This window comes from Pseudomonas sp. URMO17WK12:I6 (assembly GCF_003253625.1).
Classification (GTDB): domain Bacteria; phylum Pseudomonadota; class Gammaproteobacteria; order Pseudomonadales; family Pseudomonadaceae; genus Aquipseudomonas.
Genome location: NZ_QKYZ01000002.1, coordinates 57,672 through 115,342, shown reverse-complemented (window position 1 = coordinate 115,342; position 57,671 = coordinate 57,672). Strand labels below are relative to the sequence as shown.

The window sequence follows — 57,671 nt, the reverse complement described above, 5'->3', positions numbered from 1 at the left end:
GTGTCCAACTACCTCGACACCCTCGCCAAACACTCGCTGATGCAACGTCAGCATCTGTTTTCACGCTTCCAGGGCGAGCAACTGGTGGATGCCCTCGCCGCCAGCATGACCTTCGACATTCGCGGCATCGATGCCTATGGCCTGTTCGATGACCAGCAGCGCTACCTCAGCGGCGCCTTGCGCCAGATCCCCGAAGAACTGCCGCTGGACGGCAAAATTCACATGCTCGGCGATTGCGCCGAATCCGACGACCCGACCCTGCCCGCCGACAGCTGCGACGCCGTCGCGACCCGAACCCTGGACGGCCGCTGGCTGGTGCTGGTGCGGGACAACGGTTCGTTGTTTGCCGTGACCCGGATCATCCTGCACGCGCTGTTGTGGGGCGTGTCGCTGACGATTTTGCCGGGCATCGCCGGCTGGCATTTATTGAGACGGCGCCCGCTGCGGCGGATCCGGGCGATCCAGGCCAGCGCCGAAGCCATCGTCGCCGGCGACCTGACCCGGCGCCTGCCGTTGTCCAATCGCCGTGACGAACTGGACATGCTCGCCGCCATCGTCAACGCCATGCTCGAACGCATCGAGCGCTTGATGCATGAGGTCAAGGGCGTGTGCGACAACATCGCCCATGACCTGCGCACGCCGCTCACTCGCCTGCGGGCGCAGCTGTACCGGATTCAGCAGCAGGCCGATGAAGGCTCGACGCTGGCCGTGCAACTGGATTCGGTGCTCGGCGAGGCGGACACCTTGATGGCGCGTTTCCGTGGCTTGTTGCGGATTTCCGAGCTGGAGGATCGTCAGCGCCGTTCGGGGTTCGTGCGACTGGACCCGGTGCCGTTGCTGCGGGAGTTGCATGACTTTTATCTGCCGCTGGCGGAAGAAGGCGAACTGACCTTTGAACTGCAAATGCCCGAATCCTTGCCCGGGCTCAACGGCGACCGCGCTCTGCTGTTTGAAGCCGTGGCGAATTTGCTGAGCAACTCGATCAAATTCACCCCGCCGGGTGGCCAGGTGATTTTGCGTGGGGTGAATGACGCGGGGCACACGCGCATTGAAGTGCTCGACTCCGGCCCCGGGATTGCGCCGGCCGAGCGCGAGGCGGTGTTTCAACGTTTCTATCGCGCCGAAGGCGGCAACCCGCAAAGCGGATTCGGCCTGGGCCTGTCGATCGTCGCCGCGATTGCCAGCCTGCATGGGTTTACGCTGGAGGTGGACAGCAGTGAGTTAGGGGGCGCGCGGTTGGTGCTCGATTGCCGGCAGAACCTGATTCCCCAGGCTTGATACTTGCCTGTGTTTAACAGTGAAACGGGGCTTGTTTAAGTGCCCTCAAGGATACTTCCTGAAAGCTACAAAACCTTGCGTCGTTGCCTACGGCTGCGCCAGAATCCGCCGGCTTGTGCGCCTTGGGGCCGCTCGGTAACTTGATCCCGTCACTGCCCATCAGTGATCGGGTTTAGTCGCCCGTGGTTGTTAGTAAGGTGCATAGCGCATCATTCAGTCAGGCATTTCAGTCCTGTGCTTAATGGTGGTTGTGCGCAGGGCGCCCTCGGGCGCGCCGGTTTTGCTAACTTCCCCGGTCGACTAACCTGCGCACAGCTGCCTCCATTCGTTTAGTCGCGAAGTGGCTGCGGCTCCATTTCAGGAGTTAGCAACTATGTTCAAAGTAACACCCAACCCACCGGACACCGATCCAACCTCCCCGTACGAACCCGATTCAAAGAAACTCAACGAGGCCGCCGAGCGGGCTCTCGACTTCCACTTCCCATCGAACGCCGACATCAAAGCCACCACGCGTAAACCCAGCAAACTGTTTGCCGTAGCCCCAGAGGCCACGGCCGAAACCCTGGCGGTGTTTCTGGTCGAGACCCTGGCCTCGGTCGATGTGATGGTCCACCAGTTGGTGGATCATCTGGAGGGTGAGTCGCGCTATGCCCTGCTGGGTATTTCCAACAGCATCATGGTGGCGGAGATCACCGCGAACCGGGTGCTGGATAAGATTGATCTGCCCAAGTAGAGGCAATCTTCTGCGGAGAGTGGGTAACTGAGGCTGGCTGTGCAGCGGTCCCTTGTTCGGGGGCGTTGCGCAGTCCAGCGGCAGCAAGCATCCACTAGAGACAGGATGGCTGAATGAATGCGTACCCTTTTTGTACTGAACTCTCAAAACCAAAAGATCGCATTGCCCGCCAACTGACGATAACTCTGGCGTGCAAAGCATTCAAAGTACTATCAACTGGCGATTAGCATCATTCTAAAAACATATAAAGACCTGTCAAATATGACAGTAGACCAAGACTAAAAAGCAGGCAACCATTCATGGCACACCCTGATATAAACGATAAGCAGGTATTGCTATGAATTCGACCAAAGTTACTGCAACCGGGTATCTAACCGGCGACTCCTCAAAGTACGGCCATTTCGAAGCGACTCAGAAAACCGTGCGCTACCCATCCTATCCGCCACCGCATTCAGAACTAAGAATTATTGGCATGGATCCTTTTAATGGTGGCAGCCACGGTGTAATTCTTGTGATAAAGCGTAGTGAAATAATCAAGGGCGAATACAACATAGCCGAAGACACAGATATTACTGCGATCTATAATGCTGGCGAGCCATCCTATTTCGACAACAACGGCACACTTAATATCGAAGAATTCAACTCAGAAAAACAACATATCAAAGGGCAATTTAATTTCAAATCCGGAAAAGCTGAAATAACTGTTTCTGGCGAATTCGAACTAACTGGATTTGACAGTACTGTTTAGTACAAATAGAAATACCCTGCTCCCTTCAAGCCCGCTCCCACAGGATTTGCTTGGGCCAGCAGGGTTCAATACCCCGGAACCTCGCGCAAAAACTCTGACAGGTCGGTGATCGGCGGTATGGCCGGAATGTCGAAGTACATCTGGATCACCCAGCCCCGGTGATAGCTGGCGTGGTTGACCACATGCAACAGCATGGCGCCGGCACTCATGACCCCGCTTTCCCCCGACATGGAGGTGAATTCGATGGGTTTATCCAGCGACTCCTCGGTCTGGGCCGAGCTCCAGCCACAGAACCATTGATCAATCTCCTGTTGCGCCATTCGCAACTCGGCGAGCTCGGTATGGAGCAGGCCATGGGAGGTCTTGAAGTCGTGCCCCCGGCCCTCCAGATGAGCTTGCCAGATGCAATCCACCACATAGGTGTGGTTCAAGGCGCCGATCATGTTATTGAACACCGACACCCGTTTGCGATTGAGTTCCTCAGGTGGCAGCGCCATGAGGCTGTCGAAGAGTCGCTGATCGGCCCAGCGCTTGTAATCGGCGAGCATGCGGGCAGTGCGTACGTTGATCATCAAAGATCTCCCATAGCGATGGGCGCATTGCCAAGAATAGTCCTCGCAGCTGGTTGCAGCCTAAACCCTGATCATCGGTTGCGCCGCACGACTTTGTAGCAGCTGCCGAAGGCTGCGTTCGGCTGCACAGCAGTCGCTAAACCATACGCTGCGGGTGGGTCAGATAAACCACGTGCGCAGGATTCACGACTGCTACGCAGCCGACGCAGCCGAACGCAGGTTTCGCCAGCTGCTACAGAGTTTCATTGCGAATTAAACGCTGCACCACCCGTTCGGCCAATGCCAGGCAACTGGTCAGCCCCGGTGACTCGATGCCGAACAGATTGACCAGGCCCGGTACGCCGTGGACGTCCGGGCCGCTGATGATGAAGTCGGCGGCCGGCTCGGTCGGCCCGCTGATTTTCGGGCGGATGCCGCTGTAGGCCGGTTGCAGACTGTCATCGGGCAACGCCGGCCAGTAGCGCCGGATCGCCTGATAGAAGCCGTCGCCACGATGGGGGTCAACGCGATAATCGATCTGCTCGACCCATTCGACATCCGGCCCGAAACGCGCCTGACCGCCCAGGTCCAAAGTCATGTGCACGCCCAGCCCGGCGCTTTCCGGTGCTGGATAAACCAGATGCCGGAACGGCGCCGGGCCACTGAAACTGAAGTAACTGCCCTTGCACAGCCAGGCCTTGGGCACGTGCCGCGCCGACAAGCCTTCGATCCGGCTCGCCACCTCAGGCGCGGACAGTCCGGCGCAGTTGATCAGTTCACGACAGCTCAAGGTCATCGGCTGGGCCCCACCCATGTGCAGCTCGAAACCCTGCTCGGTACAACGGGCCGATGCAAACGGCGTATGAAAGGCTATCGAGGTGCCCCAGGCTTCGGCATCGGCCTGAAGCGCCAGCATCAAGGCGTGGGAATCGACAATCCCGGTGGACGGTGACCAAAGCGCTGCAACACAAAACAACGCCGGCTCAAGCGCCCGTGCCTGACCGGCATCCAGTAATTGCAGGTCATCGACACCGTTGCGCCGGCCTTGCTCCAGCAACGCCTGCAAGGCATGGCGCTGACGGTCATCGGTGGCCACGATCAGCTTGCCGAGGCGCCGGTAATCGACACCGCGCTCATCGCAGAAGGTATACAGGCGTTGCTTGCCCTCCACGCACAATTGCGCCTTGAGACTGCCGCTCGGGTAATAGATCCCGGCGTGGATCACTTCCGAATTGCGCGAGCTGATGCCCACGCCAATCCCCTCGCCCGCCTCGACTAGGATCACTTCTCGTCCGGTCCGGGCCAAGGCTCTGGCCACCGCCAGGCCGACCACGCCAGCCCCGACTACCACGCATTCGATATCGACGCTCACCTGCCCTCCACTCATTCAAGCCAGCCCTGGATGCGATAATCGATCAGGCTGGAGGATATCGCCAGCATGAACTCATACGGTCTGCTACGTGGCGTTCACACTATATGTTTAATTTCCCATTTAACGATCATTCAAAATAACAATTAACTGTCATTGACCTGAACACTTTCCAACTTCCCCCCTTCAACACAACCTTAACCGGCTATCGGCGATTGACTTTGCCAACCTGCCTGAGTAAATTGCGCCGGCCGATAACAACGGCTTTTTTCAACTCACAAAAGAATTCAATGGACACAGTATCTAGTCGCTGTCGGATGACTGCTCACACGCAGGATCTGGCACATAACCCAGACAATGACGGGCCTCGACTTTTCGGTCGGGTGAGCTGCGCTAGAGCTTGAGGCTCCACCGTAACTTGCCTCACCGGAATCATTCCGGCCCAGAGGCATGTTATGAACTTCAAAACCACTGTACTGCCGGGCGTACGCGCCTTTGCATCGACCATGCGGGTCACGCCCTGCCGTGAGCGTCTGCCGACGACTCGGCTCTGCGCCCCGTTCTCCGCCCCTTCTACCCACGCCAAGGTGCGCCCTCGTGCCAACTGGCGTGTCTGCCCGACGACCGGCCGGCTTCAGCAACGCTGGAGCTTCGACGACAGTCAGGACCCACAAAGTCGGCGCATCGCGCGCCTCTTCCAGCAGGCGAGCCTGATGCTCGGCCTGTCTATCGGGGCATGCATTTTCAGTTGATCTGAAGGCACTTTAAAGTCCCTCCGGAACGGTTTCCTTAAACGGGAATCCGACAACTTCTTATTGCCCGTAAAAATCTGAATTATTGGAATTAGTTGCGGACCATCAAGTAACACCACAATCACGGGTGTTATTCAGATACCACGAGCCGGGTTCCGGGTCTTCAATAAATGCAATACGAAACAAGGGAGAGCCCTCATGTCGGGAACTACTCTACTGATCAACCTCGCCGGCTCCATTGCCCTGTTGCTATGGGGCACTCATATGATTTCTTCGGCGCTGTTGCGCGGCTTCGGCACGCCGCTGCGTCAGTGGCTGGGCCACAACCTGAACAACCGCTGGATGGCGTTGTTGTCGGGGATCGGTATCACCGGGGTCTTGCAAAGCAGCACCGCCGTGAGCCTGATGGCGACCTCGTTCACTGCCGCCGGGACGCTGGGACTGGCGCCGGCCCTGGCGGTGATGCTCGGCGCCAACATCGGCTCAACCCTGGTGGTGCAGTTGCTCAGCGTCGATGTGTCGATGCTCACGCCCAGCGTTTTGCTGGCGGGCCTGATCGTCTTTCGTCTGCGCGATGACTCGCGCTACGAAAGCGTCGGTTGTGCACTGATCGGCCTGGGGCTGATGCTCCTGGCCTTGCACATGCTCGGCTCCACATTGGCGGAAGTCGAAGGCACGCCGATCTTCCAGCTGATCATGCAGAGCCTCGAGGGCGATCTGGTCATTGCGCTGCTGGTGGCGCTGATCCTCACCTGGCTGTGCCACTCCAGCGTGGCCGTGGTGTTACTGATCGTCTCGCTGGCCGCCACTGGCATGCTCTCGGCCAGCACCATCGTCGCGCTGGTGCTGGGGGTGAACATTGGCGGTGCGCTGCCCTCGGTCATCAACGCCGGATCGAGCGTCGGCCGACGCCTGCCGCTGGGCAACCTGCTGGTGCGTGCGGTCGGTGCTCTGGCGGTCTTGCCGTTTGCCGGATTGCTCGCTCAGGCGCCGCTCGCGCCCTCGACCCTGGTGGTGTGCCTGCACACCGGTTTCAATCTACTGCTCGCGTTGGTGTTCATCGGTCTGACCGACGTACTCGCCAATGCCCTCACCCGACTGCTGCCGGCACCTGAGCGGGATGTCGATCCCGGCATGCCGTGCTATCTGGACGAGGCCGGCCTGGAAGTGGCCAACATCGGCCTGTCGAATGCCGCTCGCGAAGCGTTGCGCATGACCGACATGTTCTCGACCATGCTCGGCCGGATGCTGCAGCTGTTCCACACATCGCTACCGGCCTGCGCCGATGAAGTGCAGCGGATCGATCAATCCCTGGACCTGCTCAGCGCGGCGATTCGCGCTTATCTGGCCGACATCGGCAAGGAAGGCATCAGTGACAGCGATGCCGATCGTTCCCAGGAAATCCTCACGTTCGTGATCAACCTCGAACATGCCGCGGACATTCTTTCCAGCAGCCTCACGCAGTTGGCCATGCGCCGCTTGCGTCGGGGTGAACAGTTCTCGGCCTTCGAACTGGGCAACATCGCCCCGCTGCACGACGCCGTTCTGGAAAGCCTGAGCCTGGCGATCACCGTGTTCCTGCGCGAAGACATCGCCACCGCCCATCAACTGATCCAGCGCAAGGAGACCGTCAGAAGGCTCGAAGCCTGCGCCAGCCGCGAGCACTTTCGCCAGTTGCAGGAAGACAAAAGTACCTGGGCGCAATCCGGTGATATTTTCCAACGGGTACTGCGTGATTACCGGCGCATGCATCACCACATCGCCGCCCTGGCGTATCCGCTGCTCGAACGCGCCGGTGAGCGCTCGGTCGAGAGCATCGATGCTCCCGCTACGGGTCGCATGACGGTAGATCTGGCTGGAATTGAGTGAGGCATATGTAGATCGACAGGGAACTCCTGACCACCGCCGGGCATCCTAAATTATGTGTTACTTCTTTTACGCTTCACGCTTCGGAGGACGCCGTCATGCGCCGTCTGTTTTTAGTATCTTCACTCGTGCTTTGCTTGCCCTTTGGCTCAGCCATGGCCCGTGTGGATGCGGGCGATGTCGCCACCTCAGCCGGGGTATCCGCATCGCTGTACTCAACGTTCAAGGATCACAAAATGGTCATTCCCGCCCGGGATGACGCCTCCAGTTTTGTCGCCAGCGGCGGTACGATCCGTGGCGTTTACCTGGAGTCGGTATTGAAGGAAATTCGCCAGAATCATCCCGACCTGAAGGCCAGCGATGAAGACCTGGCCAGAGCGATCCTCGTTCAAGAAGGTGTTCCAGCCGGTCAATAAAGTCTGAAACGTAAGCGGTAGGGCTAGTGACAGCCCTACCTTGCTTCAACGCTGTGTTTTTCGACCCCGGCAGACAGGCGTGCCCAGCCGGCGACCAACTGCGCGCTGATGCTGACGCCGCCGCACACCACAATCACCACGTCATGGGCCTCGGCAATCGCCGGATGGTCGAGGTACGCCACCGCCAATGAAACGCCACACGCCGGTTCGACCAACTGGCGCAGGTCGTTGGCGTAACGAACCACGCCCATGATCGCCTCATCATCGCTGAGCACCACGCATTCATGCGGGAAATCAAGGATGTGCTGCACCGGCCAGGCGGCCACTTGCGCGGCGCCGAGTGACGTGGCAACGGTGTCGATGCGCGGCAGTCTGACCGGGTGCCCGGCAGCGATGGCGGCAGCGAACGACGCCGCCCCTTGGGTTTCGCACGCAACGATCCGACAATCCATGCGCTGATGACGGATCAGGCCGGTGAGCAGGCCCGCCAGCAAACCGCCGCCCCCCACGGATGTCACCAACGCATCGACCTGAGGGCAGTCCTCGAGGATTTCATCGACCATGGTGCTGTGTCCTTCCCACAACACCGGGTGATCGAAAGCCGGCACGTATTCGGTGTCTGCGCCCTGCGCGAGTTCTTTCGCCCGTTGATTGGCCTCGTCCCAGACCTTGCCATGGACAATCACCTCGGCACCGGTTTTCCTGATCCTGGCGCGGGTGGTTTCCGGGGTCGTGTTCGGCACCACGATGCAGGCTTTCAGCCCAAGGTTGGCGGCGGCCACCGCCGTGGCCAAACCGGCATTGCCACCGGAAGGGCAGACGACTTTGCGCTTGCCCTCCTCCGCCGCCTGGCTGCACAACAGGCCCATGCCGCGCAGTTTGAACGAGCCGCTGGGTTGCAGGTTTTCCAGCTTGAGCCAGATTCGCCGGGTCGGAGTCGACAGACCCGGGTGCAGAATCAGGGGCGTTCTGATGTGAAGCATCGTGTGCTCCTTGTGACAGCACCGGCGCGTTGAGATCTTTCAACGGGCCGGAAGTGAACGGACAGGCTCATCCTTATCCAAGCTTAGTTCACCCTGCTCGACGACTACCGCTCTCATAACGGACTGCCCTCTACACTGGTGATATGCCCTTTTTGCGAGATCAGTTATGAAAATCTCAGCCAAACTCGCGTTTTTCGCCCTCGTCAGCACCCTTGCCTACCTCGCTCTCGCGGTGTTCGGGCTGGGCGGGTTGGCGGCGTTTTTCTCGCATCCACCGCTGGTGGTCATTGCGCTTGCGACCCTGGTGATGGCGATCGTGTCGTTGTTCAGTGAGGGCAATTTGAGCACTGGCGAACGTGAAGACCGGGCCAATCGCTGGGTGCTGCCGGTTTTCGGGGTGCTCGGGTTGTTGAGCGGGTATCTGCCGGCCTACACCGACCGGATCGACTTCTGGACCTTCGGTGGCGAGGGCGTGCGTTGGCTGGGTGCGCTGCTGTTCATTGGCGGCGGCGCGTTGCGGATGTGGCCGGTGTTTGTACTGGGCAAGCGCTTCAGCGGATTGGTGGCAATTCAACCTGGACACCGCCTGGTCACCGACGGAATTTATCGGAATGTGCGCAACCCCAGCTACCTGGGGCTGCTGATCAATGGCGTGGGCTGGGCGCTGGCCTTTCGTTCCGGTGTCGGGTTACTGCTGGTGGCGCTGATGTTGATACCGCTGATCGCCCGCATTCGCTCTGAAGAAGCGCTGTTACGCTCGCAGTTCGGCAACGAATACGAAGCTTATTGCGCCCGTAGCTGGCGATTGATTCCGGGGATCTACTGAACTGACCGCATCAGGGCCGTGTCGATTATAAAAAGTGTAAGCGGATCAGGTTATTGGCATCCACATGGCTCGTGACCGAGTCATAACTGGCCAGTGTGGCGTGCCGGGTCTGAAGGGGATGAACGTGGGTCGCGGTGATGACCATGATGTTGGCACCCGCCGCTTCGCCTGCGCGAATTCCGACGTCGGCGTCTTCGAAGATCAGGCACTCGGCTGGATCCACCTGCAGTCGACCAGCCGCCAGCCGATAGCCCGCAGGATCGGGCTTGCCGGCGCTGACATCTTCGGCGGTAACCATCACGCCAGGTTCGGGAATACCGGCCGCGGCCATTCGGCGCAACGCCAGGGCCCGCGGTGCAGAGGTGACGATGGCCCATTGGTGGGCGGGCAGCGACTTGAGGAAATTCGCCGCGCCGGACACCTCGACAATCCCCTCCACATCATCGATTTCCGCCTCGGTGATCCACGCCGCTTCAGCTTCGGCATCTACCCCTGGCAACGCCAGGCGATTGATGGTGTCGATGGCGCGAACGCCATGGATGGTCGGCAGGAAGGTTTCGACATCGACGCCGTGGCGCACGGCCCAGGTTGTCCAGATCCGCTCGGCGGCGGCGATGGAGTTGAGGACGGTTCCGTCCATATCAAACAGGAAGGCGCGGTATGAGCTGTTGAGCAGGGATGTTTGAACAGACAAAAGGGAGGTTTCCTTCGGTAAGAACCAGGCAGGTGTTGCCAGGCAATGTACACCACCCGCTACAGGGCTCGGCTCTACTCCAAGGCGTTTTTCACACAATCGAGCAACTGCCCCACCGCCCAGGGTTTCTTGATGAACGAAACCGGATGCTTGACTCCGGAGCTTTTCGGAGTTTCGAAGCCGGACATGATCATGATCGGTTTGTCTGGCCAACGGTCGCCAAACTGATTGGCCAGGTCCGCGCCATTGAGTTTGCCCGGCATGGTGATGTCCGTCAGCAATAACCTCACTTGCGGGGCGTGCTGTTCCAGAAACTGCGATGCGGCGTCCGCGCTGATCTGTGGTTCAACCGCAAAGCCTTCCTCCTGAAGAATTTCGCAAAGAAACTCCAGGATCAACGGGTCGTCCTCAACCACAAGAATCAATCCGCCAGACAAGCGCGCGCCCGCCGTTGATGCTGGACTCATGACTGTGCCACTCCCTGATTGCGCAAATAGTTTCGCAGGCTCAAATCCGCCACCTACAGGTATGAACAGCGGACCTCGCGAAAAATTCATTTTTGATACACCTATCCAGGGCATTCTCCGTTCCAGGCCGCTAAACATGACCGTTTGTCCGCGCATAATTGTGGTTAAAATGCCGCCCTTTCCACATGACCGACCCTGCCCGATGAATCCAGATGCCCTCTCCATCCTCCACGACCATTTGCTCACTGCGCTTGCGACAGCCCCCGCAGAAACCCGTCGGCTGTTCCACGGCCGTGGCCGCTGCTGGCCGGGGCTGGAGCAATTGACCGTCGACTGGCTCCAGGGCGTGATGCTGGTCTGTGTGTTCAAGGAGCCGCAAGCGTCGCAACTGGACGATTTGAAGCAGCGACTGATGGCGATAACACAGGCGCCTGCGTGGAAAACCTCCGGCGCACATACCTTGCTCCTGCAACATCGCTATCTGCAGGAGAGCACCACCGAATGGCTGCTCGGGGAGCCGATCGAGGAGATGACGATCACCGAGGGTGGCCTGCAGTATCGCGTGGATCTGGGCCGCAAACAGAACACCGGCCTGTTTCTCGACATGCGCTACGGCCGCGATTGGGTGCGGGCCAATGCTGACGGCAAGCGGGTGCTGAACCTGTTTGCCTATACCTGCGGATTTTCAGTGGCCGCCATCGCGGGAGGCGCTACGCATGTGGTCAACCTGGACATGTCCCGCGCGGCCCTGAGCCGTGGTCGCGACAATCACCGGCTCAACGGCCATGACTTGAGCAAGGTGAGCTTTCTCGGCCACGACCTGTTCAAGTCCTGGGGCAAAGTGATCAATAGCGGCCCTTATGATCTGGTGATCATCGACCCACCGTCCTTTCAGAAAGGCAGTTTTCTGCTGACCAAGGATTATCAGCGCGTGCTGCGCCGTCTCCCGGAACTGCTCAGCCCCCAGGGCACGGTTTTGGCCTGCATGAACGACCCGGCTTTTGGCGCGGACTTCCTCATCGACGGCGTCACTCGCGAAGCACCGAGCCTGCGGTTTGAGCAACGGCTGGAAAATCCACCGGAGTTTCCCGATGCCGATGTTGAGTGTGGGTTGAAGGCGTTGGTGTTCAGGCAGGGTTAGTTGAAAATCAAAAGGGTGATTCAACACCAGGCAGGCCAGCCAGACTCAGTAGACTAATGGTACTTGAGCCCGAACCCGCGGCTTCCTACGATGATGATACGCAGCGGTTGGAGGTTTAAGCCGTTGCGTAAGTGGTGGGTGAACTGAACCCCAATAAGCCCACCCCTTGTTTCATGCGCATCTTGAGCCTCTCGGCTCTACTTCCTCCCCATCAAAGAGCTTTGAGGCTCTTTTTTTGCCTGTCAAAAAGCCTCGGCGCTGACCGCTCGGCAACGCTGAACATCCTGCTCCGCGTCGCAGCGTCCGGAGGCAGCGAAAAGCTCACGACCGATCGCGCGCGCAGCCTGCAGATGAACCGTCGGTTCCTGGATTTCCGATTCGAGCAGCAACTCGGACGTCACCACGCAAGCACCGCAATAATCGAAGATCCCATGGTCGATCTGCGTCTTCATGGCGTCGGCATAACCGTGGCGCGCATAGGTTCCTGCGTCGGCACCGCCAACACCCACCAGATGAACCCGCAGATGGCGAAGCTTCTTCTCCAACCTGGCATCCGCCGCGAAATCGAACGCCCAGCCATTGGCGAACACACGGTCGATCCAGCCTTTGAGCAGCGCCGGCATCGACCACCAATAAACCGGATAAACCAGCACCAGTGCATCGGCGCGATCGATTCGCGCCTGCTCGGCGGCCACATCGGCGGGCGGCGGTGCTTCACGGTGATGGACGGCGAGATCGGCCGCGCCGAATCTCGGATCGAACCCTTGCGCCCAGAGGTCCGCAATTTCGAAAGAGTGGTCGGCATCCGCCTCGGATACTCCTTCAGCGACGTGTCTCGCGAGGCTATGGGTAAGCGATTGGGGGTCATGGTGAGCCACAACGATGAGCGCGTGCATGGCAAAATCTCCTGCTACGGAATGAGTGATTGAGGGTGAAAGGCGAGCCTTATATACTCTTGGTAAGTTACGCTCAGTAAGCTACTTTTGGTATATAGCCATGTCAAGCACCGAAACACCCGAGCAAGATTCCAGTCCGCAACCGCGCCGGCGGATGTCGCGGGAGGAGCGCCTGCGCCAGTTGCTGGATGTCGCCTGGCAACTCGTTCGAGAGGAAGGTACGGACGCGTTGACGCTTGGCCGGCTCGCCGAACAGGCGGGGGTCACAAAACCGGTGGTTTACGATCACTTCACCACCCGCCCCGGGTTGCTGGCGGTGCTCTATCAGGAGTTCGACGCACGTCAGACCGCGCTCATGGATACCGCGCTTGAAGCCAGTGAACCGACACTGCCCAGTAAGGCAATGGTCATCGCCTCGTCTTATGTCGACTGCGTTCTGCTTCAGGGCCGCGAGATCCCGGGTGTGATCGCGGCGCTGACGAGCTCGCCCGAGCTGGAAAAGATCAAGCGCGAGTACGAAGCGATCTTCATGGGCAAGTGCCGCAACGCCCTGCTCCCCTTCGCCGGAACCGGTGATATCGCGCCAGCGAGTCTTCGGGCGATGCTCGGTGCCGCCGAGGCGCTGTCCCATGCCGCCGCGACCGGAGAAATCACCGCGGAGCAGGCACAGGACGAACTCTTCGAAACGATCGTGGCGATGGTCGAAAGGAGCGCACGTCAGGAAGGTCTAGAAATCTAAAGCGCATCGTAGGGCTGGCAAGCACTCGCCAGGACAGCAGCGTATTGCCACCTATACTCAAGCCACCTTCCCCGCGCTACCCACAATAAAAAGCAGAGGTGGAAAATGGTCTGGCAGCAAATCTACGACCCCTTCGGTAACCCGGTGCTCTCAACCATGATGGCGGCGACGCCGGTGGTGGTGATGCTGGTTTCCCTGGCGTTTTTCCACATCAAGGCGCATCTGGCGGCGTTGTTGGCCCTGGGTTCGGCCTTGCTGATCGCGATTTTCGCCTTCGGCATGCCCGCGAACATGGCGGGCTCGGCTGCACTGTTCGGCGCCGCCAACGGCCTGTTGCCGATTGGCTGGATCGTGCTCAACATTATTTTCCTGCATCGGCTGACCACCGAGAACGGCTCGTTCAAAGTGCTGCAAGACTCCCTGGCGCGCATCACCGACGATCGACGTCTGCAGTTGCTGCTGATTGCCTTCTGCTTCGGTGCCTTCTTCGAAGGGGCCGCCGGTTTCGGCACTCCCGTGGCGGTAACCGGGGCCATTTTGATCGGGCTGGGTTTCTCACCCCTGGCCGCGTCTGGCCTGGCGTTGATTGCCAATACCGCGCCCGTGGCGTTCGGTGCTCTGGGCACGCCCGTCATCACCCTGGCCAAAGTGACCGGGCTGGATGAAATGGAGCTGTCGATGATGGTCGGTCGGCAGTTGCCGTTCTTCTCGGTGATCGTGCCGTTCTGGCTGATCTGGGCCTTCGCCGGATGGCGCAAGATGCTGGAAATCTGGCCGCCGATTCTGGTTGCCGGCGTCAGCTTCGCCATACCGCAATTCCTCGTCTCCAACTACCACGGGCCAATGCTGGTGGACGTCATCGCGGCACTGATTTCCATGGCCTGCCTGACTGGTTTCCTCAGGGTCTGGAAACCAGCCACGGTGCATACCTCGGCCGCCCTGTCAGGGCGAGTCGACAACTCCAAAATAGCCCAGGAGCATGACCAGAAACCCGTCGCCAGCGCGACCTTTGCCAGCGATGCAAAACCCGCGGTTATGCGCGCCTGGATGCCGTGGATCATCCTCACGGTGTTCGTTTTCGCCTGGGGCACCCAGGGCTTCAAAAACTTGTTCGATACCCGCCCGGCCATGGATCCGCAAACCCACTCGGCCAAGCTTGATCCGCAGGGCAAACCGATGCGCGAGGCCAACCCGATCTTTGCCCCGAGCGTGACCTTCACCACGATTCATCAACAGATCGAGAAGGTCCCGCCGGTGGTGCCCGCACCGAAAGCCGAGGACGCGATCTACAAGTTCACCTGGTTCACCAGCACCGGTAGCGGCATCTTGCTCGCGGCGATCCTCGGCGGGCTGCTGATGGGTTATTCCATCCCGCAACTGCTGCACCATTATCTGCGAACGCTGTGGGTGGTGCGCTATTCGCTCACCACCATTGTGGCGATGCTCGCCCTGGGTTTTCTCACCCGCTATTCGGGCCTCGACGCCACCATGGGCCTGGCCTTCGCCGCAACGGGCATTTTCTACCCGATGTTCGGCACCCTGCTCGGCTGGCTCGGCGTGGCCCTGACCGGCTCGGACACGGCCTCCAACGTGCTGTTCGGCGGCTTGCAACGGGTGACCTCCGAGCAACTGGGCCTGAGCCCGGTGCTGATGGCCGCCGCGAACAGTTCTGGCGGGGTCATGGGCAAGATGGTCGACGCCCAGTCGATCGTGGTCGCGTCCACCGCCACCCGCTGGTACGGCCATGAAGGGGAAATCCTGCGCTACGTGTTTTTCCACTCCGTGGTGCTGGCGATTCTGGTCGGCGGGCTGGTGACGTTGCAGGCGTATGTGGCGCCGTTTAGCCATATGGTGGTGGGCGGGCACTGATCCTGGGGGGCGGGCCTCATCGCGAATATTAATTCCAGCCGCCCCCCATCACCTTGTACAACGTCACCCGATTACTCTGCTCGGCCAGACGCAGGGTGATCAGGTCCTGTTGGGCGCTGTACAACGAACGCTGGGCGTCCAGCGCTTCGAGGTAGCTTTGCGAGCCGCCGCGATAGAGCGCGTCGGCCAGTTCAAAGCTTTTACGGCTGGCGTCGGTCAAGGCTTGCTGCGCCGTCAGGCGTTGGTCCAGGGTGCTGCGCACCGCCAAGGCATCGGCCACTTCCTTGAAGGCAGTCTGCAAGGTTTGCTGGTAGGTCTGCACCTGAATTTCACGCTCGACCTTGGCCGCATCCAGTGTCGCGCGATTGCTGCCGGCATCGAAGATCGGCAGGCTGACGCTCGGGGCGAAGGTCCAGGCGCCGCTGCCGGACTTGAACAGACCGGACAAGGCCGAACTCGCAGAACCGGCATTGGCAGTCAGGCTGATGCTCGGAAAGAACGCCGCCCGCGCCGCGCCGATATCCATGTTGGCCGACTTGAGGGTGTGTTCGGCGGCCAGCACATCCGGGCGCCGTTGTAACAGACTGGACGGTAACTCATCCGGCACCTGCACCAGCAGCGCGACCGATTGCAGGCTCGCGCCGGGCAGCAGTTCATCGGGAATATCGCTGCCGACCAGCAAGCGCAAGGCATTGTGGTCCTGGAGAATCTGACTGGCGTAGACCGCCACATCGCCTCGGGCCGACTCCACAGTGGTTTGCGCCTGGGCCAGGGCCAAGCCGGAAGAACCGCCCAAGGCATGGCTGCGTTGGTTCAGTTCGTAGGTTGCCTGTTGGCTGCGCAGGGTTTCCTGGGCCAGTTGCAAACGCTCATTGTCCGCCGCCAGCGTCAGCCAGGCCGTGGCCACTTCAGCCACCAGGCTGATCTGGGTGCTGCGCCGGGTTTCGGTCAGTGCCAGATAGTCTTCCAGCGCTTCGTCTTGAAGGTTCTGTACCCGCCCGAACACATCCAGTTCATAACTGCTCAGCCCCAGTTGCGCACTGTACTCATGACTGGTGCTCGCCGTGCCGCTGCTGGACGCGCGGCTATGTGTACCGCTGACTCCGGCATCGATGGTGGGAAACGCCGCCGCCCGTTGAATGCGATATTGAGCCTGGGCCTTTTCGATGTTCAGGCTGGCCAGACGCAAATCACGGTTGTTGGTCAGCGCCAGGGTCTGCAAACGCGCCAAGCGACTGTCGGTAAAGAACTGCTGCCAGTGAATATCCGCCGCCGCATCGCCTGAGGCCACGCTGGTCGACGGCAACCATTGCCCGGCGACCGGCGCTTCGGGGCGCTGATACTGCGGCGCCAGATTGACACAACCGCTGAGCAACACCAGAGCAGCCAACAAGGGCCAATGAAACTTGATCATGCATCACCTTTCTGCGCGGTTGGGTTGGCGGTTGTTGCGGTGGATACGCGACCGAAACGACGACGGATCAGCACGAAAAACAGCGGCACAAAGAAGATCCCCAGCACGGTAGCGCTGAACATGCCCCCCAGCACGCCAGTGCCGATGGCCTGGCGCCCGGCAGAACCGGCGCCGGAGCTCAATGCCAGTGGCAACACGCCGAACATGAAGGCCAAAGACGTCATCAGGATCGGTCGCAGGCGTTGGCGCACGGCAGTCAGTGTCGCGTCCCGCAGGCTGTTGCCCTGCTCTTGCAGGTGCTTGGCAAACTCAACGATCAGAATCGCGTTCTTCGCCGCCAGTCCCACCGTGGTCAACAGCCCGACCTGGAAGTACACGTCGTTGCTCAAACCACTGAAGCGGGTCGCCAGCACCGCGCCGACCACCCCCAGCGGCACCACCAGCATTACCGAAAACGGCACCGACCAACTCTCGTACAATGCCGCCAGGCAGAGGAACACAAACAACACCGAGATCCCGTACAGCAGCGGCGCCTGGGAGCCGGACAAGCGCAGTTGATATGACTGCCCGGTCCACTCGTAGCCGATGCCTTCGGGCAGTTGTTTGATGATCGCTTCCACCGCATCCATCGCAACCCCGGCGCTCACCCCCGGTGCCGGATCACCGACCACCTCCAGCGAGGCGTTGCCGTTGTAGCGTTCCAGCAACGGCGAGCCATAGCTCCACGCGCTGCTGGCGAACGAGGAAAACGGCACCATCTCACCTTTGCTGTTGCGCACGAACCAGTGCTCCAGGTCGGCCGCCTGCATCCGCGCCGACGCCTCGCCCTGCACGTAGACCTTCTTCACCCGCCCCTGGTTGAGGAAGTCGTTGACGTAAGTGCCGCCCAACGCGGTGGACAAGGTGCTGTTAATGTCGCTGGTGCTCAGACTCAAGGCGCCGGCCTTGCGATCGTCGATGCTGACTTTGAGCTGCGGTGTATCGTCCAGGCCATTGCTGCGTACTCCCAGCAGCCGCGGGTCTTTCTTCGCCAACTCGATGAACTGCTCCCGCGCGGCGACCAGGGCGTCATGCCCCAGCCCGCCAAGGTCTTTGAGTTGCAGGTCGAAACCCGAACTTTGCCCCAGGCCACGTACAGCGGGCGGCTGCATGACAAACACGTTGGCATCGCTAATGCTCGCCAACGCCAGGGTTGCACGTTGGGCAATAGAAGCCGCGTCCTGCCCTTTCCCCGATCGCTCGCTCCAGTCCTTGAGTTTGATGAAAGCCCGGCCGGTATTCTGGCTGTTGCCACCCATGCCCAAACCGCTGATGCTGATCAGCGCCTCGACTTCCGATTGTTCGAGCATGTAGCTCTCGAACTGCTTCATCACGGCCTGAGTACGGCTATCGGTGGCGCCCACCGGCAACTGGATCTGCGCCATGAGGATGCCTTGGTCTTCGTCCGGTAAGAACGAAGTCGGCAGGTTGGCATAACCAGCGCCCATCGCCAGCAAAATCACCCCGTACACCAGCAGGCTCCGACGCCCACGCTGCAGAATGCCGCCGACCCATTGTTGATAGCGCAAGGCGCTGCGTTCGAAGCTGCGGTTGAACCAGCCGAAGAAGCCGCTTTGCGCACCATGGCCCTGGGCATCGGACGGCTTGAGCAAGGTCGCACACAAGGCCGGTGTCAGGGTCATCGCCACCAACACCGACAGGAGCATGGCCGAGACGATGGTCACCGAAAACTGCCGATAGATAATCCCGGTGGAACCGCCAAAAAATGCCATGGGAATAAACACGGCGCTGAGCACCAGAGCGATGCCGATCAGCGCGCTGGTGATTTCCGCCATGGACTGGCGAGTCGCCGCCAGCGCCGAAAGTCCCTTCTCACTCATCACCCGCTCGACGTTCTCCACCACCACGATGGCATCGTCCACCAGCAGTCCGATAGCCAGGACCATGGCGAACATGGTCAGGGTATTGATTGAATAGCCGAACAGCGCGAGCACGCCGAAGGTGCCCAGCAATACCACCGGCACGGTGATCGCCGGGATCAGCGTGGCCCGCAGATTCTGCAGGAACAGGAACATGATCAGCACCACCAGCACGATCGCTTCGCCCAGAGACTTGACCACCTCTTCGATGGACAGGCTGACAAAGGGGGTCGTGTCGTAAGCGATCACGTTCTTGAGCTGCATTTGCGCAGGGTAGAAAGGCTCCAGTTCCTTGAGTTTGGCCTTCACCGCTTCACCCACGCTCAGGGCATTGGCCCCGGCGGCGAGCTGCACGCCCATGGCGGCGGCAGGTTTGCCGTTGAGGGCAGAACTCACGTCGTAGCTTTCGCTGCCCAGTTCGACCCGCGCCACATCCCCCAACAGCACCACCGCCCCATTGCTGGTGGACTTGACCACCACGTTGCGAAATTCTTCGGCGGTTTGCAGCTTGCTGCGGGCACTGATAGTGGCGTTCAACTGTTGCCCGGCCACCGCTGGCAAGGCACCGAGCTGGCCGGCGGACACCTCGGTGTTTTGTGCTTCCAGGGCGCTGCTGATGTCCGAGGGCATCAACGCATACTTTTCCAACAGGGCCGGGTCCAGCCAGATGCGCATGGCATAACCCGAACCGAGGGTCTGCACGTCGCCGACGCCATCGATTCGACTGATCTGGTCAAGCAAGGTGCTGGAAATGTAGTCGCCGATCTGGGTGCCGGTGACGCTTGGGTTGTCGGAGGCCAGGGCGGCAATCATCAGAAAGTCCGAACCGCCCTTGGTCACGGTCAGGCCTTCGCTCTGCACCGATTGCGGCAGTCGTGATTCAGCCTGTTGCAGTTTGTTCTGTACCTGCATCTGCGCCACATCCGGGTTAGTGCCGGCGGCAAAGGTCAGGCTGATGCTGGCGCTGCCCGCCGAACTGCTGGAGGCCGACATGTAGGTCAGGTTATCCAGCCCTTTCATCTGCTGTTCGATGACCTGCGTCACCGAGTTTTCCACGGTCTCGGCCGAGGCGCCGGTGTAGGTGGCGGAGATCCGTACCGTTGGCGGCGCGATGTCCGGGTACTGTTCCAGCGGCAGTTGGCTGATCGACAAGGCGCCGGCGAGCATGATGACAATGGCGATGACCCAGGCAAAAATCGGTCGATCGATAAAGAACCGCGCCATGCTCAACCCTCCTGCGCAATGGCAGTCGGCGCCGATTGCCGCGTGCGGCTGCGAGTGCCCGGGTTTTGCGCCAGCACCGGGGCGCCGACCCGGACTTTCTGCCCGCCCTCGACAATCACCTGGTCACCCGCCGTCAGGCCCGAGGTGACCCACCATTGGTTGCCCACGGCGCGATCGATGGTCAGCACGCGCTGTTCGACCTTGCCATTGACCACCAGCAACACCGACGTCACGCCACTGGCGCTGCGGGTCACGGCTTGCTGCGGAATCAGGATCGCTTGATCGTCCCGGGCCTGCTCCAGCACCGCCCGCACATACATGCCCGGCAGCAACAGCCGGTCCGGGTTGGCAATTTCCGCCCGCAGGGTCACGGTGCCGGTGCCCTCATTGACGCTGACCCCGCTGAATTTCAAGCGGCCCTCATGGGCGTAGGTGCTGCCGTCGTCGAGCTTGAGACTGATCCGCGCTTCGCCCTCGCCGTTGCTTTGCAGCACACCACTGGCGAGGTCGCGCTTGAGGCGCAACAGCTCAGTGGTCGATTGCGTGATATCCACGTAGATCGGGTCCAGTTGCTGCACCGTGGTCAGTGCGCTGTCCTGATTGGCCACCACCAATGCGCCAGGGGTGACCGTCGAAGTTTCGATACGCCCGTTGACGGGAGAACTGATGCGGGTATAGGCCAGGTTGATGCGCGCCGTATCCACGCCGGCCTGGGCCACTTGCAGTTCAGCCTCGGCGGTCAGCAGACTGGCCTGGGCATCCTCGTTGTCCTGCTGGCTGATGGCATCGATCTTCGCCAACTGGGCATCACGCCTAGCTGTGGCCTGGGCCGACTTCAACGTGGCGCGAGCTTTGGCGAGGGTCGCCTGTGCTTCAGCCAATGCAGCCTTGTATGAGGACGCGTCCAGCTGATACAGCGCCTGCCCGGCCTTGACCTCGGCGCCTTCGACAAACAGCCGTTGCTGGACGATACCACCGACCTGCGGGCGAATCTCGGCGATCATGAACGCCTGAGTGCGCCCGGCCAGCTCCGTGGTCAGCGCCTGGCTTTGAGGTTGCACCGTGATCACTGACACTTTGGCCGGTTCGATAACGGGCGCGGATGCGCCGGGGGAGCAACCGCTCAACACCACCAGAATGATCAAGGACAGTAAAACCGCGGCGGTTACCAGGGATTTGGCGAGAATTTTGGTCGACATAAATGCCTCTGCAAGACGGGGTGGCTGAAGCCAGACGCCATACTGCGAGGCAAATGTGCAGGAAAATTGAAGATTGCCTGCCGCCCTTGAATCTTCGTCGCGCCAGGGCCTAAATGGGCGGGCCATTCACCGACCTGCCCGAGCCCATGAAACTGAGTATCTCCACCAAACTGTTTATCGCGGTACTGGCCAGTGTGCTGTTTGTCATCCTGAGCATGGGGCTGGCCAACGGCTGGAGCTTCGGCAAAGGCTTTCTCGATTACCTCAACGAACAGGCTCTGTTGCGCATGACCCCAGTGCTGCCGCGCCTGGCCAGCGCCTATGAGCGCGAAGGCAGTTGGGAATTTCTGCGCAACCAGCCGGATCGCTGGTTCGAACTCATGCGACCGGAGCCGGGCGTAGACTTCACCAACCCGCAGCAGCCGGCCCTGCCCACGTCTGACCTGACCGGCGCGGTGTTTCGCATCGCTCTGTTGGACCAGCAAAAGCAGTTGGTCATGGGCTACTCGGCGATTGCCGACGACGCCCTGATGCGCCCGATCGAGGTGGCCGGTAAAACCGTCGGCTGGCTGGCGGTAACGCCGTTCCAGAACGTGACCGAAGCCGGCGGTGAACGCTTTCGCCTGTACCTGTTGCGCACCAGTCTGGCCGTGGGCGTGTTCTCGTTGCTGCTGGCAATGCTGATCGCCTGGTGGATCGCCCGCACTTTGCTTGACCCCGTCAAGCGAGTAGCCGCCGCCACGCATCGATTGGCCGCAGGCGAGTACAGCAACCGGGTGGCGGTGTCCTCCAATGACGAAGTCGGTCAGTTGGCCCGCGACTTCAATCAACTTGCGTATACGCTGGAGCGCAACGAAAAAATGCGCCGGGAGTTCATGGCCGATGTGTCCCATGAACTGCGCACCCCGCTGTCGGTGTTGCGAGGTGAACTGGAAGCGATCGAAGACGGTGTGCGCACGCTCGATCAGTCGTCGATGAAATCGCTGCAAGGCGAAGTCGGCATGCTCAGCAAACTGGTGGATGACCTGTATGAACTGTCCCTGGCCGATGTGGGCGCGCTGACCTACCGCAAAAGCGAATGCGATCTCAACGATCTGCTGCAAAGTTGCGTGGCGATGTTCCAGGAGCGCTGCAATGCCCGGCACTTGCGCTTGGAGCTGGAGCTGCCGACACCCCCCCTAAGAGTGGAAGCCGACCCCAAGCGCTTGCAGCAACTGTTCGGCAATCTGCTGGAAAACGCCGTGCGCTATACCGATGAAGGCGGTGTGCTGCGTATTCGTGCGGCCAGCGATGGCGACGACGTACGCATCGATTTCCTGGATTCCGGCCCCGGGGTCGACGCGGATCAGTTGCCGCGTCTGTTCGAGCGTTTCTACCGTGGCGAAACCTCACGCAACCGTGCCAGTGGTGGCGCCGGTCTGGGGCTGGCGATCTGTCACAGCATCGCCCTGGCTCATGGCGGCAGCCTCAGTGCCGATCACTCCCCGTTGGGTGGCCTTTGGCTGACCCTGCGCCTGCCACGGAATGCCTGAACCATGGTCAACGACAACCCAATCCTGATCGTCGAAGACGAGCCCAAACTGGCCGCGTTGATGCGTGACTACCTGATCGCCGCTGGGTATGCGACCCAATGCCTGGACAACGGGCTGGAGGTGGTACCGGCGGTCCGTGCCCGCGAGCCACGGCTGATCCTGCTCGACCTGATGCTGCCTGGACGCGATGGTCTGCAAGTGTGCAAGGAACTGCGCAGCTTCAGTGCCGTACCGATCATCATGATCACCGCCCGCGTCGAGGAAGTGGATCGCCTGCTCGGACTGGACCTGGGCGCCGACGACTACATCTGCAAACCCTTCAGCCCGCGTGAAGTGGTGGCCAGGGTCAAAGCCATCCTGCGACGCAGCCCGCAGCTTTTGACGTCCGCACCACCGCGTCTACAGATTGATGAAGAACAGTACCTGGCCTCCCTCGACGGCATAACGCTGGACCTGCCACCACTGGAATTGCGCCTGCTAAGCACCCTCGCCCGCTCGCCGGGACGTGTGTTTTCCCGGGATCAGTTGCTCGACCGGATCTACTCCGATCACCGGGTGGTCACCGACCGCACGGTCGACAGTCATATCCGCAATCTGCGGCGCAAGCTCGAACAGGCCTGCCCGGGGGAGCATCCAATTGAATCGTTGTATGGGGTGGGTTATCGGTTTCAGCTCGCCGACGCCTGAAGCGTCGCCGAGATGAAGGAAGACTACCACCCCGTTCCACGGGCAGAACGGGGCGGCACATCAAGACAGTGCGATCAGAACGTCACGCTGGCGCTGAGGCGTGCCGTGCGCGGCTCGCCGACATTGACCGCCAGTTGGCTGCCGGTGGAGGACGGGTAGTGCTGTTTGTCGAACAGGTTGTCGACGTTGAACTGCAGCGAAGTCTTGTACCCGAACATCGGCGCCTCCCAGCGCACGAAGGCATCGGCGACGGTGTAGCTGCTCAGCCAGAAATCGTTGGCATTGTTGGCCGCACGCTCGCCGACATAACGCGCACCGCCGCCCGCATGCCAGGCCCCGAACTCCGTAGGCACATTCAGGTGATGGGTAAGGTACAGGCTTGCGGTGTGCTTCGGCGCATCGGCGAGGCGGTGACCTTCGTCATCCGGATCGTCGAGGATTTCCGTGTGAGTGTAAGCGTAGGTGCCGATCAGGTCCCAGCGCTCGGCCACACGCCCGGTGATGTCCAGTTCCAGGCCCTGTGAGCCGACTTTGCCCGCCGCCTCCGAGAGGCTGACGCCACCGACCGTCTGGGTGGTCACGACGTTTTTCTTCTCGATGTCGAACAGCGCCAGGTTGATGTTCAGCCCCGGCAGCGGATCGTACTTGGCGCCGACCTCATAACTGCGGCCCTCCTCCGGATCGAAGGTATGGCCGGCATCGTCGACTTGGGTATTGGGCTTGAACGAACGACTGTAGTTACCGTACAGCGACAAGCTATCGGTGGCTTTGTAGACCAGCCCCAGGAACGGTACGAAAGCATCACCGTTATTGTCGCGGTTGACGGTGTAGCTGCTGCCGCGGCCCTGATCGCTGTACTGATCGTAATGCTGCTGGCGACCGCCGAGAACCAGGATCCAGCGGTCATCGAGGTGCCAGTTATCCTTGAAGTACACGGAGCTGGAATTCAGCTGGTTGCTCAGGTCACTTTGGCTGGCACTGACAAGGCTCGGCTCGGCCAGACGACCATAAACCGGCGAGGTGATGTCGAAGCCTGACTGCGCGGTATTACGGTAGGTTTTGCCACGGAATTGGTCGGACGCTTCGGTGTCCGCGCCGATCAGCAAGTCATGGCGCTGGCCGAACAGTTCCTGCTGGCCGATGAAATCCCAGCTGGCGTAACGGGTTTCATCGTCGTAGTGAGCGCCGTTGGCAGCACGTCGCAGGTTGTTGCCGGTCAACGAACTCGGCTGGGCAATCGAGAGGCTGTAGCGGTCGTTGTTCCAGCCGTAGGTAACGCGGGTCTTCCAGTCGTCACTCAGTTGATACTCGAAACGCGCGGTGGCCAATTCACGGATACCGACGCTTTTGGCCCATTTTTCGTCGAGGCGCTTGTCGTAGTCGATGTCCGCCGGATGTCCATTGGTGAACACCGTGCCACGGTCGAAGGGTTTGGAGTAATCGTTGTATTCGTAGCTGAGGGTCAGGCTGGCACGGTCGCCCGTCCAGGTCAGCGAGGGTGCAACCAGGGTGCTTTCATTCACGCCGTAATTGCGCCAGTAATCCTCGTGGCCGCGTTCGGCAATCAGGCGATAAGCCAGGCCGGTATCGCCCAGCGGCCCGGTGGTGTCCACGGCCATGGTGCCGCCGCCTTCGCTGTAGGCCGAGCCGCTCAGGGTCGTGCTCTGGGTGTATTCAGGCTTCTTGCTGATCACGTTGATCAACCCGCCGGGTTCCAGCGCGCCGTACAGCATCGACGCAGGCCCTTTGAGCACTTCGATGCGATCCGTCGTGGCGCTGAAATTTTTCCCCAGGTTGGAACGCACGCCATCGCGCAGGATCGAGCCGTCATCGTTGGTGCCGAAACCGCGCTTGACCAACGAGTCCCGGGACCCGCCCAGGGTGTTGCCCTGGCTGACGCCGCTGACGAACTTCATCGCGTCGTCCAGCGAGCGCACCTGATAGTCGGCCAGGGTTTGCCGGGTGACGACATTGACCGATTGCGCCTCCTCCTTGATCGGCACATCGCTTTTGCTCGCGGTGCTGGCTTGAGAGGTGGTGTAGCTGGTGTCTTGACTGACGCGGCTCGCCTGAATATCAGTGGTCGGCAGCTCGATCAATTCCTGTGCCCACAAAGGACCGGCGAACATCACGCAGGACAGTGTCGGCAGCGCGTGTTTGATGAAAACCTTGCGGCGGGCAAAGAGGTGGGGATGGCTCAAGATGTTGCACTCAATGAGTTAGTAGTAATGATTCTCATTGTATGGTGCGATGTATTTCCAGTAAACACCTTCGCGGCTATTAACTAACGAGTTATTGCTCTGCCACATAGATGATGGTTTGCGCGCTGTCTGCTGTCGCGGGCGGCCGGGTGAAGTATGTGTCGCCGTCATCCGTGAGGATCTCGTATTGCACCTTGCCGGCGACACGGCTCGATATAGCGGCATGCTTGATGATTTTCAGCACCCGCTGAAATTTAACGCTTTGGGTGCCGTTCTGGGCTGGCCCGGTGAGCACATTGACCGTTTGAAACCAGCCATCATTTTTTTTGTTCGATACCAGGGTGCTGGTCAGCGCCTCGAAACGCTCCAACCGGGTAAAACCCCAGAGCGTCTGCTCCTCGACCGTTTTGCCCTGCGCGGTAGAACCCGTAAACACAAACAGATTGATGGCCGGATTGTCTTCACAAAAGAAGTCATAGGGCACCAGCCCGTCGACCATTTTCTTGCCGGAAACGAAGCCCTTTTTATGAACCAGAAACATGCCCACCTCCACGCTGAAACATCAGCAAACGCTGCGTAAGTTTGAGCGGGAAGTCTACTGAGGCGGGGCGTACAGAGCCGTCAAGCCAATGTAATATCGTGTAAAGATCACGCCTGACGGGGCAAGCTGATTTCCACGGTCAGCCCAGCGGACGGCTCGTTGCGCGCCACAATCGTGCCGCCATGCATTTCCACGGCCCTTGAGGCGATCGCCAGGCCCAGGCCGAAACCGGCACTGGCCTCGCTCAAGCCACGCTCGAACGGGTGGAAAATGCTCAGCAGCCGCTCGTTTTCAACACCCGCCCCCTGATCGGTAATCCGCACCGTCAGGCAGTCTGCTTCGAGATTGACCTCAGCCGACACAACAACCGCCGTCATCGGTTTTGTATGGCGCACCGCGTTGCGAATGACGTTCTCGAAACACCGATACAGCAACTCGCCGCTGACCCGACTGACAAAGGCCGGGCACGCCTGCAGACTGACCCGGCAACCTTTCATTCCCGCCTCGAATTGAGCGTCCTCGACGATCACCGCCAGCAACTCGATGATGTCGAGTGGCTCGCGGTCGATACTCTCGGGCCGGCCCTGCATGCGCGCCAGGGTCAACAACGCCTCGATCAACGTATCCATTCGCACCGATTCGCGCTGGATGCGCTCCACCATTTCCTGGCGGGCCGGTTCTTGCTGCAACAGCCCGATGGCAGCTTGCATGCGCGTCAACGGTGAGCGAAGTTCGTGAGAGATGTCATGCAACAGGTGTTGCTGGGCCTCCACCAGCAGTTTCAGCTGGTTGGCCATTCGGTCACAGTCCCCGGCCAGATCGACGATTTCATCGCGGCGCCCGCCCATCATCGGTTTGACCCGGGTTTCGAAGCGCCCCTTGGCCACATCGCTCATCGCCCGCCTGAGATAGGCCAACGGCCACGCCAGGTAATACGCCATATACCCGCTGAACAGCGCACTCATCACCGTGCCGATGATCAGCGGGATCGAACGCCCCGGCCCTTGCTCACCTTCTTTGCCAAGGGGCTGTGAGGATCTGAGCGAGAGGGCCAGACCGTCCTTGCTGATGACCGTTCGCTCAAACGCTGGCCGCGGAACCGGCGACCCAGCCAGCAGTTGACCGGCACTGTCATAGACACCAATGGTTTCGTCACCGGGGTGCCGCCACACTGTCAGCAATTGCCTTCCCGACTCGACGCCGAATTGTCGCAGCAGCTGTTCCTCGCTGGCCAGGATGGCCTCCAAATGAGGATCGCCAGGCCCGTGATTACCCAGTACCAGAATGCCCACCCCGACCAGAAACGTCAGGCTCGTGGCGAGCCAAAACGCCAGGAACAGTTTCCAGAACAGCCGACTGGGTTTCATCATTCGGCGATCAACAGATAACCGAGGCCACGCACGCTCTGAATCCAGGCCTTGGCGTCAGGGCGCGGACCGAGCTTCTGGCGAATGCTGCTGATGTGCACGTCGATGCGCCGGTCGTAGCGGGTCAAGGGACAGCCCAAGGCATTGAGCGACAGGTCCTGTTTGCTCACCACCTGCCCGGCACAGCGGGCCAGTTCTTCGAGCAGGCTGAACTCGGTACTGGTCACCCCCAGCTCGCCCCCCTGCCACTGGGCCTGGCGCTTGCCGGGCCACAAGACCAGCGGGCCGGTCCTGATCACTTCGGTGGTGGGCTGATCCGCCGGTTGCACCCGGCGCATGATTGCCCGCAAACGCGCCACCAGTTCCCCCGGTGAACTGGGTTTGGGCACGTAGTCATCGGCCCCCAGTTCCAGGCCGGTGATCTTGTCGATGTTATCGCCACGGGCCGTGAGCAATACCACCGGTACCTGGCTCACGGCGCGAATGCGCCTGAGCACCTCGATACCCGACAGGCGTGGCAGCATCACGTCCAGCACCACAATGCTGTAGCGCCCGGACAGTGCTTGAATCTCGCCCTCCTCGCCCGTGTGCACGGCGGTCGCCTCGAAGCCTTCATGCTCCAGATATTGGCTGAGCATTCCAGTCAGTTCCTGGTCATCGTCGACGAGCAATACAGAGATCATGGCGGGCTCTTGAGTGGGGGCCGCGCATTATCGCCCTTGCGCTGCACAGCGTCATCGCCCCGGGCAAACCTTTACCTAACTTGACACTTGGTTAACCGCACCAAACGCACCGAGCTTTTATGCTTCACCTCCACCAGCCTGCTCGCTTCGCGGTAACTCGTCTTGCTGTGAGATATCCGCGCCCGCCTACGCTGCTTGTCGATGTGTTCTGGATAAGATCTTGATGAATTTTTCGCGCCTGCTCTGCTCGGCTGCACTATTGCTCAACGCCACATTTGCGCACGCCCAAGGCTTCAAAATTTCCGATATTCGCATTAATGGCCTGCAACGGGTTTCCGCCGGCAGCGTGTTCGGTGCATTGCCGTTGAACGTCGGTGATGAAGCGGATGATCGTCGTTTGGTGGAGTCCACCCGTGCGTTGTTCAAGACCGGTTTCTTTCAGGATATCCAGCTGGGGCACGACGGTGACGTGCTGATCATCACGGTGGTCGAGCGCCCCTCGGTCGCCAGTATCGAGATCGAAGGCAACAAGGCGATCTCCACTGAAGACCTGATGAAGGGCCTCAAGCAATCCGGTCTGGCCGAAGGCGAGATCTTCCAGCGCGCCACCCTCGAAGGCGTGCGCAACGAGCTGCAGCGCCAATACGTCGCTCAGGGCCGCTACTCGGCGTCGGTCGATGCCGAAGTGATCCCACAACCGCGTAACCGCGTGGGCCTGAAAATCAAGATCGACGAAGGCTCTGTCGCGGCGATCCAGCACATCAACGTGGTGGGCAACACGGTCTTTGCTGATGAAGACCTGATCAACCTGTTCGAACTCAAGACCAGCAACTGGCTGTCGTTCTTCAAGAACGATGACAAGTACGCCCGCGAAAAACTCTCCGGTGACCTGGAGCGCCTGCGCTCCTATTACCTGGATCGCGGCTATATCAACATGGACATCACCTCGACCCAGGTGTCGATCACCCCGGACAAGAAACACGTCTATATCACCGTCAACATCAACGAAGGCGCGAAGTACACCGTTCGTGACGTCAAGCTCAGCGGTGACCTGAAAGTGCCTGAAGACCAGATCAGATCGCTACTGCTGGTTCAGAAAGGCCAGGTGTTTTCCCGCAAGCTGATGACCACCAGCTCGGACTTGATCACCCGTCGCCTGGGCAACGAGGGTTACACCTTTACCAACGTCAATGCGGTCCCCAACCCGAATAATGACGACCATACCGTCGATATCACCTTCGTGGTCGACCCGGGCAAGCGGGCCTACATCAACCGCATCAACTTCCGTGGCAACACCAAGACCGACGACAAAGTGCTGCGCCGCGAAATGCGTCAGATGGAAGGTGGCTGGGCATCGACCTACCTGATCGACCAATCCAAGACCCGTCTGGAACGACTGGGCTTCTTCAAGGAAGTCAACGTCGAGACGCCGGCTGTAGCGGGCGTCGACGACCAGGTTGACGTGAACTACAGCGTCGAAGAGCAGGCCTCCGGTTCGATTAGCGCCAGCGTCGGTTTCTCTCAGAGTTCCGGCCTGATCCTCGGAGGTTCGATCACTCAGAACAACTTCCTGGGCACGGGCAACTACGCCAGCCTGGGCCTGACCCGCTCGGACTACCAAAGCAAGTACAACTTCGGTTTTACCAACCCCTACTTCACGCCGGACGGGGTGAGCCTGGGCTACAACCTGTTCTACAACGCCACCGACTACAGCGATTATTACAGTGACGGCGTTTCGTACTACTCCATCAACAGTTATGGCGCCGGCACTTCACTTGGCTACCCGATCAATGAAACCTCACGGCTGAGTTTCGGCCTGACCGTGCAACACGACAGCATCGAGCCAGGCACCTACAGCGCCGATGAGATCTACGATTTCATTGCACGCGAGGGCAAGGAGTTCAACAACTTCAAGGCCAACCTCGGCTGGTCGGAATCGACCTTGAACAAGGGCGTGCTGGCCACCCGCGGGCATTCGCAGAACCTCAACCTGACGGTGACAGTGCCCGGCAGTGATCTGAGTTTCTACAAGATCGATTACACCGGGCAGACCTTCCTGCCGATCAGCAACGCCACTTCGCTGCGTTTCCACACCAAGCTCGGTTATGGCAACAGCTACGGCTCGACCGACGGCCTGCCCTTCTATGAAAACTACACGGCCGGTGGCGAAGGTTCGGTGCGCGGCTTTGAAAGCGGCACCCTCGGCCCGCGCAACACCCCGGCCACCGGCACCTATGCCAGTGCCGGCCAGGCGTATTATTCGGATCGGGACACCGACGCATTGGGCGGCAATATCCTCATTACCGGCGGGGTCGAATACCTGTTCCCGATGCCCTTCATCAAAGACAACAAGTCCCTGCGCACTTCGGTTTTCTGGGACGTCGGCAGCGTCTACTCCAACAAGTGCTACCTGAGCACCACCCAGGGTTGCGACGGTGTCGACCTCGGTCAACTGGCCAGTTCCGTGGGGGTCGGCGTCACGTGGTACAGCCCGATGGGACCGTTGAGTTTCAACCTGGCCTTCCCGGTCAAAAAGCCTGAGAACGCTGATACGCAAGTGTTCCAGTTCTCCATGGGGCAGACTTTTTGAACCGGTGAGTCCGCAAGCATTCCACTTCGTTGGTGCACTGACACGATGTGCAGAATGTGGGACAAGCCCGCCCCCACAGGTTTCGCGTTGCCCCCCCCCTGCATCATGGCGCTCTCAGTCAACTCTGGCCGTTGTGCTCAAGCATCACGAACGTTCGGGAATTAAAGTCGAAGTGCCAGGGGAGCTACCCCGGCTCACAATTCCAAGAATAGAGCCACTTCGATGAGCCTGAAAAAATCCCTGCCAGTATGCCTGGCACTCAGCTTCGCATCGCTTGCCGTACCAGCAGCAGAGGGCCCTCCACCACCGTCGGTGAGTGAACCCAGCGGCATCAATCTGGGCGGCACCAGTTTCTACGACGGTTTCGCGGGGCCGCCCGGTCTGTCCCACCTGACCTATCTGAAATTCAGCACCGCACGCAGCATCAGGGACAATGCAGGCAAGGATAATGGCGCCTTCGACAATCCGAAGATCAACGTCATCTCGCTGATCAACCAACTGAGCTATTACTCACCCGACACCATCGGCGGTGGTGCACACCTGGGCTGGAGCTTATTGGTGCCCATCATCTCCCTGGACGGTGACTTTGGCGACAACGGTGCCAAGCTCCAGGATAACGGCACAGGGCTTGGTGATGTCACGGTAGGGCCGCAGATCCAGTTCGACCCGATCGTCGACGCCCACGGCAGGCCCGTGTTTGTACAGCGTCTGGCTTTCGACACCATCCTTCCAACCGGCAAATACGATAAACATAAAGACCTGAACCCAGGCTCCAACTACTTCTCTCTGAACCCTTACTGGGCCGCGACCTGGATGCCGGCGCCTCGTTGGGAAGTGAGCTGGAGGCTGCACTACCTGTACAACTTCAAGAACAACGATCCGGCGAGCAGTTCGACGCAACTTTTCGAGGGCCAGCCTGTGCGCGACACCCGGGCAGGACAATCGGCGTGGGCCAACTTCACGGCCTCGTATGAAGTGGTCCCCAACGTATCCGTCGGGATCAACGGGTACTACTTCAGGCAAATATCAGATGACGAGGTTAACGGAGGTCGGCTGAGCAACTCTCGGGAAAAGGTGTTGGGCATTGGCCCGGGCCTGTTCTGGAAAATCAGCGATGGCCAGGGCTTCTGGTTGAACACCTATAAAGAGACCGGCGTCGAGAACCGCGCGCAAACGGATTACGCCGTCCAGATCCGATACGCCCACACATTCTGACCGATGTGCGCCCACTCGTGCATGAGCGGGCCCTTTTACCCGAGGTGATGTTTCATGAACGCGCTCGACTCCATTGACAGTAAAAAATCATTGGCCGCTATCTGCCTGATGATGGTCATTTCCTTAGGGACGTTGCAAATCCAGCCTATTCTGGGCGGAGCCTTTATCGACCAACTCGGTTTGCCACTGAATGCCATCGGCGCCATTTTTGCGGCAGAACTGATTGCGATGGCCGTCGCCTGCGGCGTTTGCGCCATGTTGATGGCCAGCGTCGACCGGCGCCGCTTTGCCCTGATTGCCTTGCTGATGCTGGTACTCGGCAATCTGGCCAGTGCTCAACTGCATAACCAGGGGTTGCTACTGATCTGCCGAATGATATGCGGCGCAAGCGGTGGCGCGGTCATGGCCGTTGTCTACGCCACCGCAGCCCTGCGCACATCCAAGGATTCGACGTTCGCGGTGATAAACATCGGCAACCTGCTCTGGGGGATGCTGCTTGTGAGTTCCATGCCGGTGATTCTGAAATCATTCGGCGTGGCCGGGGCGTTTTATCTCTTGGCCATCGCCAGTGCCCTGGCGATGGTTGGTAGCTGGAGAGTGCCGAGGAGCTACCCCGAGGCACATCGGGCAGCGAGCGGCTCGGTCCCGCCTTTCGGGCTCACATCGATCTTACTGCTGATGCTTTTTACGCTGCTGTTTTTTGGCCATTCCGCACTGTGGGTTTATCAAGAGCGCATTGGTAAAGGCATTGGCCTGGAGCCGCAACAGATCGGTGCAATACTGGGGGGCAGCATCCTTGCCGGTGCCCTTGGAGCGGCACTGGCCGGACTTATCGGCAGACGCCTTGGGTTGCTGTTTCCGCAGCTACTGAGCTTCGGCACGGCGCTGATTGCGACTCTGGTCATGGTCTATGGCAATACCCCTGTCGCATTTGCGGTCACTGCCTGCCTGATCCATGCAGTATGGTTTTTCAGCCTGCCTTACTTACTGTCCATGGCGGCCGAGCTGGACCCTTCCGGCCGACTGGCCGGGCTGGGTAACGCCGCGATTTTCGTTGGTCAGGGGCTCGGCCCGTTTGGCGCGGCACTCGTGGTAGGCGAAGGGCAATTCCGCGCCGTCGGATGGCTGGCGGCCTCGGCCTACCTGACAGCCCTGGTTATCTCGTGTCTGCTCGTTGCACGTTTTCGTCGTGACGCGAAGCCTTGCGCAACAGCACTGTCGCCTCAGTCGACCTGACCTGATATCAAACAGGAACCCCGTCAATGAACAATCGATACCCACCTTCAGAGGTTATGCCAATGACCACCCCGTTTCCCCAAACCCCTGAATTTTCCGGCGCGCTCTATGCACCCAGTCGGGTAGAAGCCGAGGTGTTCGACCTGGAGATTGAAGGCACCCTTCCCGCTTCTATCCGTGGCGTTTTTTATCAGGTTGCGCCAGACCCGCAATACCCGCCGATGCTGGGCTCGGATATTTTCTTCAATGGCGACGGAATGGTCAGCGCGTTCTACTTTGCCGATGGCAAGGTGTCGATGCGACGTCGCTACGTAAAAACCGACCGGTTGATGGCTCAGCGCCGCGAAGGTCGCTCGCTCAATGGAATCTATCGCAACGTCTACACAAATGATCCACTGGCGGCGAAGAACAACACCACCGCCAATACCAGCGTTGTCGCTCATAACAGTGTGCTGCTTGCACTCAAAGAAGATGCCATGCCCTGGGCAATGGATCTTGAAACACTGGAAACCCTCGGCGAGTGGCATTTTGACGGGCAGATCGAATCAGCGACGTTCACCGCCCACCCCAAGCTCGACCCGGTAACAGGAAACCTCTTGGCCTTCAGCTACGAAGCCAAAGGTGACGGCACACCTGACCTGGCCTATTTCGAACTGTCGCCCGACGGAAAGCTGTTGCACCAAATCTGGTTCCAGGCGCCGTACGCGGCCATGGTTCATGATTTCGCGGTGACTGAACACTACGTGGTGTTCCCGCTGATTCCGTTGACGACCGACCTCGAGCGTATGAAGAAAGGTGGCCAGCATTTCCAATGGCAACCCGATCTGCCTCAGCTCTTCGCCGTCGTACCACGCAATGGGCGCGCGGAGGACGTTCGATGGTTCAAGGGCCCCAAGGACGGTTTCCAGGGCCATACGCTCAACGCGTTCGATGAGGGCGACAAGGTTTACGTAGACATGCCGGTCACCGGCGGGAATATCTTTTACTTCTTTCCCCAGGCCGACGGTCATGTCCCGCCACCCGAAACACTGGCTGCCAGCCTGATGCGCTGGACCTTCGACCTGACCAGCACGCAGGAGGACATGCAACCGCAGCCATTGACGGATTACCCCTGCGAATTCCCAAGGTGCGATGACCGCTACATCGGTCGAAAATATGAGCACGGCTTTGTGCTCGCGTTCGATCCTGAGCGCCCGTACAACCCGGCGAATGGGCCGATTCCGTTTCAATTCTTCAATCTGCTGGCCCATGTGAACCTGAAAACAGGCACCACCGATACCTGGTTTCCCGGTGACAGCGGATGCTTCCAGGAGCCCATTTTCATTCCGCGCTCCCCTGATGCGCAGGAGGCGGATGGCTACGTCGTTTCCGTTCTCAATCACATCGCCGACGGTCGCAGCGAGCTTGTAGTTCTGGATTCTCGTGACATGGAGAATGGCCCCATTGCACGAATCAAAGTGCCGTTCCGGATGCGCATGTCGCTACATGGTTGCTGGGTGCCGAGCAAACAATGAAACCATGGGCGGCCCACTGAAATGACAGGAAGCCTGTGATTCACCAGGCCGGGATACGGCCCCTGCCCTGACCTTCCAAACACTTCACTGTCTCGTATTGCCTGTTCCGGAGGGTCGGCAAAATGCTGCCAAAAATACATAAAAAAGCATAATTCCTGCATTTTGGGATTTTTAATAAATCCCGCTTTACAGGATTAATCTCCACAACTAGATTGAACCTCAACCGCCGCGGCTTACCTGCCGCCATAGCTGCATGAGCAGTGCCGAGCTTCTTTGCTCCCTGCGCATGCGCTGATCCTCTATCAAGGAGCACTCAATGAAACTCGCGAGCTTTATTGTTCAAGGCCGTAGCACCTACGGCGTCGTCGATGGCGAGCATGTCATCGATCTGGAGTCGGTCAAGCAAACCTTCGGCACCGATCTCAAGCAGGCTATCGCCAACAATCGCCTGGCCGAACTGAGCCACGAGGTCCTCGCGAGCCAGCCTCGTATCCCATTGGCTGAAGTAACTTTTCTACCCGTCATCCCGAACCCGGGCAAAGTGCTGTGCATTGGCATCAACTACGCCACACACGTACGTGAAACCGGTCGTGAGATGCCGACCTACCCGATGATTTTCACTCGTTTCGCTGACAGCCAGACTGCCCACCTGCAACCCATCGTTCGCCCGAAGGCCTCGCACAAGCTTGATTTTGAAGGCGAGCTGGCGGTGGTGATCGGTAAACCGGCGCGTCACGTCAAGCAAGCCGACGCGCTGGACTATGTCGCCGGTTACGCCTGCTACAACGACGGCAGTGTCCGCGACTGGCAGAAACACACCATTCAATTCGTGCCGGGCAAGAACTTCCCGAACACCGGCGGCTTTGGACCTTGGCTGGTCACCCGCGACGAGATCGGCGATCCGCAGGACCTGGAACTGACTACCCGTCTCAATGGCGAAGTCATGCAGCACACCAGCACCAGCGACATGATTTTCGATGTCCGCGCGCTGATCGAATATTGCTCCACCTTCACCGAACTGGCCCCCGGCGATGTGATTGTCAGCGGCACCACCGGCGGCGTCGGCGCGTTCCGTGAACCGCCGGTATGGATGAAACCGGGCGATGAAGTCGAGATCGAAATTTCGCGAATCGGCATCCTGCGCAACAGCATCGTCGACGAGCAGTAAGCCATGGCCACACTACGCGAATCAGAACAATTGCCGGTGCAGGATATCGACAGTAAAGGTTCTAGCCTGGAGCGCATGCTGCGGGTACTCGATCTGTTTACCGAAGAGAGTCCGATCTGGGCTGTCGATGACATGGGCGGTGCATTGGGGTTTACCCGTTCAACCATCTACCGCTATGTGCGCGAACTGGCCGAGGCCAACTTGTTGTTTCAGGTCGGGGCCGGACGTTACGCCCTGGGCGCGAGAATCATTACCTGGGACCGTCAGTTGCGACTGAGCGACCCTTTGGTGCGCGCCGCACAATCATTGGAGCCAAGCCTCCCACGCTGGAGCGAGCAGCAGATCTGGCTGATCTGCCGCCTGTTCAAGGACCAGGTGGTCTGCATTCATCAATACGGCGATTTGTTCAGCGAGGTCAGCTACTCACGCGGCTCACCGAGGCCGTTGTTCCTGGGCGCGACCTCCAAGGCCATCCTCGCCAACATGACCTCGCGTCAACACAGCCAACTCTTCCTGGAAAACCCCGATGAGGTGCGCGCCAGCAATCTTGGTCAGACCTGGGAACAGTTCCGCCGCTCGCTGCAGCGTCTTCGTCATCAGGGCTATGTGGCCAGCGCCGGCGAAGTCGACGCTGGCGTCTATGGCCTCGCCGCTCCGATCTTCGATGGCGATGGCAAAGTCGTCGGCAGCATCAGCTGCGTGCGCCCGATTCAGGAACGTGACAGCACTCAGGAAGAACAGCAAGGACAGCAGGTCCTCGCCCTGGCGCAAAACCTGTCGCAACTCATGGCTGCACTCGCCAACCGCCCCAAGCCATTGGACTGAGCCATCCGGAAGGGAACAACAACAATGACACCCCTCAAAAAAATCAGTACACACGTCTTGATCATCGGCGCCGGGCCCACCGGGCTGACCCTGGCCAACTTGCTTGGCCAAGCCGATGTGGACACCTTGATCATTGATCGCAAGCCGAACACCGTGACCGAGCCGCGGGCCGTTTCGATCGATGACGAATCCTTGCGCACCATGCAGGCCGTCGGACTGGATGAAGCCGTGTTGCGAGATGTAGTGCCGGGCTATGGCGTGCACTACTTCACTCGGCCCGGTGGCCGCTGCTTCGGCAAAGTCGAGCCCACCGGCAAGTTGTACGGGTTCCCCAAGCGCAATGCATTTCGCCAGCCACTGTTTGAACACACCCTGAAAATGGGCCTCGAGCGCTTTGCCAACCTGAAGGCCCGGTTCAGCCATGAGCTGCTGGAATTCAGTCAGGATAAGCATGGCGTACGCGCATTGATCCGTGACGCAGACGGCGAAACTGTCGAAGTCCATGCGGCCTATCTGGTCGCCTGCGACGGTGGTCGTAGCCCGGTGCGCAAGCAACTCGGAATCGAGATGGTTGGCTCGAGCTTCTCCTCGCGCTGGCTGGTGGTCGACACTGATCAGGATGACGATCCGTTCTGGCAAACGCGTGTGTACTGCGATGCACGCCGTCCCGTCGTTGAAGTACCCGGCCCCCACCGCACACGCCGCTTCGAGTTTCTGCTCAAGCCGGACGAAACCGATGAGCAGGTACTCGGCGATGCTCGCCTGCAAGCGTTGCTTTATCCCTTCAAGGGCAACACCCCGGCGTCCATCGTGCGCAAGACCGTTTATACCTTCCACGCCCGGGTTGCCAAACGGTGGCAAGTGAACCGCGTGTTTCTCGCCGGCGATGCCGCGCATCTGACCCCTCCCTATGCCGGACAGGGCATGAACAGCGGTGTTCGCGATGCCCATAACCTGGCCTGGAAACTGATCGGCGTGCTGAAGGGAAAAATGGCTGAAACGGCTCTACTGTCTTACGAAAGCGAGCGTCGCGATCACGCCTGGGCATTGATCAGACTGGCCTTGAACCTCGGCGTGGTCATGGCGCCGGCAACTGTCTTGCGCGCTCGTTTGATCAGCGGTGCATTTGCTTTGATCGGCCTGCTGCCGCCGTTGCGGGACTATTTCCTGCAAATGCGCTTCAAGCCTAAACCCCGATTCACCAAGGGGCTGGTACTGATCGAAGGCAAAGCCGGGAAACTGTCCTGCGGACACATGTTCCCTCAACCGATGCTCACCGATGTTCAAGGCCAGGAAATTCTGCTCGATGACTCGATCGGTGCCGGCTTCGCCTTGATTCAGTACGGCGACCACAGCCGCCAACGCATCGACGAACTCCAGCATGGCTTGTGGTTCCACCTCGAAGCCAAGCGCATTCTGATCCTTCCCGAGCCTGTCAAAAACATGCCTTCGATGCCTGGCTGCACGGTGCTTCATGACCGCCAGGGTTTGCTCAAAGAAATACTGGGCGATTCAAACACGTTCTTGCTGCTGCGCCCGGATCGCTATATCGCCGCCATTTTCGATAAGGCCGGCGAAACAAAGGCTGCCGAATCTTTGCAGTTGCTGTTCGGCATCGCACAGGCGCGAAACCAAAAAGCCGAATCAAGCATCGCGCCAGTCTTTCCCTGAATTCTTAAAGCCACGGAGGTGTTTATGCAAACCCTACAGACCTGCACCCCTGCACGCCTGTGCTACCTGCATCTGGCGAGCAAAGAGCCGCAACGACAAATCGATTTCTACCGGCGCATGCTGGACATGGAAGGCCTGGCACAGCCCGATGGCAGCTGGATACTCAGTGGCCCGCAACGCGCCATGCTCGTATCGCCCGCCGACCACAGCGGCCTGCTCGCGGCGGCCTATGACCTGGGCGATCAGGCTCGGCTGGGAGAACTGCGCGCTCGCCTGAACGAGAACGGCTGTGCTGTCGAAGACATCGACTCGCCGTTGCTCGAACCGGATGCCTTTGTGCTTCGTGACCCTCAAGGCCGACAAACGATATTTGGCGTGTCCCGCATTGATCCCGGTGTCGACCGTCAAGGCATGCCGGGCCGCTTGCAGCACGTGGTATTCCAGACCACTGAACTGGAAGCCATGATCGATTTCTACGTCAATAAGGTCGGGTTTACGGTATCGGACAATGTCGTCGACGAGCAGACCGGCCAGCTCATGACGTGTTTTCTGCGCTCCGACGATGAGCATCATTCGCTGGCGTTTTTCCGCGGTTCGAAAAACGAATGGGATCACCACTGTTACGAAACCAATGAATGGAACGACATCCGTGACTGGGGTGATCGCTTCGCCAAGGAACGTATAACCCTCTTTTTCGGCCCCGGCCGACATGGCCCTGGCAACAATTTGTTCTTCATGGTGGTCGATGCCGATCGCAACCGTCTGGAGTTTTCCGCCGAACTCGAAATAACCGATGCCGCCCGCCAACCCGGTGTCTGGCCTCAAGAGGAATACACGCTCAATTCCTGGGGACGCGCCTGGATCAGGAGCTGAGCAGTTTCTACAGACAAGGTTTTGCATCATCCATGTCCTTAATCGACGCGGCCACCTGCCTCCAAAGGTAAGACTATGACGACTCAACATTTGCCCCTCTACGCCATCAATGGCGACCAATACATCAATGGCACCTGGCGCGCAGGTCGTTCCTCGCGGCGCCTGGATGACCGCAACCCCTTCAATGGCGAGCAACTGCTGGAAATGCCACTGGCCTCGATTGCCGATCTCGACGATGCCTATCAGGCTGCATATCGTGCGCAAACAGCGTGGGCACAGCTGCATCCGACACAGCGCAGCGCGCAACTGGAGAAACTCGCTCACGTCATCCTGAACCGCCGCGATGAAATCATCGACTGGCTGATACGTGAGTCCGGCAGCACGCGCATCAAGGCGAGCATGGAATGGCAGTTCACCCTGAACCTGGTGCGTGAGTGCGCAACGTTGCCGATGCAGGTTGAAGGACGAATCCTGACAAGCTACAAGCCCGGTGAACAGAGCTTTGTCTTCCGTGAACCGCTGGGTGTTGTCGGGGTGATCAGCCCATGGAATTTTCCGTTGTACCTGAGCATGCGTTCGGTGGTCCCGGCACTCGCGCTTGGCAACACAGTGGTGCTTAAACCCGCCAGCGACACGGCCGTAACAGGCGGCCTGCTGATTGCTCATTTGTTCGAAGACGCAGGCTTCCCGGAGGGTTCGCTCAATGTCGTGGTCGGTGCAGGTTCGGAGATCGGCGATGCCTTCGTCGAACACCCGGTGCCAAGCCTGATTTCCTTCACCGGCTCAACCGATGTCGGTCGCAATGTCGGCCGGATTGCGACTGGCGGCAAACACATCAAGCGCGTTGCGCTGGAGTTGGGCGGCAATGCTCCACTGGTGGTCCTGGATGATGCGGATATTGATATAGCCGCGCACGCAGCAGTGGTCGGGCGTTTCCTGCATCAGGGCCAGATCTGCATGAGCGTCAACCGGGTGATCGTCGACCGCTCGCTGTATGCGGACTTCACCGCGCTGGTGGTGGAGCGAGTGCGCAAGCTCAAGACCGGCGACCCGGCCCACGCAGACACCGTGATCGGGCCGGTGGTCAATCAGAACCAGCTCGATGGCCTGTTGCGTAAAATCGATGCCGCCGAGAATGCGGGCCTCAAGCGGTTGTGTGGCGGCCCAGCGTCCGGGTTGGTGTTGCCTGCGCATGTCTTCGGTGAAGTCGGGGTCGATCAGGAACTGGCACGTGATGAAACCTTCGGGCCGTTGCTGCCGCTGCTGATCGCAGAAAACGAAGCGCATGCGTTGGAGTTGGCCAACGCCAGCGAATATGGCCTGTCCAGCGCGGTATTCACCCGGGACATGGCCCGAGGCTTGAACTTCGCCCGTGGCATCGTGGCCGGGATGACCCATATCAACGACATCACCGTCGACGACCAGCCCAATGCGCCCTTCGGCGGCGAAAAGAACTCCGGCCTCGGGCGTTTCAATGGTCACTACGCCCTGGATGAATTCACCCGCGCCCATTGGGTCACCTGGCAACCGGGGAGCCACCACTACCCTTTCTGATTCTTGATCGATACTGACCGGACTAAAATTGGGCAAGTGTTGACCCATTTGCCCAATCAACAAAAACAATAAGAAAAGAGGCGAAAAAATGAGTCATTTAGCCTGTGTGTCCACCGATCAGGTTGTTCGATCCGACCGGCTGATGAAGTGGAAAGAGTTCATGAGCGATCACTTGGGTCGCACGCCGGACTACATCAAGCGTCTGGAGTCGACATTCATCGACCCGTTGCATAACAGCAACTTTCAAGGTCGGCTGGAATATGGCGATCTGGGTCAGCTCGGCTTCTGCCGCATGACCGCCAGTGCCCATCGCTACTCACGCCATCTGAGCAAAGCGGTCGACTCACCCGATACGCCGCGCATGCTGATTCTGCAGATCGCCGGCGTCAGTCATTTCGAACAAGGTCGGCACTGCAGCGCATTAGCGCCTGACGAGATGCTGTTGGTCGACAGCGGCCAGCCCTTCAGCGTCACCAGCACTCAAGGTTGCGAACATTTTATCCTGCTCTTCAAGGGGCCGGCCCGACAGCCACCGCAAGCGGGCGATGTTCACCTGAACGGGCGCAATGGATTGGGCCGCATGTTGATGCATCTGATCAGTGATGCGTACAGCCAGTACCCACTGCTCAACAATCATTCGGCCGAACTGATCGGCAACAGCATCGTGGGGCTTCTGGATAACGCCCTGAAGAACAAACAGGAAGAAAAACAACTCGAACACGATTTCCGCTTCTTCAAGCAAAACCGCCTCAAGGCGTATATCGAGCGCCACCTGGCCGACCGCGACCTGACCATCGAGCGCATCGCCAGCGTCGAGCAATGCTCGGTGCGCAGTTTGCACCGCGCATTTCAGGAAGAGCTCGGCTGCAGCATCAGCGAATACATCTGGCAACGGCGCCTGTCGCGCTGCGCCGAAGATCTGCGCAGCCGGGAACATGCCCATCGCTCACTCACCGACATCGCCTTTGCCTGGGGCTATGGCAGCAGTGCTCATTTCAGCAGACAGTTCAAATCGGCATTCGGCATATCGCCCAAGCTGTTCCGCGATACCCAGGCCCGATCCTGACGCCACCTGCTGCTCGCCCATTGTGATGCGGGTGCACAACAGGTACTGGCCCCGCACAACACATTCACTTGGGAGGTAGATGTGTCCCGCTACAAAGTCTGCGTAAAATACGGCGTCGATGCCGAATCCAATACAAAAACAGACTCATCATCCCTGTGATCAATACCACCGGTGAATTGTGGCTCCCCCCTACTTTCAATGCCTGAATGATCAACCATGAGCGGGAGTTCACGGATCTCAACTGCCCGTACAAAGACGCTTTGCAGGTTGTGCCTGTCGATCTCGCTGCTGATTGCCTGTCACGCGAGTGGCGCGCCCTTGCCGCTCGAACTGTATATCCCGGACGCTCCACCCCTGACGTTCGTCGATGGCTCCAAAGGCCACGGCATGGTCGGCGAGGCCGTGATGACCGCCATTGCCAACGCCGGCTATGTCGCGCATGTCCATGTGCTTCCCTGGGCCAGATCGCAGAAACATGTCAGCGAGACTCAGGACATCCTGATCGCCCCTTTGTCACGCACGCAGGAACGTGAAGATCGCTTCACCTGGATCGCGCCGATCATGCCCATGGAGCGTGCTTTTTTCAGCCTTGACCGGCCGGTGAGCAGCTTCGAGCAAGCGAAACAAACCTACCGGGGGATCGGCGTCGGCCTGGGCAGTGCGCAGGAGGAAATCCTCCGTGAACAAGGCTTCAGCGACGAGCAGATCCACCCCCTGACCATTGGCGACAACCCCGCGCAGATGCTCTTGAAAGGTCGCATCGATGCCTGGTTCAACGGTGTCCCGGAGAGTCGATACATCTGGCCGAAAGTGTCTGAACATACACTGCACATGAGCCCCGTCATGAGCAGTGTGGACCTCTACCTGGCTTGCTCGAAGCAGTGCTCCGCCCAACTGGTGCAAGACTTGCGCGCGGCGGTTGAAACGCTTCGCGATGACGGCACCCTGGCGCGCATACAAAAGCGCTATTTGTCGCCATAGGAATTCTGAGGGCACACGGCTAAACCCATTCAAGGCAGGCATCCCTCCTCCTCTGGCACCTGCAATCCCATGAACCGCCGCACTCTATGAGCCTCGGGCTGCTCGCGGATCGCCTGTGGCGAGGCATCCAGCTGAATGTGGCCGTTTTCCATGAAGATCACCCGGTCGGAAATCGACAGGGCAAAATCCATCTCGTGGGTGACAATCAGCAAGGTCATGCCTTCGCGGGCCAGGTGGCTGATGACCGCGAGTACTTCGCCGACCAGCTCCGGATCCAGCGCCGAGGTCGGTTCGTCGAACAGCAGGATATCCGGGTCCATGGCCATGGCCCGGGCAATCGCCACGCGTTGTTGCTGGCCGCCGGACAGTTGATGCGGATATTTGTGGACGTGTGCCAACAGGCCGACCTTGTCGAGTAACTGGCAGGCGCGTTGCTCGCTCAACACACGACCGACACCGTGATAACGGGGAGCGAGGCTGATGTTGTCCAGCAGTGTGCGGTGCGGGAACAGGTTGAAGCTCTGGAACACCATGCCGATGCGCCGTACGCCCTGACGAATCCGACGGCTATCCGGTTTGTCCCAGGCATTGATGTAGCCCTCGCCGAACAACAGGATTTCGCCCTGATCGATGCGCTCCAGGCCATTGACCGTACGAATCAGCGAAGTCTTGCCGGAGCCGGACGGGCCGATGATCGAAATCACCTGGCCACTTTGCACCTTCAGGTCGATGCCCTTGAGCACATGATGATCGCCGTAGCGTTTGTGCACACCCTGCAGTTGCAGGGCCGGGGCGGCGCCTTTGGATGGCGGCTTGAGCTTGCTCGATAGAACAGGCGCCAGACTGTCACGCAGCGCTTGTGTCGAGGCGCTGTCGAGGGTTTGCGGTGTCCGCAGGTTGAGGTCCAGGTAGTGTTCCAGACGCTGCAGGGCAAAGCCGAACAGCGTAACGATCAGCACGTAGTACACACCCACCGCCGCCAGGGTTTCCATCACCAGGAAGTTCTGCGCATACAGGCGCTGGCCGACGGTCAACAGTTCGGTCAATGAAATCACCGAGATCAACGACGTCAGTTTGACCACCGTGATGTATTCGTTGATCAAGGTCGGCAGTGAGATACGAAAGGCCTGGGGAATCACAATCAGCCGTTGCAGACCGAACAGGCCGATTCCCAGGGCGCGGCCGGCTTCCTTCTGGCCCTTGGCGACCGAGATCAGTCCGCCACGATGAATTTCGGCCATGTAGGCGGCCTCAGTGACCACCAGCGCCAACAGGCCGGAATAGAACGGTACCGACAGCACCGGCCCGGCACCGGGCAGCAACTGCGGCAGGTTGTAGATGAAGACCACCAGCACCAGCAGCGGAATGCTGCGAAAGAACCAGATGTAGAGTGACGCCGGCAAGCGCAGCCAGGGCGAGCCGGACAGCTTGGCTGACGCCAGGATGAAGCCCAGCAACATCCCCAGGAACCAGGCCAGGGCGCTCAGTTCGATGACGGTCAGGCTCGCCGCCCAGAAGTCAGTCTTGGAGAACAGCGAAATAAGGTAAGACCAGTCGAATTGCATAGACACCTCGTGCACGCCGCGCCCTCGACCGAGGGCGCGGCTTCAGCCATTACTCGGAGACCGGTTCCAGGTCGTACTTTTTGAGAATGGCGGCGTACTCGCCGTTGGCTTTGCTGTCAGCCAGGGCCTTGACCAGCGCCTGATAGGTTGCCTCGGCGTCTTTCTTCACGTAGATGCCCAAGGTCTGCGGGTAAACCAGTTTCTGCGAGCTGACCACGACCCGCCCGTTGGTGCGCTGGGCGATCATGTGCGCGGCACCGGCGATTTCCACCTGGGCCTGGATGTTCTTCGACAGCAGCGCCTGCGTCACTTCGGGAGCCGAGGGGTATTCGTTGACGGTGATCGCGCCTTTGTTGTTCGGCACGCAGTAGTCGCTGGACAACTGGTTGAACTTGGCGACCCAGGTGGTGCCCTGCTCCAGGCCGATCTTCAGGCCGCACAAGTCCTCGGGAACCTGCGGGCTCAACTCACTGCCCTTGGGCACCATGATCGCCGCGCCGGTATTGGCGTAGGCGATAGTGCGGGCCTGGAGCTGGCGCTCGGGGGTGATGTACATGCCGGAAATGATCGCGTCGTAATGCCCGGCGTTGAGGCCGTTGATCAGATTGGGGAACTTGGTGTCGACGAAGTTGGCCTTGACGCTCATCGCCTTGGCCAGGGAGTGGGCCAACTCAGGATCAGAGCCGACCACATTCTTGTCAGCGTCGTAGGACTCGAACGGCGGGTAAGTGATTTCCATACCGACTTTCAACACACCGGGGGTCGCGGTGCTGGCGAAGGCGGTGCTGGCGCAGAACAGGCTGGCGGCGAGCAGGCTCAGTCGGGTCGAGGCGCAATGGATTTTCATGGTGGGAAGCTCCGTGGGTTGTTTTTTTAGGAATGAGAGGGGGTGTTCTTCAGGTGGCCGAAACTCGATGGTTTTCGGGCCCGGGACGGCAACTCAAGCTCGCCGTTCTCCACGCGTTTGCGCAGGTACTGGTAGGTCTGTAAGGCCTGGCTCCACATGTGTTCGCCAATCGCCAGCGCCTCGTACTCCCGGTCATCCCTGGCGAAGGCCGGCAGCGGCTTGATCAGCGTGTGATAGTCGCAGGCGTAGAACAGCGGGAAGCTGTAGCGCTCCTGCGCGACCTTGCGCACCCGGTGGGCAGTGGCCACAAAGGCACCCGCGGTCATGACTTCCAGCATGTCGCCGATGTTCACCACGAACGCGTCGGGTAGTGGTGGCGCGTCGATCCACTGCCCCTGATCATTGAGCACCTCCAGCCCCGGTTGATCGGCGTGCAGGATGGTGAAGCACTCGTAGTCGGTATGCGCGCCGATGCCCGGAGCGTCGACGACATCGGCATCGAAGGGATAATGGATCAGCCGCAATTTGGAGGGCGGGCGAGTCACCAGCGCGTCGAAGTAGCCCTCCTCCAGCCCCAGGGCCAAGGCGAAGCCATCGAACAGTCGGCGGCCTAGCGCGAACACCGCCTGATAGTAGTTTTGTACCGCGTTCTGGAAGCCCGGCACCTCAGGCCAGTGGTTCGGCCCCAGCAACGGCGTACGGTTGAGAAACAGTGGGTCATCCGCTGGCACTTCGAAGCCGATATCGAACGCTTCTTTGTGATCCGGCTTGCCCTTGGAATACACCTCCTCGCCTTCGGGCACGAAGCCCTTGTGGCTTTCCGAGGCGCCGATGTAGTGGCGCATCTTGGCGTCCAGCGGTTGCGCAAAATAATCCCTGGCCGCCTGGCGCAGGCCCTCGATCAGCGCCGGATCGATGCCGTGCCCGGTGATGTACAGAAAGCCCACATCGCTGGCGGCGCGGCCCAGTTGCTCGGCCACGGCCAGGCGGTGCTCCAGTTCGATGCTGAAGAGCCCGGCGATGTTCACCACCGGAATGCTGTTGAAGTTGGCTTGGGTTGGCGAGGTGCTACGCATGGCGGGCTCCTTCACGGGTGAAACGGTCGAAGTGTTCGCGCTCGGTCCGGGCCATCCACTGGTTCAAGGTCCAGAGGTCGGCCACCGGCATGTTGGTGAAGGGCAAGTGGTGCAGATAACCGTCGGCACCGAACTCCGGGGTCAAGGTGCTGACCGGGTAGCCACGTTCGCGCTGAGCGGTCCAGACGGCCTCCCAGTGGCGCTGATGGAACGCCAGTTCACGGGCATATTCCGGTGCGGCGGGATGGGGGACTTGCGGGCCTTGGTCGTAGCCGACCCGAGCCTGGATGTGATGCACGCGTTCAACGAAGGCCGAAAGATCGTCGGCCGGATCGTCCAGCAGTCGCTCACAGCACACCACCCAGTGGCTGATGTCACTGGTGAAACGCAGGCCCGGCAGTTGGCGGATCAGCTCCAGGGTCACCCAAGGGCTGTAAAGGGAACGGGCGCGATGGGTCTCGAAACTGCAGAACACGCCATGCCTGGCGGCCAGTTCCATGGCCTGGCCGAAGAATTCGACCTGCAATGCCTGCGGCCAGCGGTCGTTGCCTGCCAGCAGATTGACGAAACGTGGGGTCAGCTCCGAGGCCCAGCCCAGTTTGCGATCAATGTCGGCCAAGTGTTGGGTGGGCGTGGCGTTCTGGTCGGGCAATACATCGTAGGCACTGAACAGTGTGCAGATGTAGGGAACTTGATTACTGCGCAGGAAAGCGCCGAACTCGCCACGCTCATCGGCCTGCAGTGGCAGGCGCGCTTCGAGGCCATCGAAGCCGGCGGTGAGCAGTTCATCCAGGGCCTGCGCCTTGCTGGCGGTATAGCCCCATAACGTGCGGAAAATTTCTAGCTTCATGCATTCCTCTCGGCTGCGTCAGGCCACCCGCTATTGGGCTGGCGTTACTGGGCAGTCGAAAGAAGTTGCTGCGGGCCGCGGCTCTGATGGCTGCGATCCCGTGTGACGAATCCTAAGGCTACGGCGACAAGCGATTGAATAGGCTGCAGCAAATAGTTAGTTCAGAAATTCATGAACTAACGATGCCGGATTTTCTCGCGTTGTGTAAGCCGCAATGCGATCCGTAGCAGCTGTCGAGCCTGCGCTCGCTGTAGCAGCTGTCGAGCTTGCGAGGCTGCGTTCGCTGTAGCAGCTGTCGAGCTTGCGAGGCTGCGTTCGGCTGCGAAGCAGTCGTAAAACCAGAGCTCGCGATGTGTCAGGCAGACCACATCAGCCGGACTCACGACTGCTTCGCAGCCGAACGCAGCCTCGCAGGCTCGGCAGCTGCTACCAAGTGTGCGCCCGGTGCGGATGGGCACGAACCAGAACAGAGCACAGCGACGCAGCCATTCCCGCGACTGGTGCGTTGCTCGTCTGTGCTGCCCTTCGCAACCCTGTAGCCATCAGGTGCAATTCTCCTTCCACCGCGGGGTGACAGGCTGATCCGTTGTCGAGCACAAAGGCTGGCAAACAACTTGCTTGGGCTCTGTTCAAGCTTGAGCCATCAACACCGATGGTTTGGCAAACATCTCGGACAACGGCGTCCGCTCCCCTGCCCATTGCGGCAGGAGAGCGTGCGCCGTTTTTGCTTTCATCCCGGCATCAGAAGGAAATCCTCATGTCCGCTCAAGGAATGCACCCACCGGGTCACGCCATCGTTCATCTGCACAGCGATGGCGGCACATCGCACCCGGCCGGCACATCATTCGCCAAAGCCTTGTTCGAACCCGGCATGGCCCTGCTCGAACGCAGCAGGATCGGCTTCTGGCTACCGCTCGGTTTAGCCCTCGGCGCCTGTGGTCTCGCACTGGCCGAACAGCCCGCAAGCGCATTGGCCCTGATACCTGGCGTGCTGTACCTGGGATGCGCCTGGCAGCTGCGCGAGCGTCATCAACGCCAGCTACAGATATTCTGGGACACGGAACTCGCACAACTGCTGCGCAGTTCCCGGGATGCCGACCCCGCGACGCTGCTGGTGACCGCCAGCTTGCAACTGCGCAACAACGAACGCTTGCGCAGCGAAGTGCAGTTCGCCAGCCGTGCCCTGGAGCAGATGGCCCAACAGGCCCGCGACCAGGGAGCGGAACAGAGCCAACGCATCGCGATGATCGCCGCCGCCAGCGAACAGATCGATCAGACCCTGCACAGCATCGATGCCTTGGCCAAGGGCGCGCTGGCAGCCTTCGCCAACGCTCACACCCAGAGCGAAACCGGTTGCCTGGAGGCGCGCTCAGTGGGTGACAGCATGCGCGCCATTCAGCACCGCCTGGGCAATACCGCGCATACCGTGGACGCGTTGCTGCAGCGCACGACCGCCGTGGAAAGCACGGTCAACAGCATTCAGGCATTGGCCAAACAGACCCAGTTGCTGGCGCTCAATGCCTCCATCGAGGCGGCCCGTGCCGGCGAGCACGGGCGCGGTTTCGCCGTGGTCGCCGATGAGGTCCGCAGCCTGGCCCAGGCCACCGACCGGGCGACCCATGAAATCACTACCGCCGCGACAGCGATCGCCATGGCCGTGCGCCAGGTGGATGGCGAGGTCAAGGAACACCGCGATCTGCTGGCCGCCGGGAGTGAACAGAGCGAGCAGCTCGCCGCCAACCTCGACGACCTGGCGCAACATAGCCAGAGCAATCTGCAACACCTCGGCGCCATGCAACAGGCGCTCAGCGAGCATCAGCTAGCCAATCATGCCCTCAGCGAACAGTTGCAACAGGTCAATGGCGCGGTACAGGAACAGAGCACGCAAACCAATGCGCTGCACGACCTGACCCGTTATATCAACCAGCTCACCGTCGGAAGCCGCCCATGAATCCAGCACTCGCCACAGCATTCGACGATGGGCCATCCCGCCAAGTCCGTCTGCCGCAGGGTGACACCGGACTAAGGCAGGCGCTGTTGCTGGGTCTCGACCTGCTGCAAGGACTACAGCAACATCGCGGTCTCGGCGGACAAGTCACCCGCGAGGCGCAACAACGTTGCCAGGCATTGGGGCACGCGCTCGACCAACGCTGGAGGGAGTGGCCGTATTCCGCACAGTGCCAGGCCTGGGGCGCGTTACGTCGCGACCCGGCGGATTTCGATGGCCATTGCCGATTGCTGCAGGACCTGCTCGGCGCCATCCAGCACCTCGAACTGCAACGCTGTGCGCTCAGCCTGGCGCGCCCGAGCATCGCCGCGCGCTGCTGGGAACTTGAAGAGCTGGGACGACTGCGCGGGCTGTCGGTACGCGCCGCCGCCCATCGAAGTTGCCCATTGGAAATGCTGATTCAATTGCAGTACCTGCACGAACGCTTGCTCAAGCACGCTCCCCATTCGCTGCACACTGCGCTCGAACAACTGCAACGCTGCCTGATCGGGACAACCACCGTGTCCATCACCCCGGCGCAGTGCTACGCCCTCCTCACCCCATTGCTCGACGAACGCCTGGACGCTATCCGCCGGGATCTGGATTGAGGCTGCCGTCACCAGAACAGAGATCCGCAACAGCTCGTTCCTTTACCGTAGATTCGCTACTATGTTTGCACCGCTTTCCTTGTCGGCGGATTTCTTCACTCTGGAGCCAGAATGCCATCCTCAGCGACGACGCACTGACTCCTGCCGCGGCCGATAGCATCCGCAAACAGGGTGTCGAACTGCTGTTGCCTTCCGATAACAACCTGTAAGGCGTTAGCGCGCCTTCCAGTCCCGCAGCCACTGCAAGCCGGCCGACGTGTTGCCACGGGGCCGGTATTCGCACCCTACCCAGCCGTCATAACCCAACTGGTCGATCAACTCGAACAGATAGGGATAGTTGACTTCGCCCAGGTCCGGCTCATGTCGATCCGGTACGCCGGCGATCTGGATATGACCGATGCCGGCGAAATCCCGACGCAGTTTAGTGGCCAGGTCACCTTCGACGATCTGGCAGTGGTAGCAATCGAACTGAACCTTCAGGTTACCGGCGCCCACTTCCTTGCAGATGGCCTGGGCCTGATCCTGGCGATTGAGGAAAAAGCCCGGCATGTCGCGCGTATTAATCGGCTCCAGTAGCACCGTGATGCCGGCCTTGGCAGCCTGCGCGGTGGCATACGCGAGGTTCTCCAGGTACACACCGTGGTGCCGCGGCCGATCACTTTCCGACGGTAGCAACCCGGCCATCACATGGATGCGCGAGTTGCCCAGCACTGCGGCGTATTCCAGTGCGCGATCGAAACCGCTGCGAAATTCACTCTCCCGGCCCGGCAACGATACCGTGCCCCGCTCGCCTGCCGCCCAATCGCCGGGCGGTGCGTTGAACAGCGCCTGTACCAGGCCGTTGTCGCTCAGGCGTTGTTTGAGTTCCTGGGCGCTGTAGTCGTAGGGGAACAGGTACTCCACCGCTTCGAAACCATCGGCGGCCGCGGCGGCAAAGCGATCCAGAAACTCATGTTCCGAATAGAGCATGCTGAGGTTGGCAGCAAAACGAGGCATGGTAGCTCCTTGGACAGAAGGTTAGACAAACGGCCAGATCAGCAAGGTAATACCGAAACCCAGCGTGCCGAGCAAGGTGGTCAGCACGGTCCAGGTACGCAGGCCGTCGGCCACGTTCAACCCGGACAGTTTGGTGAAGATCCAGTAACCGGCGTCGTTGATATGGGACATGGCCAACCCACCACCGCCCATGGCCAGGCACAGCAGCGCCATGTGATTCGCCGTGAGGTTGAGGGTCGCGATCAACGGGCTGATGATGCCGGCAGTGGTCACCAGCGCCACCGTGGTCGAACCCTGAACCGCACGCAGCAGCATGGTCAGCAGAAAGCCCAGCGCGAGGACCGGCAGACCGGTGGTGCGCAGCAAATCGGAGACCACCGCACCGATGCCGGTGTCCACCAGCACCTTGCCGAACACACCGCCGGCACCGGCAATCAGAATCACCATGGCCACACCTGGCAAGGCCGAACCGATCACGTCAGACACCTGGGTACGGCTCCAGCCCCGACGCGAACCCAGCAACCAGGCACACAGCAAAGTGTCGATCAGCAGCGCCACCAATGGCGCACCGAGCACGGTCATGATGCCGCGCAGGAGCGAGTCGGCCGGCAGCTGTGAAGTATTTTTTCAAAATAACATTTTTTAACATCAGCTCAGGGCATCCGTCGACGCAGGTGAAAAAGTCAGATTGCCATCAGGCCGCCTTGCAAAAACACCACGACCGTCTAAGTTCAGAACTATCTCTACAGGCGTAACCAAACCGTACATAAACCAGCCCCTCAGGCGAGAGAATCTATTGATCTAAAACCAACCAGACGCTGCTTTTAATTACTGACACGGAATCAGTCATAAAAATAAAGAGGGATGCTTGATGAAGCGCAGCCATGGGTATCGTGCGTTCTCGCAACGGGGGCCTGCCGGTCATTTCTGGATTTCATTGCTTTGCTTCTCAGGCTTGGTGATCGCCAGCTTTCTGTTGTTCGAACAACAGATCCAGGACTTCCTGACCCATCTCAACTTGTACCAGCCTTCCACTCCCACCCAAAAACTCAACCTGGCCCTGCTGCTGATCGCCCTGCTCGCGCTGGACGTGGTGCTGCCGGTGCCTTCGAGCATGGTCGCGCTGCTGGCCGTGGCCATGCTCGGCGCTGTTGGCGGCTACCTGGTGATTTTCGTGGGGCTGTGCCTGGGGGCCGGACTGGGGTATGCGCTGGGGGCGGGCTATTTTCGGCTGCTGTCCGGCCGCCTGGGCCTGCATCAGCGCCAGCCGGGGCAACTGGCGTACAAGCTGGGCACGCTGTCGTTGATCTGCCTGCGCGGCGTGCCGGTATTGGCCGAAACCTCGGTGGTGGCCGCCGGAATGCAACGTTATCCGCTGCCCGCGTTCGTGTTAGTGACCACCCTGGCCAATGCCGGTCTGGCACTGGCCTACAGCGCCATCGGCATCTACCTCGTCGAGCAGAACGCGCTGCTGGTGACCCTCCTCGCCAGCATGGTGTTGCCCGGGCTGTTTATCGCCGGGTACAGCCTGTTCAAAACCTTGCGCAAGCAAAACGCCGAGCAATCCCTGCACGGGCGTTTCGAGGTCCGTTACGACTACCCGGTGGTGTTCACCGATCACCTGTTCGAGCCGTCCAATCCGTGTCTACACCGCCAGCTCACCGCACGACTCACCCCACAGCACCGGGGCCCGGTGACGGTGCTGGTGTTCGCCGATGAACAACTGCTGCAAAGCGCCCCGCACCTGCTGGAACAGATCGACGCCTACTTTGCCGCCCATGCGGCGGACCTGCATTTGCAGGCCGCGCCGATTGCAGTGCCGGCCGGCGAACTGAGCAAGGACTCACAGGTGTTGCAGCAGCTTTACACCGACATGCTGCAGCATGGGCTGGACCGGCATTGCTATGTGCTGGCCCTGGGCGGCGGTGCGGTGCTGGATGCGGTGGGCTACGCCTGCGCCACCTTCCACCGTGGCATTCGCCTGATCCGCATCCCGAGCACCGTGCTGGCGCAGAACGACGCGGGCATCGGAGTGAAAAACGGCATCAATGCCTTCGGCCAGAAGAACCTGCTGGGCGCCTTCTACCCCGCCACCGCGGTAATCAACGACTTCCAGCTGCTGACCAGCCTGACCCGCCGCGACCAGATCGCCGGGCTGGCCGAGGCGGTAAAAGTGGCGCTGATCAAAGACCAGGCCTTCTTCCAATGGATGGAACAACAGGCCGACGCCCTCGCCCACTTCGATCACTCGGCCAGCCGCTATGCCATTCGCCGCTGCGCCGAACTGCACCTGGCGCACATCACCGGTGCCGGCGACCCCTTCGAGCGCGGTAACGGACGGCCACTGGATTATGGGCATTGGGCCGCGCACAAACTGGAAAACCTCAGCCAGCACCGACTGCGCCATGGTGAAGCCGTAGCGGTGGGCATGGCCCTGGATGGGCTCTATGCCAATGCCCTGGGGTTGTTGAGCGATGCCGACACCGAACGGCTGCTGAACCTGTTGCTCAAGCTCGGCTTCAGCCTGAGCCCGCCGGAACTGACCTTGAAAGATGCACAGGGACGCTCGCTGGTTCTGCTCGGTCTGGAGGAATTCCGCCAGCACCTGGGCGGGCAACTCTCCATCCCCATGCTCAGCCGGATCGGCGAGTCGGTGGACCTGCACGAGATCGATGCCGCGCGGATGGAACAGGCGCTGCAACGGCTGTCGACCCGCATCGATCCGGCGCTCACCCTCAGCGAGGGCTGCGCGCAATGAGCCAGACACCACTGAACCTGAAAACCTGGATGACCCTCGGCCGGGTATCCAACCTGCCCACCGTGTGGACCAACACCTTGGCCGCCGCCCTGCTCGCCAGCAGCGCCGGTGCCCTGGCGCCGCCGTCGTCGCTGGTGTGGATCCTGCTGTTGGCTGCGCTGTCGTTGCTGTATTTGGCCGGCATGTTATTGAACGACCTGCTGGACGCCGACTGGGACCAACAGCACCACAACCCCCGCCCGATCACGTTGGGCCTGGTCAGCCGCCAGCAAGTGGGGCTGGCTACTGCGCTGTTGCTGATACTGGCTGCGGCCTCGGTACTGGGCCTGAGCCGGTTGATCGATCAACCGCACTGGTTGCTGGGAAGCGCCACCCTGCTGGTGGGCTGCATCCTCGGCTACAACGTGCTGCACAAGAAATACGCCCACAGCGTCTGGCTGATGGGCGCCTGCCGCTCGGCCCTCTACCTGACGGCGGCGGCCAGCCTGGCGGTGCCGCCGGAGCCGATCTGGCTGTGCGCCATGTTGCTTGGCGTCTACATCAGCGGCCTGACCTACCTGGCTCGTCAGGAACACAACAACCAGTTGCTCAGCCGCCTGCCGCTACTGCTGATGTTGAGCCCGCTGGCGCTGGCGATCTATTCCGACAACGTCTGGTTCTGGCCGGTGCTACTGCTCTGGCTTGGCTGGCTGGGCTGGCATTACTGGCACCACTTGGCCAACCCGCAGCAACGGCAAGTCCGTGCCTTTATCGGCGCTGGCCTGGCGGCTCTGCCACTGTTTGATGCCCTGGTGCTGGCTGTGGCCAACCAGCCGCTGGGCAGCCTGTTATGCGTTCTAGTGTTTTTCCTGCTTCCACACTTCCAGCGCTGGATCAAACCGACATGAACATGGACGTCACTGCATCGCCATCGGCGGCTCTCGAAATACGCCACGACTGCCTCGCCGAACAACACCAGGCCCTCACCCAACAGCTCGATGACACCGAGCTGCAGTGGTGGCGCCAGGCCCAGGAGCAGCTTGCCCAACGCCCGGACGGCAATACCGCGGCGCTGTTGAGCAGCCAGTGCAAGCGCAACCTCAAGGAGCAATCGCTGCCCCACAGTCCCGACTGGAGCAGTGTCCAACTGGCGCGGGCATTGTTGCTGGCTCAGGTCCTGGAGCAACAGCCCCTCGCCGGGCAACTGCCGTTACTGCGCCAACTGTTCCTGTGGGGCGACGATCAAGAAAAAATCGCCACCCTGAAGGCCCTCGACTGGCTCGACAGCCGTGGGCTCTGTGTGGAGCTGGCGCTGCAGGCCGGGCGTACCAGTAACAGCCAGGTGTTCGCCGCCCTCGCGCTCGACACCCTTTACCCATCGCGCCATTACAGCGAACGGGCCTTCCATCAATTGGTGCTGAAGGCGCTGGGCATGGGGCTCGATATACGACGCCTGATCGGCCTGACCCAACGACACAGCGTCACCCTCAACCAGCTGGCCCTCGACCTGCTGGACGAACAGCTCGCCGCCGAACGAACGGTGTCCGCCGGGCTGCCCCGAGTGATTGCCTTCGACCTGCTCAGCCCGGCGCAACACCAGCGCCTGGCCGGCCTGAGTCAGCAGCAACGCTTGCCGCCTGAGTGGCATGAGTACTTGGCCGGCACCTCACAGAACTGACACTCAACGACTCCTTTTCCTTGACGAGGATTTACCATGCTCAAGTACTTCGACCCGCATATTCATATGGTCAGCCGCACCACCGATGACTACCAGAACATGGCCGCCGCCGGCATCACCGGGGTGATCGAACCGGCCTTCTGGCAGGGTCAGGCCAGGACCAGCGTCGGCAGTTTCATCGACTATTTCGACACTCTGTTGGGCTGGGAGCGCTTTCGCGCCAGCATGTTCGGCATTCATCATTTCTGCACCATCGGCCTCAACCCCAAGGAGGCCAATGACCTGTCGGTGGCCAATGAAGTGCTGGAGATTCTGCCGCGCTACCTGGTGAAAGACGGCGTCGTGGCGGTCGGCGAAATCGGTTACGACGACATCACCCCGGAGGAAGATCGCTTCCTCGCCGCTCAGCTGGAGCTGGCCAGACAATTCAATTTGCCGGTGCTGGTGCACACCCCGCACCGCGACAAGATCGGTGGCACCAAACGCACCCTGGCAGTGATTCGCGAAGTCGGGATTGCCGAGCACCTGGTGATCATCGACCACCTCAACGAACTGACCCTGCCGCTGGTGCTGGACAGCGACTGCTGGCGCGGCCATTCGATCTACCCCAACACCAAGATGTCGGAACAGCGCATGGTCGCCCTGTTGCAGGAGTACGGCACCGAGAAAATGGTGGTCAACAGCGCCGCCGACTGGGGCATCAGCGACCCGCTCAAGGTGCCGAAAACGGGTGAAGCGATGCTGGCTGCCGGCTTCAGCGAAAGCCAGGTCGAACAGGTGCTGTTCCACAACCCCGTGGACTTTTTTGCCCAAAGCGGCCAACTGGACAAGTCCCTGGTCAGCACCCCGCTGCCCATCGACCAGCGTCGGCAGTGGCAGGACAACTCTGCCCTGCGTGGCCAGGAACCGGTGATCAAATGAGTGCCGGCACGGGTTGGGCTGCCGCGCAGGTCGGTTATTGCAGCAATGTGCACCCGACCCGTGACCTGGCGGGGCTACGGTCATCCATCGAATGGCATTTCCGGGGTGTGCGTACCCTGCGCGGCCTGAACGAGCAAGACAGTGGGCTGTGGATCAGCGCCCTCGCCGCAGCCGAACTACAGCAGGCGTCAGCTCGCGCGGACTTCCTCAGCCTGCTGCAACGCAGCGGGCTGCGGCTGACTTCACTTAACGGCTTTCCCTATGGCCAATTTCATCAAGGCGCGGTGAAAGCCGACGTCTATTTGCCCAACTGGACTGATCCGAAACGGCTGGCGTACAGCCTGAATCTGGCCCGAATCCTGGCGCACGCCCTGCCGTCGGATTGCCCCCAAGGCGTGATTTCCACCGTACCGCTGGGCTATGCCGCCGACTGGAACCCGCGGCGACAGCAGCGTGCCGAACATCTGCTGCGCCAACTCACGGCTTCACTGGCCAGGCTGCATCGGGAGACGGGCAAGAAGATCGTGTTCTGCCTGGAGATGGAGCCGGACTGCGTGCTGGAAAACACCGACCAGGCCATCGCCTTCTTCCACCGCTACCAAGCCAGCGACCCGCACCATGACTATCTGGCGCTGTGTTTTGATGTCTGCCACCAGGCCGTGGTTTTCGAACACTGCTATCAGTCGCTGGAAAAGCTGCGCCAGGCCCGGGTGCCTGTCGGCAAGATCCAGCTGTCCAACGCGCTGATTTGTCGCCTGCCCGCTGAAGACCACAACCGGCGCGAACACGTGCTCAAGACCTTGAGCGACTTCGCCGAAACCACCTACCTGCATCAAGTCAAAGCCCGCGATGCACAGGCGCGGTTATCGGGCTGGGCCGACCTGCCCGCCGCCCTCGACGATTGCGCCAACAACCTGGGGCAATACCCCGAACTGCGGATTCATTTCCACATTCCGCTGTTCAGCGAACACTTGCTGCTGCCTGAGCTCAGCGGCAGCCAGATCGCCCTGTCGCAGACTTTCGACTATCTCGCAGACCATGGGGATTTTCGTCCCGTGCTGGAAGTGGAAACCTACAGCTGGGGCGTGCTGCCCGCGCAACTGCGGCCCGACACCGAGCACGCCCAACTGCAGGGGATCGCCGCGGAACTGCACTGGGTCGAAGAGCAACTGCGCCAACGCCAATTGCTGCAATCCCAAACGCGGGAGGCGTACGCCGATGCCCTCTGAAAATCCGCGCCAAGCGCTGCTGCTGATCAACGTGGTCGGGCTGACCCCGGCGCTGCTGGGGCCGGCGACACCGCACATCAATGCCCTGTTGAAAACGGCGAAAATGGCCAGCCTGCAACCCGTGTTTCCGGCGGTCACTTCTACAGTGCAGGCCTCGATCCTCACCGGCGCGTCGCCGTCGGAACACGGCATCGTGGGCAATGGCTGGTATTTTCGCGACCAGGCCGAAGTGCGTTTCTGGCTGCAACCCAACGCACTGATCCAGGGAGAAAAGGTCTGGCAGGCGCTCAAGCGTGAGCTCCCCGGGTTCCGCTGCAGCCAGTTGTTCTGGTGGTACAACATGTATGCGGACGTGGATGCGGCCATCACCCCACGCCCGCACTACCCGG

Annotated in this window: 49 protein-coding genes and 2 pseudogenes (2 of these 51 cut by a window edge); 32 read left to right on the top strand and 19 right to left on the bottom strand. The window is 60.3% G+C overall.

Annotated elements, in window-relative coordinates:
• The 3 genes from F475_RS04170 to F475_RS04160 form a co-directional block, all read left to right on the top strand.
• Window positions 1–1,278: the 3' portion of a HAMP domain-containing sensor histidine kinase gene (locus tag F475_RS04170; RefSeq protein WP_018928976.1), read on the top strand. 117 nt of this gene lie to the left of the window's left edge; the window shows 1,278 of its 1,395 coding nt (coding positions 118–1,395); the start codon falls outside the window, past its left edge; its stop codon occupies window positions 1,276–1,278.
• A 373-nt stretch (window positions 1,279–1,651) separates the two neighbouring features.
• The gene (locus tag F475_RS04165) at window positions 1,652–2,011 is read left to right on the top strand and encodes a DUF6124 family protein (protein WP_111453212.1); all 360 of its coding nucleotides are present in this window, start codon (window positions 1,652–1,654) and stop codon (window positions 2,009–2,011) included.
• A 337-nt stretch (window positions 2,012–2,348) separates the two neighbouring features.
• On the top strand, window positions 2,349–2,759 hold the full coding sequence (locus F475_RS04160) for a hypothetical protein (protein WP_138867441.1): 411 nt from the start codon (window positions 2,349–2,351) through the stop codon (window positions 2,757–2,759).
• 65 nt (window positions 2,760–2,824) lie between these two features.
• Here F475_RS04160 and F475_RS04155 read toward each other — a convergent pair whose 3' ends face one another.
• Together F475_RS04155 and F475_RS04150 are read right to left on the bottom strand one after the other, a co-directional pair.
• Window positions 2,825–3,331: a DinB family protein gene (locus F475_RS04155; protein ID WP_018928975.1), complete on the bottom strand. Its 507-nt coding sequence runs from the start codon at window positions 3,329–3,331 to the stop codon at window positions 2,825–2,827.
• 232 nt (window positions 3,332–3,563) lie between these two features.
• The gene (locus F475_RS04150) at window positions 3,564–4,682 is read right to left on the bottom strand and encodes an NAD(P)/FAD-dependent oxidoreductase (RefSeq protein WP_111453210.1); all 1,119 of its coding nucleotides are present in this window, start codon (window positions 4,680–4,682) and stop codon (window positions 3,564–3,566) included.
• Window positions 4,683–5,134: 452 nt separating this feature from the next.
• Between F475_RS04150 and F475_RS04145 the strand changes: the two genes are divergently transcribed.
• From F475_RS04145 to F475_RS04135, 3 genes are all read left to right on the top strand, one after another.
• A complete protein-coding gene (locus F475_RS04145; protein WP_111453209.1) occupies window positions 5,135–5,431 on the top strand; it encodes a hypothetical protein in 297 nt (98 codons plus the stop codon).
• 198 nt (window positions 5,432–5,629) lie between these two features.
• On the top strand, window positions 5,630–7,300 hold the full coding sequence (locus F475_RS04140; protein WP_111453208.1) for a Na/Pi cotransporter family protein: 1,671 nt from the start codon (window positions 5,630–5,632) through the stop codon (window positions 7,298–7,300).
• A gap of 95 nt (window positions 7,301–7,395) precedes the next feature.
• Window positions 7,396–7,713 carry a DUF2388 domain-containing protein gene (locus F475_RS04135; protein ID WP_026286632.1) on the top strand — a complete coding sequence of 106 codons (318 nt, stop codon included), beginning with the start codon at window positions 7,396–7,398 and terminating at the stop codon, window positions 7,711–7,713.
• Between the two features lie 35 nt (window positions 7,714–7,748).
• On the opposite strand, the gene F475_RS04130 is transcribed toward F475_RS04135, so the two are convergent.
• The gene (locus tag F475_RS04130) at window positions 7,749–8,696 is read right to left on the bottom strand and encodes a pyridoxal-phosphate dependent enzyme (protein ID WP_111453207.1); all 948 of its coding nucleotides are present in this window, start codon (window positions 8,694–8,696) and stop codon (window positions 7,749–7,751) included.
• A 166-nt stretch (window positions 8,697–8,862) separates the two neighbouring features.
• Between F475_RS04130 and F475_RS04125 the strand changes: the two genes are divergently transcribed.
• The gene (locus tag F475_RS04125) at window positions 8,863–9,522 is read left to right on the top strand and encodes an isoprenylcysteine carboxylmethyltransferase family protein (protein ID WP_111453206.1); all 660 of its coding nucleotides are present in this window, start codon (window positions 8,863–8,865) and stop codon (window positions 9,520–9,522) included.
• A gap of 25 nt (window positions 9,523–9,547) precedes the next feature.
• On the opposite strand, the gene F475_RS04120 is transcribed toward F475_RS04125, so the two are convergent.
• Complete coding sequence (locus tag F475_RS04120) at window positions 9,548–10,216, bottom strand: HAD-IA family hydrolase (RefSeq protein ID WP_111453205.1); 669 nt, start codon at window positions 10,214–10,216, stop codon at window positions 9,548–9,550.
• A gap of 74 nt (window positions 10,217–10,290) precedes the next feature.
• On the bottom strand, window positions 10,291–10,683 hold the full coding sequence (locus F475_RS04115) for a response regulator (RefSeq protein ID WP_111453204.1): 393 nt from the start codon (window positions 10,681–10,683) through the stop codon (window positions 10,291–10,293).
• Window positions 10,684–10,885: 202 nt separating this feature from the next.
• On the opposite strand from F475_RS04115, the gene F475_RS04110 reads away from it, so the two are divergent.
• Entirely contained in the window at window positions 10,886–11,824 is a 939-nt protein-coding gene (locus F475_RS04110; protein WP_111453203.1) for a class I SAM-dependent methyltransferase, read from the top strand.
• A 242-nt stretch (window positions 11,825–12,066) separates the two neighbouring features.
• Here the strand turns inward: F475_RS04110 and F475_RS04105 are convergent, their stop codons facing one another.
• Window positions 12,067–12,720: an NAD(P)H-dependent oxidoreductase gene (locus tag F475_RS04105; RefSeq protein WP_064617580.1), complete on the bottom strand. Its 654-nt coding sequence runs from the start codon at window positions 12,718–12,720 to the stop codon at window positions 12,067–12,069.
• A 100-nt stretch (window positions 12,721–12,820) separates the two neighbouring features.
• On the opposite strand from F475_RS04105, the gene F475_RS04100 reads away from it, so the two are divergent.
• Together F475_RS04100 and F475_RS04095 are read left to right on the top strand one after the other, a co-directional pair.
• The gene (locus F475_RS04100) at window positions 12,821–13,459 is read left to right on the top strand and encodes a TetR/AcrR family transcriptional regulator (protein ID WP_111453202.1); all 639 of its coding nucleotides are present in this window, start codon (window positions 12,821–12,823) and stop codon (window positions 13,457–13,459) included.
• 105 nt (window positions 13,460–13,564) lie between these two features.
• Window positions 13,565–15,328 carry an L-lactate permease gene (locus F475_RS04095; RefSeq protein WP_111453201.1) on the top strand — a complete coding sequence of 588 codons (1,764 nt, stop codon included), beginning with the start codon at window positions 13,565–13,567 and terminating at the stop codon, window positions 15,326–15,328.
• 28 nt (window positions 15,329–15,356) lie between these two features.
• On the opposite strand, the gene F475_RS04090 is transcribed toward F475_RS04095, so the two are convergent.
• From F475_RS04090 to F475_RS04080, 3 genes are read right to left on the bottom strand one after another with little or no spacing between them, the layout of a single operon-like run.
• Window positions 15,357–16,742 carry an efflux transporter outer membrane subunit gene (locus F475_RS04090; RefSeq protein ID WP_111453200.1) on the bottom strand — a complete coding sequence of 462 codons (1,386 nt, stop codon included), beginning with the start codon at window positions 16,740–16,742 and terminating at the stop codon, window positions 15,357–15,359.
• Window positions 16,739–19,885, bottom strand: a complete 3,147-nt coding sequence (locus F475_RS04085) for an efflux RND transporter permease subunit (RefSeq protein WP_111453199.1) — start codon at window positions 19,883–19,885, stop codon at window positions 16,739–16,741. The genes F475_RS04090 and F475_RS04085 overlap by 4 nt, the downstream gene beginning before the upstream one ends.
• 2 nt (window positions 19,886–19,887) lie before the next feature.
• Window positions 19,888–21,084: an efflux RND transporter periplasmic adaptor subunit gene (locus F475_RS04080; protein WP_111453198.1), complete on the bottom strand. Its 1,197-nt coding sequence runs from the start codon at window positions 21,082–21,084 to the stop codon at window positions 19,888–19,890.
• Window positions 21,085–21,197: 113 nt separating this feature from the next.
• Here F475_RS04080 and baeS point away from each other — a divergent pair, with 113 nt between their 5' ends.
• Together baeS and F475_RS04070 are read left to right on the top strand one after the other, a co-directional pair.
• Complete coding sequence (gene baeS / locus F475_RS04075) at window positions 21,198–22,616, top strand: sensor histidine kinase efflux regulator BaeS (protein ID WP_111453197.1); 1,419 nt, start codon at window positions 21,198–21,200, stop codon at window positions 22,614–22,616.
• Window positions 22,617–22,619: 3 nt separating this feature from the next.
• Window positions 22,620–23,303, top strand: a complete 684-nt coding sequence (locus F475_RS04070; protein WP_111453196.1) for a response regulator — start codon at window positions 22,620–22,622, stop codon at window positions 23,301–23,303.
• Window positions 23,304–23,377: 74 nt separating this feature from the next.
• Here the strand turns inward: F475_RS04070 and F475_RS04065 are convergent, their stop codons facing one another.
• From F475_RS04065 to F475_RS04050, 4 genes are all read right to left on the bottom strand, one after another.
• Window positions 23,378–25,504, bottom strand: coding sequence for a TonB-dependent siderophore receptor (locus F475_RS04065; protein ID WP_111453195.1), 2,127 nt, complete (start codon window positions 25,502–25,504; stop codon window positions 23,378–23,380).
• 91 nt (window positions 25,505–25,595) lie between these two features.
• Window positions 25,596–26,045 carry a hypothetical protein gene (locus F475_RS04060; RefSeq protein WP_111453194.1) on the bottom strand — a complete coding sequence of 150 codons (450 nt, stop codon included), beginning with the start codon at window positions 26,043–26,045 and terminating at the stop codon, window positions 25,596–25,598.
• A gap of 107 nt (window positions 26,046–26,152) precedes the next feature.
• Entirely contained in the window at window positions 26,153–27,415 is a 1,263-nt protein-coding gene (locus F475_RS04055; protein WP_111453193.1) for an ATP-binding protein, read from the bottom strand.
• Entirely contained in the window at window positions 27,412–28,095 is a 684-nt protein-coding gene (locus F475_RS04050; protein ID WP_111453192.1) for a response regulator transcription factor, read from the bottom strand. Before F475_RS04050 ends, F475_RS04055 begins: the two co-directional genes overlap by 4 nt.
• 223 nt (window positions 28,096–28,318) lie before the next feature.
• Here F475_RS04050 and bamA point away from each other — a divergent pair, with 223 nt between their 5' ends.
• The 11 genes from bamA (at window position 28,319) to F475_RS03995 (ending at window position 42,788) form a co-directional block, all read left to right on the top strand.
• On the top strand, window positions 28,319–30,685 hold the full coding sequence (gene bamA, locus F475_RS04045; RefSeq protein WP_111453191.1) for an outer membrane protein assembly factor BamA: 2,367 nt from the start codon (window positions 28,319–28,321) through the stop codon (window positions 30,683–30,685).
• Between the two features lie 222 nt (window positions 30,686–30,907).
• Entirely contained in the window at window positions 30,908–31,900 is a 993-nt protein-coding gene (locus F475_RS04040; protein ID WP_064617557.1) for a transporter, read from the top strand.
• Window positions 31,901–31,954: 54 nt separating this feature from the next.
• Complete coding sequence (locus F475_RS04035) at window positions 31,955–33,136, top strand: MFS transporter (RefSeq protein ID WP_111453190.1); 1,182 nt, start codon at window positions 31,955–31,957, stop codon at window positions 33,134–33,136.
• Window positions 33,137–33,198: 62 nt separating this feature from the next.
• Complete coding sequence (locus F475_RS04030; RefSeq protein ID WP_111453189.1) at window positions 33,199–34,650, top strand: carotenoid oxygenase family protein; 1,452 nt, start codon at window positions 33,199–33,201, stop codon at window positions 34,648–34,650.
• Window positions 34,651–34,966: 316 nt separating this feature from the next.
• Entirely contained in the window at window positions 34,967–35,818 is an 852-nt protein-coding gene (locus F475_RS04025; RefSeq protein ID WP_028940727.1) for a fumarylacetoacetate hydrolase family protein, read from the top strand.
• Between the two features lie 3 nt (window positions 35,819–35,821).
• Window positions 35,822–36,643, top strand: a complete 822-nt coding sequence (locus F475_RS04020; RefSeq protein ID WP_028940728.1) for an IclR family transcriptional regulator — start codon at window positions 35,822–35,824, stop codon at window positions 36,641–36,643.
• A gap of 24 nt (window positions 36,644–36,667) precedes the next feature.
• Window positions 36,668–38,314, top strand: a complete 1,647-nt coding sequence (locus F475_RS04015; protein ID WP_111453188.1) for a bifunctional 3-(3-hydroxy-phenyl)propionate/3-hydroxycinnamic acid hydroxylase — start codon at window positions 36,668–36,670, stop codon at window positions 38,312–38,314.
• A 24-nt stretch (window positions 38,315–38,338) separates the two neighbouring features.
• Window positions 38,339–39,187, top strand: a complete 849-nt coding sequence (locus F475_RS04010) for a VOC family protein (protein WP_111453187.1) — start codon at window positions 38,339–38,341, stop codon at window positions 39,185–39,187.
• A gap of 75 nt (window positions 39,188–39,262) precedes the next feature.
• A complete protein-coding gene (locus F475_RS04005; protein WP_111453186.1) occupies window positions 39,263–40,741 on the top strand; it encodes an aldehyde dehydrogenase family protein in 1,479 nt (492 codons plus the stop codon).
• A gap of 88 nt (window positions 40,742–40,829) precedes the next feature.
• Window positions 40,830–41,807, top strand: coding sequence for a helix-turn-helix domain-containing protein (locus F475_RS04000; protein WP_018928944.1), 978 nt, complete (start codon window positions 40,830–40,832; stop codon window positions 41,805–41,807).
• Between the two features lie 216 nt (window positions 41,808–42,023).
• Window positions 42,024–42,788 (top strand): ABC transporter substrate-binding protein, encoded by a 765-nt coding sequence (locus tag F475_RS03995; RefSeq protein ID WP_064617548.1) that lies wholly within the window; start codon window positions 42,024–42,026, stop codon window positions 42,786–42,788.
• Window positions 42,789–42,817: 29 nt separating this feature from the next.
• On the opposite strand, the gene F475_RS03990 is transcribed toward F475_RS03995, so the two are convergent.
• From F475_RS03990 to F475_RS03975, 4 genes are read right to left on the bottom strand one after another with little or no spacing between them, the layout of a single operon-like run.
• Window positions 42,818–44,353: an amino acid ABC transporter permease/ATP-binding protein gene (locus F475_RS03990; RefSeq protein ID WP_111453185.1), complete on the bottom strand. Its 1,536-nt coding sequence runs from the start codon at window positions 44,351–44,353 to the stop codon at window positions 42,818–42,820.
• Window positions 44,354–44,402: 49 nt separating this feature from the next.
• The gene (locus F475_RS03985) at window positions 44,403–45,200 is read right to left on the bottom strand and encodes a transporter substrate-binding domain-containing protein (protein ID WP_064617543.1); all 798 of its coding nucleotides are present in this window, start codon (window positions 45,198–45,200) and stop codon (window positions 44,403–44,405) included.
• A 26-nt stretch (window positions 45,201–45,226) separates the two neighbouring features.
• Window positions 45,227–46,276, bottom strand: coding sequence for an isopenicillin N synthase family oxygenase (locus F475_RS03980; protein WP_111453184.1), 1,050 nt, complete (start codon window positions 46,274–46,276; stop codon window positions 45,227–45,229).
• Entirely contained in the window at window positions 46,269–47,126 is an 858-nt protein-coding gene (locus tag F475_RS03975; protein WP_111453183.1) for a sugar phosphate isomerase/epimerase, read from the bottom strand. The genes F475_RS03980 and F475_RS03975 overlap by 8 nt, the downstream gene beginning before the upstream one ends.
• 652 nt (window positions 47,127–47,778) lie before the next feature.
• Here F475_RS03975 and F475_RS03965 point away from each other — a divergent pair.
• The 3 genes and pseudogenes from F475_RS03965 to F475_RS30575 all read left to right on the top strand — a co-directional run.
• Complete coding sequence (locus tag F475_RS03965; RefSeq protein WP_371924230.1) at window positions 47,779–49,077, top strand: methyl-accepting chemotaxis protein; 1,299 nt, start codon at window positions 47,779–47,781, stop codon at window positions 49,075–49,077.
• An 86-nt stretch (window positions 49,078–49,163) separates the two neighbouring features.
• Window positions 49,164–49,721: a hypothetical protein gene (locus F475_RS03960; protein ID WP_064621261.1), complete on the top strand. Its 558-nt coding sequence runs from the start codon at window positions 49,164–49,166 to the stop codon at window positions 49,719–49,721.
• A gap of 113 nt (window positions 49,722–49,834) precedes the next feature.
• Window positions 49,835–49,930, top strand: a pseudogene (locus tag F475_RS30575) (DeoR/GlpR transcriptional regulator); the annotation flags it as partial.
• A gap of 4 nt (window positions 49,931–49,934) precedes the next feature.
• Here the strand turns inward: F475_RS30575 and otnI are convergent.
• Together otnI and F475_RS03945 are read right to left on the bottom strand one after the other, a co-directional pair.
• Window positions 49,935–50,717 (bottom strand): 2-oxo-tetronate isomerase, encoded by a 783-nt coding sequence (gene otnI / locus F475_RS03950; protein WP_111453180.1) that lies wholly within the window; start codon window positions 50,715–50,717, stop codon window positions 49,935–49,937.
• A gap of 21 nt (window positions 50,718–50,738) precedes the next feature.
• Window positions 50,739–51,338: pseudogene (locus tag F475_RS03945) on the bottom strand (transporter); the annotation flags it as partial.
• Window positions 51,339–51,588: 250 nt separating this feature from the next.
• On the opposite strand from F475_RS03945, the gene F475_RS03940 reads away from it, so the two are divergent.
• The 6 genes in view from F475_RS03940 to F475_RS03915 are tightly spaced (at most 36 nt apart) and all read left to right on the top strand, a layout consistent with a single transcriptional unit that may run on beyond the window.
• Complete coding sequence (locus F475_RS03940; protein WP_111453179.1) at window positions 51,589–53,475, top strand: 3-dehydroquinate synthase; 1,887 nt, start codon at window positions 51,589–51,591, stop codon at window positions 53,473–53,475.
• Window positions 53,472–54,362, top strand: a complete 891-nt coding sequence (locus tag F475_RS03935; protein ID WP_064617529.1) for a UbiA family prenyltransferase — start codon at window positions 53,472–53,474, stop codon at window positions 54,360–54,362. The genes F475_RS03940 and F475_RS03935 overlap by 4 nt, the downstream gene beginning before the upstream one ends.
• Entirely contained in the window at window positions 54,359–55,132 is a 774-nt protein-coding gene (locus F475_RS03930; RefSeq protein WP_019651673.1) for an EboA domain-containing protein, read from the top strand. The genes F475_RS03935 and F475_RS03930 overlap by 4 nt, the downstream gene beginning before the upstream one ends.
• 36 nt (window positions 55,133–55,168) lie before the next feature.
• Window positions 55,169–56,053, top strand: coding sequence for a TatD family hydrolase (locus tag F475_RS03925; protein WP_111453178.1), 885 nt, complete (start codon window positions 55,169–55,171; stop codon window positions 56,051–56,053).
• Window positions 56,050–57,282, top strand: coding sequence for a metabolite traffic protein EboE (eboE, locus tag F475_RS03920; protein WP_111453177.1), 1,233 nt, complete (start codon window positions 56,050–56,052; stop codon window positions 57,280–57,282). Before F475_RS03925 ends, eboE begins: the two co-directional genes overlap by 4 nt.
• A protein-coding gene (locus F475_RS03915) for an alkaline phosphatase family protein (protein WP_111453176.1) crosses the window boundary here: on the top strand, window positions 57,272–57,671 show its 5' portion. 1,046 nt of this gene lie beyond the right edge of the window; only the first 400 of its 1,446 coding nucleotides appear in the window; the start codon lies at window positions 57,272–57,274; the stop codon falls past the right edge of the window. The genes eboE and F475_RS03915 overlap by 11 nt, the downstream gene beginning before the upstream one ends.

Coding starts and splice junctions, on each gene's coding strand:
- F475_RS04070 (WP_111453196.1), top strand. CDS start 22,620: ATGGTCAACGACAACCCAATCCTGATCGTCGAAGACGAGCCCAAACTG.
- F475_RS04145 (WP_111453209.1), top strand. CDS start 5,135: ATGAACTTCAAAACCACTGTACTGCCGGGCGTACGCGCCTTTGCATCG.
- F475_RS04050 (WP_111453192.1), bottom strand. CDS start 28,095: ATGATCTCTGTATTGCTCGTCGACGATGACCAGGAACTGACTGGAATG.
- F475_RS04015 (WP_111453188.1), top strand. CDS start 36,668: ATGACACCCCTCAAAAAAATCAGTACACACGTCTTGATCATCGGCGCC.
- bamA (WP_111453191.1), top strand. CDS start 28,319: ATGAATTTTTCGCGCCTGCTCTGCTCGGCTGCACTATTGCTCAACGCC.
- F475_RS04010 (WP_111453187.1), top strand. CDS start 38,339: ATGCAAACCCTACAGACCTGCACCCCTGCACGCCTGTGCTACCTGCAT.
- F475_RS04110 (WP_111453203.1), top strand. CDS start 10,886: ATGAATCCAGATGCCCTCTCCATCCTCCACGACCATTTGCTCACTGCG.
- F475_RS03985 (WP_064617543.1), bottom strand. CDS start 45,200: ATGAAAATCCATTGCGCCTCGACCCGACTGAGCCTGCTCGCCGCCAGC.
- F475_RS04155 (WP_018928975.1), bottom strand. CDS start 3,331: ATGATCAACGTACGCACTGCCCGCATGCTCGCCGATTACAAGCGCTGG.
- F475_RS04135 (WP_026286632.1), top strand. CDS start 7,396: ATGCGCCGTCTGTTTTTAGTATCTTCACTCGTGCTTTGCTTGCCCTTT.
- F475_RS04095 (WP_111453201.1), top strand. CDS start 13,565: ATGGTCTGGCAGCAAATCTACGACCCCTTCGGTAACCCGGTGCTCTCA.
- F475_RS04055 (WP_111453193.1), bottom strand. CDS start 27,415: ATGATGAAACCCAGTCGGCTGTTCTGGAAACTGTTCCTGGCGTTTTGG.
- F475_RS04060 (WP_111453194.1), bottom strand. CDS start 26,045: ATGTTTCTGGTTCATAAAAAGGGCTTCGTTTCCGGCAAGAAAATGGTC.
- F475_RS04030 (WP_111453189.1), top strand. CDS start 33,199: ATGACCACCCCGTTTCCCCAAACCCCTGAATTTTCCGGCGCGCTCTAT.
- F475_RS04130 (WP_111453207.1), bottom strand. CDS start 8,696: ATGCTTCACATCAGAACGCCCCTGATTCTGCACCCGGGTCTGTCGACT.
- F475_RS04025 (WP_028940727.1), top strand. CDS start 34,967: ATGAAACTCGCGAGCTTTATTGTTCAAGGCCGTAGCACCTACGGCGTC.
- F475_RS03980 (WP_111453184.1), bottom strand. CDS start 46,276: ATGCGTAGCACCTCGCCAACCCAAGCCAACTTCAACAGCATTCCGGTG.
- F475_RS04085 (WP_111453199.1), bottom strand. CDS start 19,885: ATGGCGCGGTTCTTTATCGATCGACCGATTTTTGCCTGGGTCATCGCC.
- F475_RS04115 (WP_111453204.1), bottom strand. CDS start 10,683: ATGAGTCCAGCATCAACGGCGGGCGCGCGCTTGTCTGGCGGATTGATT.
- F475_RS04080 (WP_111453198.1), bottom strand. CDS start 21,084: ATGTCGACCAAAATTCTCGCCAAATCCCTGGTAACCGCCGCGGTTTTA.
- F475_RS03965 (WP_371924230.1), top strand. CDS start 47,779: ATGGTTTGGCAAACATCTCGGACAACGGCGTCCGCTCCCCTGCCCATT.
- F475_RS04020 (WP_028940728.1), top strand. CDS start 35,822: ATGGCCACACTACGCGAATCAGAACAATTGCCGGTGCAGGATATCGAC.
- F475_RS04165 (WP_111453212.1), top strand. CDS start 1,652: ATGTTCAAAGTAACACCCAACCCACCGGACACCGATCCAACCTCCCCG.
- F475_RS04040 (WP_064617557.1), top strand. CDS start 30,908: ATGAGCCTGAAAAAATCCCTGCCAGTATGCCTGGCACTCAGCTTCGCA.
- F475_RS03940 (WP_111453179.1), top strand. CDS start 51,589: ATGAAGCGCAGCCATGGGTATCGTGCGTTCTCGCAACGGGGGCCTGCC.
- F475_RS04005 (WP_111453186.1), top strand. CDS start 39,263: ATGACGACTCAACATTTGCCCCTCTACGCCATCAATGGCGACCAATAC.
- F475_RS04105 (WP_064617580.1), bottom strand. CDS start 12,720: ATGCACGCGCTCATCGTTGTGGCTCACCATGACCCCCAATCGCTTACC.
- otnI (WP_111453180.1), bottom strand. CDS start 50,717: ATGCCTCGTTTTGCTGCCAACCTCAGCATGCTCTATTCGGAACATGAG.
- F475_RS03975 (WP_111453183.1), bottom strand. CDS start 47,126: ATGAAGCTAGAAATTTTCCGCACGTTATGGGGCTATACCGCCAGCAAG.
- F475_RS04160 (WP_138867441.1), top strand. CDS start 2,349: ATGAATTCGACCAAAGTTACTGCAACCGGGTATCTAACCGGCGACTCC.
- F475_RS04035 (WP_111453190.1), top strand. CDS start 31,955: ATGAACGCGCTCGACTCCATTGACAGTAAAAAATCATTGGCCGCTATC.
- F475_RS03995 (WP_064617548.1), top strand. CDS start 42,024: ATGAGCGGGAGTTCACGGATCTCAACTGCCCGTACAAAGACGCTTTGC.
- F475_RS04100 (WP_111453202.1), top strand. CDS start 12,821: ATGTCAAGCACCGAAACACCCGAGCAAGATTCCAGTCCGCAACCGCGC.
- F475_RS04140 (WP_111453208.1), top strand. CDS start 5,630: ATGTCGGGAACTACTCTACTGATCAACCTCGCCGGCTCCATTGCCCTG.
- F475_RS03990 (WP_111453185.1), bottom strand. CDS start 44,353: ATGCAATTCGACTGGTCTTACCTTATTTCGCTGTTCTCCAAGACTGAC.
- F475_RS04090 (WP_111453200.1), bottom strand. CDS start 16,742: ATGATCAAGTTTCATTGGCCCTTGTTGGCTGCTCTGGTGTTGCTCAGC.
- F475_RS03935 (WP_064617529.1), top strand. CDS start 53,472: ATGAGCCAGACACCACTGAACCTGAAAACCTGGATGACCCTCGGCCGG.
- F475_RS03930 (WP_019651673.1), top strand. CDS start 54,359: ATGAACATGGACGTCACTGCATCGCCATCGGCGGCTCTCGAAATACGC.
- baeS (WP_111453197.1), top strand. CDS start 21,198: ATGGGCGGGCCATTCACCGACCTGCCCGAGCCCATGAAACTGAGTATC.
- F475_RS04000 (WP_018928944.1), top strand. CDS start 40,830: ATGAGTCATTTAGCCTGTGTGTCCACCGATCAGGTTGTTCGATCCGAC.
- eboE (WP_111453177.1), top strand. CDS start 56,050: ATGAGTGCCGGCACGGGTTGGGCTGCCGCGCAGGTCGGTTATTGCAGC.
- F475_RS03925 (WP_111453178.1), top strand. CDS start 55,169: ATGCTCAAGTACTTCGACCCGCATATTCATATGGTCAGCCGCACCACC.
- F475_RS04125 (WP_111453206.1), top strand. CDS start 8,863: ATGAAAATCTCAGCCAAACTCGCGTTTTTCGCCCTCGTCAGCACCCTT.